Annotated in this window: 58 protein-coding genes, 2 tRNA genes and 1 riboswitch (1 of these 61 running past the window's edge); of the genes, 15 read left to right on the top strand and 45 right to left on the bottom strand. The window is 47.6% G+C overall.

Annotation, left to right across the window (positions count from 1 at the left end; translation table 11 throughout):
• Positions 1-174: 174 nt before the first annotated feature.
• From LCM20_RS16820 to LCM20_RS16835, 4 genes are all read right to left on the bottom strand, one after another.
• Positions 175-1,440, bottom strand: coding sequence for a M48 family metallopeptidase (locus LCM20_RS16820; protein WP_318247324.1), 1,266 nt, complete (start codon positions 1,438-1,440; stop codon positions 175-177).
• A gap of 84 nt (positions 1,441-1,524) precedes the next feature.
• Entirely contained in the window at positions 1,525-4,479 is a 2,955-nt protein-coding gene (locus tag LCM20_RS16825; protein WP_225196665.1) for a carbohydrate binding domain-containing protein, read from the bottom strand.
• Positions 4,480-4,677: 198 nt separating this feature from the next.
• Positions 4,678-5,199, bottom strand: coding sequence for a GNAT family N-acetyltransferase (locus LCM20_RS16830; protein ID WP_225196666.1), 522 nt, complete (start codon positions 5,197-5,199; stop codon positions 4,678-4,680).
• A gap of 1 nt (position 5,200) precedes the next feature.
• Positions 5,201-5,665 carry an NUDIX hydrolase gene (locus LCM20_RS16835; RefSeq protein WP_225196667.1) on the bottom strand — a complete coding sequence of 155 codons (465 nt, stop codon included), beginning with the start codon at positions 5,663-5,665 and terminating at the stop codon, positions 5,201-5,203.
• Positions 5,666-6,205: 540 nt separating this feature from the next.
• Here LCM20_RS16835 and LCM20_RS16840 point away from each other — a divergent pair.
• Entirely contained in the window at positions 6,206-7,537 is a 1,332-nt protein-coding gene (locus tag LCM20_RS16840; protein WP_225196668.1) for an FAD-dependent oxidoreductase, read from the top strand.
• Between the two features lie 55 nt (positions 7,538-7,592).
• Here the strand turns inward: LCM20_RS16840 and LCM20_RS16845 are convergent, their stop codons facing one another.
• Both LCM20_RS16845 and ltaE read right to left on the bottom strand, forming a co-directional pair.
• Complete coding sequence (locus tag LCM20_RS16845) at positions 7,593-7,763, bottom strand: hypothetical protein (protein ID WP_225196669.1); 171 nt, start codon at positions 7,761-7,763, stop codon at positions 7,593-7,595.
• A gap of 110 nt (positions 7,764-7,873) precedes the next feature.
• Complete coding sequence (ltaE, locus tag LCM20_RS16850; protein WP_225196670.1) at positions 7,874-8,896, bottom strand: low-specificity L-threonine aldolase; 1,023 nt, start codon at positions 8,894-8,896, stop codon at positions 7,874-7,876.
• A gap of 244 nt (positions 8,897-9,140) precedes the next feature.
• Here ltaE and LCM20_RS16855 point away from each other — a divergent pair, with 244 nt between their 5' ends.
• The 3 genes from LCM20_RS16855 to LCM20_RS16865 all read left to right on the top strand — a co-directional run bounded on the left by LCM20_RS16855 (position 9,141) and on the right by LCM20_RS16865 (position 10,936).
• Entirely contained in the window at positions 9,141-9,515 is a 375-nt protein-coding gene (locus tag LCM20_RS16855) for a response regulator transcription factor (protein ID WP_225196671.1), read from the top strand.
• A 3-nt stretch (positions 9,516-9,518) separates the two neighbouring features.
• A riboswitch (cyclic di-GMP riboswitch) is annotated at positions 9,519-9,603 on the top strand.
• A 73-nt stretch (positions 9,604-9,676) separates the two neighbouring features.
• Positions 9,677-10,384 (top strand): EAL domain-containing protein, encoded by a 708-nt coding sequence (locus tag LCM20_RS16860; RefSeq protein ID WP_225196672.1) that lies wholly within the window; start codon positions 9,677-9,679, stop codon positions 10,382-10,384.
• Positions 10,385-10,390: 6 nt separating this feature from the next.
• On the top strand, positions 10,391-10,936 hold the full coding sequence (locus LCM20_RS16865; RefSeq protein WP_225196673.1) for a PilZ domain-containing protein: 546 nt from the start codon (positions 10,391-10,393) through the stop codon (positions 10,934-10,936).
• A gap of 495 nt (positions 10,937-11,431) precedes the next feature.
• Here the strand turns inward: LCM20_RS16865 and LCM20_RS16870 are convergent, their stop codons facing one another.
• The 9 genes from LCM20_RS16870 to LCM20_RS16910 all read right to left on the bottom strand — a co-directional run bounded on the left by LCM20_RS16870 (position 11,432) and on the right by LCM20_RS16910 (position 20,248).
• Positions 11,432-12,661: a S1C family serine protease gene (locus tag LCM20_RS16870; RefSeq protein WP_318247329.1), complete on the bottom strand. Its 1,230-nt coding sequence runs from the start codon at positions 12,659-12,661 to the stop codon at positions 11,432-11,434.
• A gap of 78 nt (positions 12,662-12,739) precedes the next feature.
• Positions 12,740-13,534, bottom strand: a complete 795-nt coding sequence (locus tag LCM20_RS16875) for an MBL fold metallo-hydrolase (RefSeq protein WP_225196674.1) — start codon at positions 13,532-13,534, stop codon at positions 12,740-12,742.
• Positions 13,535-13,558: 24 nt separating this feature from the next.
• Positions 13,559-14,449: a two-component system regulatory protein YycI gene (locus LCM20_RS16880; RefSeq protein WP_225196675.1), complete on the bottom strand. Its 891-nt coding sequence runs from the start codon at positions 14,447-14,449 to the stop codon at positions 13,559-13,561.
• Positions 14,450-14,467: 18 nt separating this feature from the next.
• Positions 14,468-15,805 (bottom strand): YycH family regulatory protein, encoded by a 1,338-nt coding sequence (locus LCM20_RS16885; RefSeq protein ID WP_225196676.1) that lies wholly within the window; start codon positions 15,803-15,805, stop codon positions 14,468-14,470.
• Positions 15,802-17,622 (bottom strand): cell wall metabolism sensor histidine kinase WalK, encoded by a 1,821-nt coding sequence (gene walK / locus LCM20_RS16890; protein ID WP_225196677.1) that lies wholly within the window; start codon positions 17,620-17,622, stop codon positions 15,802-15,804. The genes LCM20_RS16885 and walK overlap by 4 nt, the downstream gene beginning before the upstream one ends.
• A gap of 7 nt (positions 17,623-17,629) precedes the next feature.
• The gene (gene yycF / locus LCM20_RS16895; RefSeq protein ID WP_225196678.1) at positions 17,630-18,334 is read right to left on the bottom strand and encodes a response regulator YycF; all 705 of its coding nucleotides are present in this window, start codon (positions 18,332-18,334) and stop codon (positions 17,630-17,632) included.
• 130 nt (positions 18,335-18,464) lie between these two features.
• Entirely contained in the window at positions 18,465-19,793 is a 1,329-nt protein-coding gene (locus LCM20_RS16900) for a peptidoglycan DD-metalloendopeptidase family protein (RefSeq protein WP_225196679.1), read from the bottom strand.
• A 285-nt stretch (positions 19,794-20,078) separates the two neighbouring features.
• Positions 20,079-20,151: transfer RNA gene (locus tag LCM20_RS16905), tRNA-Phe, on the bottom strand.
• A 20-nt stretch (positions 20,152-20,171) separates the two neighbouring features.
• A tRNA-Asp gene (locus LCM20_RS16910) sits at positions 20,172-20,248 on the bottom strand.
• A 157-nt stretch (positions 20,249-20,405) separates the two neighbouring features.
• Here LCM20_RS16910 and LCM20_RS16915 point away from each other — a divergent pair.
• Positions 20,406-20,879 carry a hypothetical protein gene (locus tag LCM20_RS16915; protein ID WP_225196680.1) on the top strand — a complete coding sequence of 158 codons (474 nt, stop codon included), beginning with the start codon at positions 20,406-20,408 and terminating at the stop codon, positions 20,877-20,879.
• On the opposite strand, the gene LCM20_RS16920 is transcribed toward LCM20_RS16915, so the two are convergent.
• The gene (locus LCM20_RS16920; RefSeq protein ID WP_225196681.1) at positions 20,880-21,428 is read right to left on the bottom strand and encodes a TIGR00730 family Rossman fold protein; all 549 of its coding nucleotides are present in this window, start codon (positions 21,426-21,428) and stop codon (positions 20,880-20,882) included.
• 68 nt (positions 21,429-21,496) lie between these two features.
• Entirely contained in the window at positions 21,497-22,786 is a 1,290-nt protein-coding gene (locus LCM20_RS16925) for an adenylosuccinate synthase (protein ID WP_225196682.1), read from the bottom strand.
• Positions 22,787-23,018: 232 nt separating this feature from the next.
• On the opposite strand from LCM20_RS16925, the gene LCM20_RS16930 reads away from it, so the two are divergent.
• The 3 genes from LCM20_RS16930 (at position 23,019) to LCM20_RS16940 (ending at position 25,016) form a co-directional block, all read left to right on the top strand.
• Positions 23,019-23,774 carry a DeoR/GlpR family DNA-binding transcription regulator gene (locus LCM20_RS16930; RefSeq protein ID WP_225196683.1) on the top strand — a complete coding sequence of 252 codons (756 nt, stop codon included), beginning with the start codon at positions 23,019-23,021 and terminating at the stop codon, positions 23,772-23,774.
• A 193-nt stretch (positions 23,775-23,967) separates the two neighbouring features.
• The gene (locus LCM20_RS16935; protein WP_225196684.1) at positions 23,968-24,864 is read left to right on the top strand and encodes a DUF4097 family beta strand repeat-containing protein; all 897 of its coding nucleotides are present in this window, start codon (positions 23,968-23,970) and stop codon (positions 24,862-24,864) included.
• Between the two features lie 5 nt (positions 24,865-24,869).
• A complete protein-coding gene (locus tag LCM20_RS16940) occupies positions 24,870-25,016 on the top strand; it encodes a hypothetical protein (protein WP_225196685.1) in 147 nt (48 codons plus the stop codon).
• A gap of 100 nt (positions 25,017-25,116) precedes the next feature.
• Here the strand turns inward: LCM20_RS16940 and dnaB are convergent, their stop codons facing one another.
• From dnaB to LCM20_RS16960, 4 genes are all read right to left on the bottom strand, one after another.
• Positions 25,117-26,478: a replicative DNA helicase gene (gene dnaB, locus LCM20_RS16945; RefSeq protein ID WP_225196686.1), complete on the bottom strand. Its 1,362-nt coding sequence runs from the start codon at positions 26,476-26,478 to the stop codon at positions 25,117-25,119.
• Positions 26,479-26,616: 138 nt separating this feature from the next.
• Positions 26,617-27,063, bottom strand: coding sequence for a 50S ribosomal protein L9 (gene rplI / locus LCM20_RS16950; RefSeq protein ID WP_225196687.1), 447 nt, complete (start codon positions 27,061-27,063; stop codon positions 26,617-26,619).
• A complete protein-coding gene (locus tag LCM20_RS16955; RefSeq protein ID WP_225196688.1) occupies positions 27,060-29,033 on the bottom strand; it encodes a DHH family phosphoesterase in 1,974 nt (657 codons plus the stop codon). Before LCM20_RS16955 ends, rplI begins: the two co-directional genes overlap by 4 nt.
• Positions 29,034-29,066: 33 nt before the next feature.
• Positions 29,067-30,011 carry a YybS family protein gene (locus LCM20_RS16960; protein ID WP_225196689.1) on the bottom strand — a complete coding sequence of 315 codons (945 nt, stop codon included), beginning with the start codon at positions 30,009-30,011 and terminating at the stop codon, positions 29,067-29,069.
• 155 nt (positions 30,012-30,166) lie between these two features.
• On the opposite strand from LCM20_RS16960, the gene LCM20_RS16965 reads away from it, so the two are divergent.
• Positions 30,167-30,982 (top strand): histidinol-phosphatase HisJ family protein, encoded by an 816-nt coding sequence (locus tag LCM20_RS16965; protein ID WP_225196690.1) that lies wholly within the window; start codon positions 30,167-30,169, stop codon positions 30,980-30,982.
• Positions 30,983-31,218: 236 nt separating this feature from the next.
• Here the strand turns inward: LCM20_RS16965 and LCM20_RS16970 are convergent, their stop codons facing one another.
• From LCM20_RS16970 to LCM20_RS16995, 6 genes are all read right to left on the bottom strand, one after another.
• Positions 31,219-31,449: a hypothetical protein gene (locus tag LCM20_RS16970; RefSeq protein WP_225196691.1), complete on the bottom strand. Its 231-nt coding sequence runs from the start codon at positions 31,447-31,449 to the stop codon at positions 31,219-31,221.
• Positions 31,446-32,060 (bottom strand): histidine phosphatase family protein, encoded by a 615-nt coding sequence (locus LCM20_RS16975; RefSeq protein ID WP_225196692.1) that lies wholly within the window; start codon positions 32,058-32,060, stop codon positions 31,446-31,448. The genes LCM20_RS16970 and LCM20_RS16975 overlap by 4 nt, the downstream gene beginning before the upstream one ends.
• Positions 32,061-32,155: 95 nt before the next feature.
• Entirely contained in the window at positions 32,156-33,676 is a 1,521-nt protein-coding gene (locus LCM20_RS16980) for an AbgT family transporter (RefSeq protein ID WP_225196693.1), read from the bottom strand.
• 142 nt (positions 33,677-33,818) lie between these two features.
• Positions 33,819-34,307 carry a hypothetical protein gene (locus LCM20_RS16985; RefSeq protein ID WP_225196694.1) on the bottom strand — a complete coding sequence of 163 codons (489 nt, stop codon included), beginning with the start codon at positions 34,305-34,307 and terminating at the stop codon, positions 33,819-33,821.
• 3 nt (positions 34,308-34,310) lie between these two features.
• Complete coding sequence (gene serA / locus LCM20_RS16990; protein ID WP_225196695.1) at positions 34,311-35,894, bottom strand: phosphoglycerate dehydrogenase; 1,584 nt, start codon at positions 35,892-35,894, stop codon at positions 34,311-34,313.
• Entirely contained in the window at positions 35,891-37,060 is a 1,170-nt protein-coding gene (locus tag LCM20_RS16995; RefSeq protein WP_225196696.1) for a pyridoxal-phosphate-dependent aminotransferase family protein, read from the bottom strand. The genes serA and LCM20_RS16995 overlap by 4 nt, the downstream gene beginning before the upstream one ends.
• Before the next feature lie 231 nt (positions 37,061-37,291).
• Between LCM20_RS16995 and LCM20_RS17000 the strand changes: the two genes are divergently transcribed.
• Entirely contained in the window at positions 37,292-38,992 is a 1,701-nt protein-coding gene (locus tag LCM20_RS17000) for a peptide ABC transporter substrate-binding protein (RefSeq protein ID WP_225196697.1), read from the top strand.
• A 119-nt stretch (positions 38,993-39,111) separates the two neighbouring features.
• Positions 39,112-39,747, top strand: coding sequence for a YczE/YyaS/YitT family protein (locus LCM20_RS17005; protein WP_225196698.1), 636 nt, complete (start codon positions 39,112-39,114; stop codon positions 39,745-39,747).
• 44 nt (positions 39,748-39,791) lie between these two features.
• Here LCM20_RS17005 and hmpA read toward each other — a convergent pair whose 3' ends face one another.
• On the bottom strand, positions 39,792-40,967 hold the full coding sequence (gene hmpA / locus LCM20_RS17010; RefSeq protein ID WP_412098009.1) for an NO-inducible flavohemoprotein: 1,176 nt from the start codon (positions 40,965-40,967) through the stop codon (positions 39,792-39,794).
• A 170-nt stretch (positions 40,968-41,137) separates the two neighbouring features.
• Here hmpA and LCM20_RS17015 point away from each other — a divergent pair, with 170 nt between their 5' ends.
• Positions 41,138-41,581 carry an Rrf2 family transcriptional regulator gene (locus LCM20_RS17015; RefSeq protein WP_225196700.1) on the top strand — a complete coding sequence of 148 codons (444 nt, stop codon included), beginning with the start codon at positions 41,138-41,140 and terminating at the stop codon, positions 41,579-41,581.
• A 257-nt stretch (positions 41,582-41,838) separates the two neighbouring features.
• Here the strand turns inward: LCM20_RS17015 and rpsR are convergent, their stop codons facing one another.
• The 4 genes from rpsR to ychF form a co-directional block, all read right to left on the bottom strand.
• A complete protein-coding gene (gene rpsR, locus LCM20_RS17020; RefSeq protein ID WP_079477514.1) occupies positions 41,839-42,066 on the bottom strand; it encodes a 30S ribosomal protein S18 in 228 nt (75 codons plus the stop codon).
• A 21-nt stretch (positions 42,067-42,087) separates the two neighbouring features.
• Complete coding sequence (gene ssb, locus LCM20_RS17025; RefSeq protein WP_225196701.1) at positions 42,088-42,579, bottom strand: single-stranded DNA-binding protein; 492 nt, start codon at positions 42,577-42,579, stop codon at positions 42,088-42,090.
• Between the two features lie 12 nt (positions 42,580-42,591).
• Positions 42,592-42,885: a 30S ribosomal protein S6 gene (gene rpsF, locus LCM20_RS17030; RefSeq protein WP_225196702.1), complete on the bottom strand. Its 294-nt coding sequence runs from the start codon at positions 42,883-42,885 to the stop codon at positions 42,592-42,594.
• 145 nt (positions 42,886-43,030) lie between these two features.
• Positions 43,031-44,128: a redox-regulated ATPase YchF gene (gene ychF / locus LCM20_RS17035; protein WP_225196703.1), complete on the bottom strand. Its 1,098-nt coding sequence runs from the start codon at positions 44,126-44,128 to the stop codon at positions 43,031-43,033.
• Positions 44,129-44,366: 238 nt separating this feature from the next.
• On the opposite strand from ychF, the gene LCM20_RS17040 reads away from it, so the two are divergent.
• Positions 44,367-44,969, top strand: coding sequence for a hypothetical protein (locus tag LCM20_RS17040; RefSeq protein WP_225196704.1), 603 nt, complete (start codon positions 44,367-44,369; stop codon positions 44,967-44,969).
• Positions 44,970-45,092: 123 nt separating this feature from the next.
• Here the strand turns inward: LCM20_RS17040 and LCM20_RS17045 are convergent, their stop codons facing one another.
• From LCM20_RS17045 to LCM20_RS17055, 3 genes are all read right to left on the bottom strand, one after another.
• Positions 45,093-45,284 carry a DUF951 domain-containing protein gene (locus tag LCM20_RS17045; RefSeq protein WP_225196705.1) on the bottom strand — a complete coding sequence of 64 codons (192 nt, stop codon included), beginning with the start codon at positions 45,282-45,284 and terminating at the stop codon, positions 45,093-45,095.
• Positions 45,285-45,297: 13 nt separating this feature from the next.
• Complete coding sequence (locus tag LCM20_RS17050) at positions 45,298-46,149, bottom strand: mechanosensitive ion channel family protein (protein ID WP_225196779.1); 852 nt, start codon at positions 46,147-46,149, stop codon at positions 45,298-45,300.
• Positions 46,150-46,216: 67 nt separating this feature from the next.
• Positions 46,217-47,236, bottom strand: coding sequence for a hypothetical protein (locus tag LCM20_RS17055; RefSeq protein WP_225196706.1), 1,020 nt, complete (start codon positions 47,234-47,236; stop codon positions 46,217-46,219).
• A gap of 94 nt (positions 47,237-47,330) precedes the next feature.
• Between LCM20_RS17055 and yyaC the strand changes: the two genes are divergently transcribed.
• On the top strand, positions 47,331-47,984 hold the full coding sequence (gene yyaC / locus LCM20_RS17060) for a spore protease YyaC (RefSeq protein ID WP_225196707.1): 654 nt from the start codon (positions 47,331-47,333) through the stop codon (positions 47,982-47,984).
• A gap of 392 nt (positions 47,985-48,376) precedes the next feature.
• Here the strand turns inward: yyaC and LCM20_RS17065 are convergent, their stop codons facing one another.
• The 4 genes from LCM20_RS17065 to noc all read right to left on the bottom strand — a co-directional run bounded on the left by LCM20_RS17065 (position 48,377) and on the right by noc (position 51,689).
• Positions 48,377-49,084, bottom strand: a complete 708-nt coding sequence (locus LCM20_RS17065; RefSeq protein WP_225196708.1) for a DUF554 domain-containing protein — start codon at positions 49,082-49,084, stop codon at positions 48,377-48,379.
• 60 nt (positions 49,085-49,144) lie between these two features.
• Complete coding sequence (locus LCM20_RS17070) at positions 49,145-49,978, bottom strand: ParB/RepB/Spo0J family partition protein (protein ID WP_225196709.1); 834 nt, start codon at positions 49,976-49,978, stop codon at positions 49,145-49,147.
• Positions 49,959-50,732 (bottom strand): ParA family protein, encoded by a 774-nt coding sequence (locus LCM20_RS17075; protein WP_225196710.1) that lies wholly within the window; start codon positions 50,730-50,732, stop codon positions 49,959-49,961. Before LCM20_RS17075 ends, LCM20_RS17070 begins: the two co-directional genes overlap by 20 nt.
• Before the next feature lie 96 nt (positions 50,733-50,828).
• Positions 50,829-51,689: a nucleoid occlusion protein gene (gene noc / locus LCM20_RS17080; RefSeq protein WP_225196711.1), complete on the bottom strand. Its 861-nt coding sequence runs from the start codon at positions 51,687-51,689 to the stop codon at positions 50,829-50,831.
• A 439-nt stretch (positions 51,690-52,128) separates the two neighbouring features.
• On the opposite strand from noc, the gene LCM20_RS17085 reads away from it, so the two are divergent.
• Positions 52,129-53,319 carry an MFS transporter gene (locus LCM20_RS17085; protein ID WP_225196712.1) on the top strand — a complete coding sequence of 397 codons (1,191 nt, stop codon included), beginning with the start codon at positions 52,129-52,131 and terminating at the stop codon, positions 53,317-53,319.
• Positions 53,320-53,427: 108 nt separating this feature from the next.
• On the opposite strand, the gene LCM20_RS17090 is transcribed toward LCM20_RS17085, so the two are convergent.
• From LCM20_RS17090 to LCM20_RS17115, 6 genes are all read right to left on the bottom strand, one after another.
• On the bottom strand, positions 53,428-53,799 hold the full coding sequence (locus tag LCM20_RS17090; RefSeq protein ID WP_225196713.1) for a hypothetical protein: 372 nt from the start codon (positions 53,797-53,799) through the stop codon (positions 53,428-53,430).
• A 139-nt stretch (positions 53,800-53,938) separates the two neighbouring features.
• Positions 53,939-54,316, bottom strand: coding sequence for a glyoxalase superfamily protein (locus LCM20_RS17095; RefSeq protein WP_225196714.1), 378 nt, complete (start codon positions 54,314-54,316; stop codon positions 53,939-53,941).
• Between the two features lie 203 nt (positions 54,317-54,519).
• Positions 54,520-55,128 carry a response regulator transcription factor gene (locus LCM20_RS17100; RefSeq protein WP_225196715.1) on the bottom strand — a complete coding sequence of 203 codons (609 nt, stop codon included), beginning with the start codon at positions 55,126-55,128 and terminating at the stop codon, positions 54,520-54,522.
• Positions 55,125-56,258: a sensor histidine kinase gene (locus LCM20_RS17105; protein ID WP_225196716.1), complete on the bottom strand. Its 1,134-nt coding sequence runs from the start codon at positions 56,256-56,258 to the stop codon at positions 55,125-55,127. The genes LCM20_RS17100 and LCM20_RS17105 overlap by 4 nt, the downstream gene beginning before the upstream one ends.
• A gap of 1 nt (position 56,259) precedes the next feature.
• Positions 56,260-56,994, bottom strand: coding sequence for an ABC transporter permease (locus tag LCM20_RS17110; protein ID WP_225196717.1), 735 nt, complete (start codon positions 56,992-56,994; stop codon positions 56,260-56,262).
• Between the two features lie 27 nt (positions 56,995-57,021).
• On the bottom strand, positions 57,022-57,671 hold the 3' portion of the coding sequence (locus LCM20_RS17115) for an ABC transporter ATP-binding protein (protein ID WP_225196718.1). 205 nt of this gene lie beyond the right edge of the window; the window shows 650 of its 855 coding nt (coding positions 206-855); its start codon lies beyond the right edge, outside the window; its stop codon occupies positions 57,022-57,024.

Consider the following 57,671-nt stretch of genomic DNA (forward strand, 5'->3'; position numbering starts at 1 on the left):
TCTACTTCCGGGCGCGACTTTCTACTTCCGGGCGCGACTTTCTACTTCCGGGCGCGACTTTCTACTTCCGGGCGCGACTTTCTACTTCCGGGCGCGACTTTCTACTTCCGGGCGCGACTTTCTACTTCCGGGCGCGACTCAACGAGAAAAGCTCGCTCAGGAGGCGAGCTTTTTTCATTCTTGATAGTTTTCAAGCATATGAATCCGCTCCATCATCGTCGGGTGACCGTAGTACAGGTACTTGATGACGGCAGGTGGATTGACGTCGCTCAGGCCGTTTACGGTCAGCTCTTGGAAGGAGCCGATGGCGGCATCGACGTCTCCGGTCATTTCAATGGCATATCGGTCTGCGTCCGTTTCGGCTCCCCTTGAGACCGCCATTTCGACGGGCTGGGCGATGAAGGTGAGCATCGAGAGAACGAGGTATAGGATCGGCAGTCCGGCGATGTCGGACATGCCTTTCACGTTCAGTCTGTCCCCCCACTTGGCGAAGATCCACTTCAGGAGTCGGTAGCCGATATACAGGCCAACGAAGCTTCCAACTAGGACGCCGATTAAGTTCCATAGTAGGTGGTCCATGACGAAGTGGCCGATCTCATGAGCCATGATGAACAGGACTTCGTCGTCCTCGAGTTTGTTCAGGGTCGTGTCCCACAGCACGATACGCAAGGTCGAGCCGATGCCGTTCACGTAGGCGTTCATGCTGTTCGTCTCTTCGGACATGTTCACTTCATAAACGCGCTCCGCGGGCACTTCCGCTTCATCGGCGAGCGCAAGAATTTTTTCCTCCAGCTGTTTATCCTTGAGCTCGGTGAAGTCATTGTAGAGCGGATCGATGACGACGGGCTGGATGAACATCATCAGGGCGATGAATGGGACGAGTCCGACCCAGGCATACAGCCACCAGCGTTTTTCGAATCGCTGGATGAGCAGGTAGAGGACGGTGATCATCAGGGCCATCGTGATGTAACCGATCCAGAAGCCGATCATCTCATCGCGCATCCAGCCGGAGAAGGTGTCCGTCGAGATGCCGTATCGGACGGACAGATAGCGATACGCATAGTCGATCGGGAACGTGAGAAACCATGTGAAAGCCGACAGCATCAGGACGTAGACGGGAATCGAGACGATACGGAAACGGGAGAGTCGTTCTCCGAATCGCTTGAACAAGTGAGACAAACCGAAGGCGAATACGCCGATATAAATGATCCACTCGACCGGAATGGTGGCAAGTGAAAGGAAGTGACGATACCTGGAGTACTCCTGGCTCAGTTCGAGTTCCCGACCTGTCATGAACGTGGCGGGATCAGCGGCCGTCCCTTGGTAGGCGGCAGGCACTCCGAAGTCGGACCACTGGAAAAGATACAGCCACACAAGCACAAGGTAGATCGGATATGTAATCAACGTCCACTTTACGATTCTTTTTTTCAAGCTTCTCACCTCCACGGGTTTCCTTCTATTGTACAAGTCTTCTTCTGAAAATAGAACGAAAAAGAGGCCGCCCATTTGGACAGCCTCGATTCTTTAGTCTTGTTGCACTTCAATCTGGACGTTATCAAGCTGAATGGTGTGCGCTTCCGCAAATTGCCCCATCAAATATTTCAGTGAAACGGTCTCTGTCTGTGGCATCGTGAACGTGTAGGTGAACGTCTCGAATGCCCCTGTCAGAGAAACCATTTCCCCTAAGAAGCGTTGGTAGCTGGCGTTCTCCAACGTCACTTCAACGTCACGCGGTACAGAGGACTTGGCATCGAATGAAAGCTCGTACGTGACGCCTTCATACAGCTCCAGACCCGGATATTCCGGCAATACGCTCCACAGCTCCTGCCCCGCTTCTACGATGTCGATGTTCAGCGCTTCATCCTTCACATCAACCGTGGCGTTGGCATCGAAGTGAATGTACGGCGCCCAACCTGCCATCCCGTCTGAGAAGTCTTCTGACAACGGCAACAGATCGATGTTGTCGTAGTCGACGTAGGTAGACGTCTGAATCAACTCCACATCATCAAGGTAAATATCCGCTTCCGCCTCTCCCATGTAAAAGATCAGTTGACTCTCGAGGTCGGATGCTTCTGTCGTCATTTCGAACGGCACCGTGTACGTGCTCCACTCCTCGCTCAAAGAAACCGGTTTCGCTTCTGCGTAACGATCACCGTCCTGACTCACGAATCCGACTGCGATCTCATCCGCCTCATCAGCACGGGCTGAGAACGTCAGCTCATACGTATTTCCTTTCAACAATTGGATGCCGGTCTGCTTGAATTGGATATCTTCAAGCGATGCGCCCGGCTTCTCAATATCCATCTGCATCACCCGGTCCGCCGCCGTCACGACCGCATCCGCTTCAGCCCCGTTCTGAGCAATCGTTTCCCAGTACACGAGTCTTGAAAAGTCACCTTGGTCAAACGTACCGTTATACACATGATTCCCGTCAGGAAGAGGTTCCTTCTGGGTCGACTCCTGCTGTTCACCCGTCACATCCTCGACACGCACATTGCCGATCCAGACAGGGGCTGTAGACGTTCCCATGTTGAACTCCAAACGGGCAGCAAGATCCGTTTCCTGATTGTGTGTGAACGTGTAGGAATGAGACTCGACATTGCTTGTCAGATCGAACGTCTGCTCACCAGAGTAGTTAGCGTATCCTCTTTCCGCCCCGCCGGACACCTTCGTCATCACCGAGCGGTTCGTATTCGATTTCGCATCAAACGTAACCTCATACGTATGCCCTTCCACAATCGCGAGCTTCTGGATCAACTGCAGCGACCATAACGCGTTTCCAGGGTTCGTAATATCGACCTTGGCAAAATTCGTCCCATCAACGGTGTCCGTGGAAATGCTTCCTTCCCCGGCGAAGTCAGGCAAGGTGAAGAAGTTCCAGTACGTCTCGTCCACCACGTCTTCATTTTCATCAATCACCGTAAATCCTTGTTCATAGTCTTGATCGTAAATCAGATTGCCGTCCTCTAACGGCTGCTTCGCCTCCTCAGGCAGCTCCTCAAGCTCCTTAGTCGGCTCCACCGGCTCCTGATAGTCACGCCCTGTCAGCTCATAGACACGGACGTAATCGACTTCCATCTTGCCAGGGAATTCGGTCGTTTCATCCGCGTCCCCGCCGTACCAGCCACCGACAGCCAGATTCAGAATCAGATAGAATTCCTGATCGAACGGCGCCGGGAACGTATAGTTGGCCGCCTCATCCGGACCTTGGCTGAACCAGTTGTTCAGCGTCTGATAAAGCTCACCATCCACATACCACCGAATCTCACCCGGCTCCCACTCGATCGAATACGTATGGAATCCCGTGTAATCACTGCCCTCAGGGAAATGATACTCTTTTCCACGATACGTATTGTTCGGATACTCCTCACCATAATGAATCGTACCGCCGATCGTGCTCGTATCCTTACCCGCCGCTTCCATGATGTCGATTTCACCAGAAGCCGGCCAGTCGCCATACACACTATCCTCCGGCATCATCCAGAACGCAGGCCAGTACCCCTGACCCTCAGGAAGCTTCATCCGCGCCTCGAACTTCCCGTACTTCTTACTGAACAGATCCTCCGTCTTCAGTTTCGCAGACGTGTACTCATACGTCCCGAAGTCATCCGACTTCTGCTCCTCCTTCGCCTCAATCACTAACTTCCCGTCCTCGATATACGAGTTCTCAGGGGAATCCGTATAATACTGCTGCTCATTGTTCCCCCATCCAGGAGAAACCCCTTCCCCGTTCTCATCGACAATCCAGTTCCCCGTATCATAACGCCATTTGCTGGAATCGATTTGTTCGGTTAAAAATTCATCTCCCCAAACGAGTGACCAGTCCGACGCCTGCTGGCCGACTTTGTAGATTTCGGTCTGCCCGATTTCAGATTGTATGAGCTTCACGCTATTCTGTGCGGGCTCCTCGATATACAGCGTGCCTTCGACGGTCACCGAATCAAGCAGCGTCTCTCCGGATGCTGCTCCACGCGTAATGTACAGATTCCCTTCAATCGTGACGTTTTTCAGCGTAACGCCCGGCTGATTGATCCACGCATTGCCTTCCACCGTCTCATCCTGATGCTCACCTTCCGTGTACACGACCTTCGCGACAGACTCCGCATACTGCATCGCATCACCAAGCTTCACAGGTTTACGATCGTTCTCGGGCTCTGCCCAGTCCACCACTGGATACAGCGTCGAGAGTGCTTCGAACGCCTCTCCCTGCTTGATAACAGACTTTTCACTGCCCTTGAATTCCGGCAGGTAGCCGATGGATTCCGCCGTTTCCAACGGATTCTCCCCGTTCACTCCTACCCATTGATTTAAGAAATCGATAAAAGCCACCTTCGACATCGCCGCATTGGCATGAGGGGGATAGAACGATTTCTCATCCAGCCAATCCGGCCCTTCGGTTGTTTTCTTCTCCGCAAACACTTGAGCTGCTCCCGCAAATGAGAGCATAAACATCAAACAAATCAGCAACACTTTTCGCATGCTAGAGGTCCTCCTAGAGATAGAATAAATGTAAGGAAACCGGTTTCGTTATGTGGCAAAAAAATAAACCGCCTCTAGATGTCTGATTCATTAGAAAGCGCTTTCCTTGTGATTGTCATTTATCATACCACACTTCAAACCGTGTTCAAGCATAAAAAAATTCGTGCCCTCATTCCCCTCGAGAGCACGAAAACCTTGCTATAAAAGCTTTTCCATTCGAATATCCGCCCACTTCTTCCCATCCCAGTACGTAAATTCCTGAATACGTCCTATTTCTTTATACCCGAGCCGTTCATACAGACGGTGAGCCCGCTCATTGTACTCAAACACACCGAGCTCGATCCGACTCAGTCCGTGATTTTGGATTTCTTTTTCAAGAAATGCAATCGCCTTCGCCCCGACTCCCTGGCCGCGCCCCGTCTTCTCACCAATCGTAATTCCGATCCATGCCGTCCCTTCCTGATGACGATAAAGATGAGGTGGATCGATCATGTAATTCATCTCTCCGACCAGCTTCCCATCCACCATAATCAAGTAATACTGATGGTTCTCCAGCCTTTTTTTCAAATCATCCACCGTCACCGTATGACGGCGCTCAAGATCTTCCTTCGTATGGTGTGGCCGGGTCAGCGGCGTAATCTCCGCATCATTCTCCCAGCGCTGAAACGCCTCCGCATGCTCCGCTTCAGCTTCGTTCATCGGTATGAATTCGACACTCATGTTACTCTCTCCTATCTATAAGATGTACGGGTTTTTCCGGAATCGCTTGAAGACGTTCCTTCAGAAAATCCGGTCTGATATCGTAACGATGAAGCTCATCGACCGGCAGCCATTGGTAGACCAAGTGGTCCCCCTCGAGCCCATGAAACGGCTCCTTGGTGAACCGACCATCTTCCCGCCTGACCGAATAGTAAAAGGCCAGTTCATGCATCAACCTGCTTTGATATGTAAAGAAACTCTCCGCGATCCAAAGCGTCGAATCGATATCTATTGCTTCCCCGAGCTCTTCCTGCCATTCACGGACAATACTCTCCTCCGTCGACTCGCCCATCTCGACCCCGCCACCAGGCAGAGCCCAATACGCATCATCCTTCTGCCTGTGAAACAGCACGTGCCCCTCTTCCACCATGACCCCCGCTGCGCGGTAATTAAAGCGGATCTCATTTTTCTCAAACCGAACATCCATCGCCCCGACCTCCTTTCTTTTATTATATAGAAAAGAAGCGAATCATGTGATGCGTCAAGTATTGGGACAGGGAACCTATGAATCTGGACCACGCTGTCCCGATTATCTGGTATTCGGACAGAAGGGACTGCTATTCATAGATTCTGTGTCCCAATAAAGCGTTATTCGGACAGGGAAATCTGCCATTCCCGCGCTGCGTGTCCCAATAAAGGATAATTGGGACTGAGAAAATACCTGCCTTCTAAGCGCTAGTCCCAATACACCTGAATCGGGACTGGGCGCACCCGAAATATCCTTCCCTCTGTCCCAATAGTCACCGTCAAAAATAGTTTGTGAAAAATTGAGCAAAAGGGGTTGCCAAATGAATTCCATGGCGATATACTAAGATTACAGTTTGATTGTGAATCATTTCACAACAACCAACTGCATCATGTGAATGATTGAGCAAACTAGTTGTTCTTTGTTTATAAAGCCTTTAAACTATATGTATAAGCTGATATGTGAAATACTTCACATACACATTCTAAGGAGGAACCATCCATGAAAATTGCTGTTATTGGAAGTACGCACGCAGGTACGGCTGCGGTGAAGAATATGGCGGAATTGTACCCGGAAGCTGAGATTACGGTTTATGAGCGAAACGATAACGTGTCCTTTTTGTCCTGCGGTCTGGCGCTGTATGTTGGTGGCGTGGTGAACGATCCACAAGGGTTGTTCTACTCTTCCCCGGAAGCGCTGCAGGAACTTGGCGTGACGATGAAGATGCAGCATGATGTGGAGAATATCGATACAGAAGAGCAGACGATTGAAGCGACGAACTTGGTAACAGGTGAAAAAGTCTATGACGCTTATGATAAATTGGTGATGACCACAGGCTCTTGGCCCGTCACCCCTCCTATAGAAGGAATCGACCTTGAGAACGTGCTGCTTGCGAAAAACTACAACCAGGCGAATACGATCATCGAACGGGCGAAGCATGCTGAGAAGGTGACGGTTGTAGGCGGCGGATATATCGGAGTGGAGCTTGTCGAAGCCTTTGAAAAAGCAGGCAAAGAGGTGACGCTCATTGACGGGGCGGACCGGATTTTGAACAAATATCTGGATCCTGAATTTACCGATATGGTCGAAGAGGACTTCCGAAACAGAGGCATTACGCTGGCGCTGAACGAGACGGTGAAGCGCTTCGAAGGAATCGACGGCCAGGTGAAGCGTGTCTTGACTAATGAAGGAACGCATGACGCCGATCTTGTCATCATGTGTGTCGGCTTCCGTCCGAATACGGATCTGCTGAAAGGGAAAGTAGACATGTTGGAGAACGGGGCGATCAAAGTCGATGCGTATATGAAGACGAGTGATGAAAACATTTATGCAGCAGGGGACTGCTGTGCCGTGAAATACAACCCGACAGGTGGTCACGCGTACATTCCACTTGCGACAAACGCCGTGCGAATGGGTACACTGGTCGCGAGAAACATCGTCCGACCGACGATCCAATACGTGGGGACACAAGGCACGTCCGGTCTTCACATCTACGACTTGAACATGGCGTCCACAGGATTGACCGAGACGTCCGCTTCCATGATGGACGTTCATGTGAAAAGTGTCACAATCGAAGACACGCACCGTCCCGCGTTCATGCCGACTGCGGAACAAGTCAAAATGAAAGTGTCCTATGATCCGGACAGCCGCAGAATTCTCGGGGCACAGGTCATTTCACAGGCGGACGTCACCCAATCCATCAATACCATGAGCGTCTGTATCCAGACGGGCATGACGATCGATGAACTCGGATTCGTCGATTTCTTCTTCCAGCCGCATTTCAACCAGCCTTGGAACTTCATCAACCAAGCCGGACTCTCAGCGGCTCAATAAAAATAGAGAAGCTGCCTGAAATTCAGGCAGCTTTTTTTATGGACTGAAAAATGGTTTACTTACGGCGCTTGAAGTACTCCTTCATCGTCTTCGTACGTCTCAGGTGTTTCTGTAGTTCATCCAAAGGTATTCCATCTACAAAGCGGTCTCTTCTAAACATTTCCTCGAAGGCACGATCCATCTCAAACGGCTGACTACTGCGCTCGCTCGTCTTGAGTTCCGTCATCGGAACTACACCTCCATTCCATGTGTTACGCTGTTTATACCTTAGAAACGACTCTCAGAAACATGGAAATATGCTTTGTTACACATTATGCACTTGTGCTATTTTTTATGTCAGCCAAAACGCTTTTGAATCCGTTCAACTGCGATATCGATCTCTTCACCAGACACATCGTAATGGGTGACAAAACGGACCGTGTAAGGCCCGTATTTCACGGCTTTGATGCCTTCTTCCTCAAGCTCCGTCAAAAACGAATCCGCGTCATGCCCCGCTTCTTTCACATTGATGAGCACCATATTCGTTTCGACTTTTTCCTCAAGGACCAGACCGTCAACAGCTTCTATGCCCGCAGCTAACCTATCGGCATGTTCATGGTCTTCCTTCAATCGATCGACCATTTCAGTCAGCGCCACAAGTCCGGGTGCTGCGACCATGCCCACTTGACGAAGACCGCCACCGAGGCGTTTCCTCCATTTTCTTGCCCGCTGGATGAAGGCAGTGGGTCCCGCAATGATCGATCCCATCGGCGCCCCGAGTCCTTTTGATAAACAGACCTGGACCGTATCCGTCTGGTCGGCGTACCGTTTCAGCGACACACCACTTGCGACAGAGGCATTGAATAACCGCGCTCCGTCCAAGTGGACAGGAACGCCATGCTCCCTTGCCACATCATAAATGTCCTGCATATTCCCGAGAGGCACAACGACTCCCCCCGCTTTGTTATGTGTATTTTCGAGGCAGATCAGACTCGTTTCCGGGAAATGGATATCCTCTGGTCGAATGGCTGCCCGCACGTCTTCTGGGTCCAGCGCCCCTCTTTTTGCTGGAAGGGTCCTCGACTGGATACCGGCAAAAGCAGACATTGCAGCACCTTCGTAGACAAATAGGTGAGCATTTTCTCCCATGATGACTTCGCTACCTGGAGTGCAGTGGGTCAAAATAGCTATCTGATTTCCCTGAGTACCACTTGTGACAAATAGTGCCGATTCTTTTCCCAGCATTTCAGCTGCTTTGTCTTCCAGTTCTTTAACGGACGGATCCTCTTCGTACACATCATCCCCAACCTGTGCATCAAAAGCGGCCTGACGCATGGCATGCGTGGGTTTTGTGACGGTATCACTTCTCAAATCAATCATTATGTAACGCCCCCTTTTTTTCCATTGTAAAACGATTCTCAGAAGAATCAAACATTCATAATAAAAGCAATCTTATTATCTTTTTTTCTCGCTTGATTATAAGAATTTATTTGTTAAAATGGCAAAAAATATCGTTTTTTGTCACCCTTTAGGGGGAATAAACAATACTATGGGACAATAGTAATTTGTGACTACAAGTAGTATTATTGTTCTAAATCCAATATTAGGATATAGGTGATAAGTAATGGATTTCGTACAGTCTTTTACATTCTCGGATGAAGAGCTGGAAGATATCATTTTCGCCATTGAAACGACACTATACGAGAGGAATTACGAATCATCCTCGGAACGATCGACAAGGTTGAACGAAACGTTACGCATGCTGAAGATTCATTCACCCAAGCACGATTTGGAAAAGACAAAGAAGAAGAAGCTCCTCTCACACAGAGAAGAAGAGATATTCGATCTTTTGATGCTGGGTAAATCAAATGAGGAGATGGCCAGGTTCTCACATATATCGGAACAAACCGTCAAATCCCATTTGAAGAACATATACAGCAAGCTGAACGTGAAGAACAAGGTAGAATTAATTCTTACTTATCACATCCCACAAATATGATCATACAGATACTGGCAAACCATTCGAAAGGGTGGGACGCAAAGCTACGGGTCTAAGGTGCTACCACTACGATCGCCGGGCTGCCTAAGAATGATGAGAATATAAGGATCTCATTATTATAATGAGGTCCTTTTTTGTGGCATAAGAAAGGTGGAAAAGAAATGATTATTCGTTCGTTGCTCGAAAAATGCAGCTTCTCTCACCACTTTCAGCCTATCTATCATTTAGCGAGTTGGTATCCTATCGGTTATGAAGCTTTGTTTCGATCTGAATTAACTGCCAATCCTGCTGAAACGTTTCAGATGGCACGTGAAGACGATCAGTTGTATGAATTGGACACGCTTTCGATTAAACAGGCCATCGCATGCTTTTATCAAGAGAACAGCCGCCACAACCACGACCTTCTTTTTGTAAATGTCTATCCTTCCACCATCGTTCATTCCGGATTTATAAATTTCATGCAGAGATATGTAAAACAAACGCATTCTATCGTTCTCGAACTGAATGAAGCAGAACCAATACTCGACTTAGAAGAACTATCCGCACGCATTGAAGAATTAAAGTTACTAGGAATTAAAGTAGCGATTGATGATGTCGGGAAAGGCGCTTCTCAGCTTCAGTCCATATTGAACCTTAAGCCGAACTTTATCAAATTGGACCGCTCGTTAACACAGGACCTTCACTTATCACGACAGAAGCAGACGTTTATCGAACTCGCAGCGATGTTCTGTCAGCAGTTTAATATGACGATGATTTTAGAAGGTGTCGAAACGGCAGAAGAGCTGGATATGGCTAAGTCGCTTCGTGTCCCTTTCGCTCAAGGTTTTGCTATCGGTTCCCCTAAGCCCCTATTATCTACAGCGAGGTGATCTAGAATGACCTATTTACTTGTTTACCAAATCGTCCTCAGCCTGGCTTTGCTAACGATTATTGTGCTGGATCAAAAAATGATCCGAACACAGAAAAAGAAGATTGTCACCCTGCAGGAAGAGAAGAACCGCATGTCCCTTAAATATCAAAAAGCATATGAGCATGATCAACGAAGTAACTTCCGTATCGATTTGAATGAGAAAGACTCGAAGCTCATCATCGAATCGATTGATGGTGACCTTGAACATAAATTAAAAGGGAAAGTCATCGGTGGTTATATCGACAACATCAGTGTATCAGGCATCAAGTTTGTCTGTCCCTATAACCTTCCCGTCTCCTCCAACATCAAAGTGAAGAGTGTGTTTACTTTAGGTACCGAATACTTTGAATTGGATGCCGTCATGGTACGAAAAGAAGAAAACGTCAAAAATAAACAGCGAGGCTACGGCATCAAGTTTGTCGATGTCCCACACCGGGATCAGGGCAGACTGAATATGGAGATTCGTCGAATCGATTCGGAACGCCGCCGTAAAATCACTAGAATTTCGTAATAAGAAGGACCACTACTGTGGCCTTCTTTTTTGTTCCCTAGAGTTTTCATGTTGAAACCTTCGGATGTCGTTACCAGCGCATTCACTCTTCGGAAGACATTTTCACTTCACGTTCCTAGTGTTTAACATCCACCCTACATTGGGAGGGTAAAATTATTCACATGTGGAAAAATAGAACTAACGATAATAGTTACCCACAATTATCCACAGATTTATTCACAACTATTGTTAATTTTCTAATATACACAGGTTTTCCCGTTCTATAAACAGGTTATGCACAGTTTTTATCCACATATACACAACCCTAGCATGTATATGGTAGTAGAATTGGTGTTCGCCACCAGATATAGCACTTATCCAGAATACTATTCACACCCTGTGGATAATGTAAGGTGTGTTCCCAACTCATTCATTCACGGATTTCATTCCTAAACAGCGAAAAAGAACTCAAGGCTCACATGCCTTGAGTTCTTTCTTTTCCTTAACAAATGGTTGTTATTCCTGTGTTCCTAACGTAATTGTGACGGTACTCTGCTCGCCATCACGGTAATACGTCACTTCCATCTCATCACCTGGACTCTTTTCTTCATACAAATACTTACGCAGGTCGATGATGTTGCTCACTTGCTGTCCATCTAATTGTGTAATGACATCCAGTGGTCTCAAACCGGCTTTGGCTGCTGGAGACATCTGGCTGATGCTTCGAATGTACAATCCGCCCTCGACATCTTCAGGCAGGCTTAATGTGTTGCGCCATTCTGAAGTTGGGACTTCGTTCAATCCATAGGCTTCGATTCCGATATACGGACGGCTGACTTGTCCTGTCGCTTCGAGCTCAGCAATGATCGGCTTCGCTGCATCGATTGGGATCGCGAATCCGATTCCTTCTACAGCTGAACGTGCAATCTTCATGGAGTTGATGCCGATCAACTGACCTTCGATGTTGATCAGGGCTCCTCCGCTGTTTCCAGGGTTGATGGCCGCATCGGTCTGAATGACTTCTGCCTGCCAGTCTTCCATACCGTCTCCGTTAAAGTCTTGAGGAATAGCTCGTTGTTTTCCACTGATAATTCCTTGTGTCACGGAACCTGAGAACCTCAGTCCGAGTGGGTTCCCGATCGCGATGGCTGGTTCTCCGACTTGAATGTTGTCCGAGTGCCCCAGTTCAATCGGATCTCCGACTTGATCGGCCGGCATTTTAAGTACAGCTAAATCGGTGAATAAGTCGCCACCGACAAGCTCTGCGGCTACTCTTGTTTCGTCTGAGAGGACCACTTCAATTTCGTTGGCTCCCTCGATGACGTGTTGATTCGTCACGACGTAGGCCATGTCATTCTCTTTTTTATAAATCACGCCTGAACCGACTCCTGCCTGTTGAGGGGAGGTGGATCCATTCTGATTCCAGAAGTCCCGCTGCGTCTGCAGGTTGACCACGCCGACGACAGATGGTGAGACTTCACTTACGATATCTGTGATTTGAGTTGTGACATCGACCTGGACGCTCTTGGTCGTTCCGCCGGTCAATTCCTGATCATCGTCGACGAGACCGCTCTCGTCTTCAGGAATCGTGATGTCATAGGGGAGTAATTCCGTTTGCACCAGGGCCGGCAGTGCTAATAAAATCAGAACCGCTCCGAGGATGACACCGACAATAGTAGGCATCGCCCAGCGGCGTTTCTGCTTATCGCGCTGCGTGGCTGGTGAATGGTCATCGTAGTACCCCACGCTTTTCACCTTACCTTTCTTCTAACCTCATGGAAGTATTTAATTAGTATTTCCTTTAAGTTAAGGAATTAAAACCTCTCATACTTCATAGATCGGTGTAGCTGAGGACGGGTCTGTATCATGAAGTTCGAGGCGTGAGCCGAGTTCAAATCCACGCTCCTTCAAGACATCTTGAACAGACATCCGGGCCAGGTCTTTCATATTGTTATCAAGGCTTAAGTGGGCTAAATAAATCCGCTTCGTCTGATCCGTGATGACATCCGTCAAAGCAAGTGCGCAGTCCTCGTTTGACACGTGTCCGGAATCGCCGAGGATACGGCGCTTCACGTTCCATGGATAGCGCCCCATTCTGAGCATACTGACGTCGTGATTGGATTCGAAGATATAAGCATCGGCCCCTTCGACCGTCTTTTTGATCCGCTCCGACACATAGCCTAAGTCCGTCACAAGTGCGACTTTTTTGCCGTCTTGATGGAAAGTGTAGAACATCGGATCCGCCGCATCGTGGGAGACGCCGAAGGATTCGACATCGAGTGACCCGAAGCTCTTCGTCTCTTCCATGTTGAAGAGGAACTTCTGATCGACTGATAACTTGCCGAGCTGTCCTTCCATCGCGGTCCACGTCTTCTCATTCGCATAGATCGGCAGGTTGTACCGGCGCGCCATGATGCCAAGCCCCTTGATGTGGTCACTGTGTTCATGGGTGACGAGAATGCGAGACAGTTCGTTTGGATCAAGCTGAACCTGGTCCATCAGCTGCTCGATTTTTTTCCCGCTCAAGCCCGCATCTACGAGGATTTTTTCTTCTCCCGACTCTATATAAAAAGCATTCCCCGTACTGCCAGAAGCTAGTACACTAAATCGTAAAGTCATTCTAAGACACTCCTGTTAGCAAGGTTATTCCTCATCATTGTTTTCCGTTTCAAGTTCCAAGTCCTGCGTGAAATCAAACGCCCGAATGGAATCCTGAATAAAATCTTCTTCTGAAATCTCGATGATTCTTCCTGATGTGGCAAAGGCAAAGAACGATTCGGTTCCATTTACGACGACCTTCCACGTCGGCTCAAACAGCTGTGGTCCGATGTTCTCTGTGGCAATCAGAGCATTGTAATACCCGACCTGCATCGATGTGACCTCATCCCCTGATTGGATATAGCCGTTTTCGAACAGCTGGTTCACGATCGTCACCTTTGAAATCAGTTGAATCGGTTCGTTGGTCGCCTCTTCTTCATTGGCGAAAGAAAGCAGCGTCGCAACGTATTCCGTGATCGCTCCGTCTTCCACTCTCACCATCAACATCCCGCCCTGGTTGAAATAGACGGTCCTGTCGCTCGCTTTTTGGAAAAAGAGGGCGATTCCTTCGTCTTGGTTGTACCCCCAATACGAATACTGATCCGAGAACGGGACAATCTGCCCGACCTCTTCGATCATCGTATCCTCCGTCACTTCGACCGGCTCCTCGAGCTCAGACTTCACGACCCCTTCATTTTGCAGCATCTGAATCTGTTGGGCTTCCCCTTCGTCCAGTGTCTCAATCTGGCCGAGGACACTATCGGAGAACTCCGCTCCCCTGGAAGACATGCGGGCGAGCGGCTGGGTTTCCTCATCAAGGATTCCTTCAGCAAAGGTCACCCCTCCCTCTTCCAGTTGATCAATCATCTCTTCGCTCTCAATCGTCAATTGATTGACCTGCGATTGATATTGCTTGTTCAGGAACTGGTTAAGCAGAAAGAGGTCCAGGATCAGAAAGCTGATAATAAACAACGTTTTAATTTGTCCCCATTGCATACTCTCTTCTCCCTCCTCTTACGATATCGGTTGGTTCTGATTGATTTCCGTCTGATAGAGCGGTTCCCAGATGCCATTTCGTTTCATAAACCACATCGGCTTCAAGTTGTAAACCAAGCTGCTGCTCTGTTCGTTCAAGGCATAGCCGACTTTGATGTCCTGCACTTGAGATAGACTGAAATTCTCCCGTGTGCCCAAATAGTTCAGTACTTCTTCCCCGGAAGGAAGTGTCGTATATGCTAATGGAGCATTGAACGGTTCAAATTTCACTAGAGGGCGGTTGTATTCCTGAATATCCCCTTGTTCATATTGTAAAAAGATCGTCGCAAGCTCGTGATCGACGACTTCGATTCCGTTGAAATACATGTTGTACTCCACCCGGTCGGTGTTTGTCGAGATGTAATTCAGCCGGAAGTCGTTCGTCCACCCGTTGTGCTGGTTAACGTTCTCCACACTTTGTCTGAGCACGTCATATGAGCTCATCCCGACAGGATTACTCGAATTCAAAATCGCGGACTGAAAGGTCATATATTCATCGTCACTGGACACTTTCAACACCCGCTGCACGTCTGAGATCCGTTGTCCTGATCGTCCATCATAACGCTTCACTTCCGCAGGGAACAAGTAATTTCTGAGTGGAAGAACATTTACGGACTGGGTCTGCAGCACTTCCTCCGGGTATTGGACTTGTTCTTTAGGGATGAAGATGTCGTCGTACGTCCGTTCATTCTCAAGCGGTGAGAAACGGAGCTGCTCGACAAACTGTTCCTTGTTGGCCAGCTCTTCGAACAATAGGTTCCCGGCACCTTGGTTGAGGGTTCCCTGCAACTTAGCCGGGTTCACCTCTACCTGACTGTCCACCGCCCAAATGTTATAGGCGTTTTCTTCTTCGTCATCATTCTCGCGCTCCACGATGAACAAACGGTCAAACGACTCGTTCGCCACGGGCTGGTTACCGCTGGAATAATTGAACATGAAAGACAGCGTTTGTAACGGGACAGGGGATGGGAGAAGAACCTCCACATAATTTCTCCCCTCCAAGTTCGGCAGGGAAGGATTCAGATTCGTAGCCGCTATGCGCCATTCCCGCATATCCTGGTACAGAACCGACTGCTCCCCTGGGTCACGGTAGGAATAGTGCGTATCTCCTTCATGAAAAACGACTTGTGAAGGCTGAATAAGTTCCCTTACACTCATTTCTTTTCCGTTCTCGAGTCTCGTTTCACCGACCGTTTCGCCGGTTTCATCCACTTCATTTTCATAATTCGGCTGATAGTTCCAGAGGGCAACCGATAACAATAGACTGAATGCAATCAATATCACCAAAATGACGGACTTCATAGTTTCTACTTTCACGACTGATCCCCCCGGTTCTGGTTCATAAGAGGAAGCGTGAAATGAACGGTCGTACCTTTACCCTCTTCACTCTCAGCCCATATTTTTCCGTGGTGGGCATCGATCATTTCCCGGGCAATGGCAAGGCCAAGTCCGGTTCCTCCCAACTCTCTCGTTCGTGATTTATCGACACGATAAAAGCGGTCGAAAATCTTATCGACTTGATCAGGTGGCATACCAAGTCCTTCATCGGCAATGCTGACTCGTAACTGCTTCTTCGTCGAGTGCGCCGAGAACCGGATCGTGCCTCCTTTAGGAGAGTATTTGATCGCATTTGAAATGACGTTATCGAGCACCTGCGTCAGCTTATCTTCATCCATCCATACATGAATGGGACGCTTCGGTACACTACGCTCGAATTGTATGTTCTCATCTTTGTTCATCTCAAATCGTTCGATGACACGGCTGAAGAAATCGGAGAAATTCACCCGCTTTTTCATCAGACTCGTCTCTTTCCGGTCCATTTTCGTCAGCTGCAACAGGTCATTGACGAGACGGATCATCCGGTCTGTTTCATTCTGTGTAACGTCGAGGAACCTCGGAGCGATGTCAGGGTCCTGCCACGCCCCGTCATTCAGCGCTTCGATGTAGCTGCGCATCGTGGTGAGCGGGGTTCTGAGCTCGTGCGAAACGTTCGATACGAATTCACGACGTTCCTGAGCTACGCGTTCCTGTTCGGTTACATCACTGATCACGGTTATGAACCCGTTCATTTCTTTATTTTCATCCTCTACGACAGAGAAGTTCGCTTTCAATAATAAATGCTTGTCTTCACTGCTCAAGTCGATGATCATCGACCCGGCTTCTTCTACTTCCTCAATCTCCTCGATCTGATCGTTCATATCCAGCACATCAAGCAGTGACTGCCCCTGTACCTGCTCGAACGTCTGCCCGATCAGCTTCGATGCAGGTGCGTTCATCAACGTGATGGCCCCGACACGGTCGGTCGCAATAACACCATCTGACATATTCGACAGAACCGAGCTGAGTTTCCTCCGCTCCCCTTCCGTCGTCGCCTGCGCAAGCTTCAGCTTGTCGTTCAAGTCATTGAACGTCACACCGAGCTGGCCGATCTCATCGTTTCCCTTCACATCCACCTTCTGCGAAAAGTCCCCTGTCGCCATGACCTGGGCCTGCTTTTTCATTTCTGTCAGAGGCTTCGTGATTGTGCGGGCAACCAAAATCCCGAGCAGCGCTGTGACGGTGATCGCAAGGAGGGTTCCTTTTGTAAAGATGCCGTTGATGTCCTGGATCTGCTCATACACGCCATCCATCTGTGCCGTGTAATACAACGCACCGACAATCTCTTCCCCGTCGTTTATGATCGCTTTCGTCCCTGATAACACTTGAGAGGACGTCGTCGGATCGGTACTTCCTAGGAAAAAGACCTTCGTAATCCTTGAATCGGATACAATCTCTCCTACCTGGGCATTCGTATCCCCGTAGGATGAAATGACCGTAGCGCTTTCGTTCATCACAAGAAGACTATTAATATCCTGACTCCGGCCATTGGCTTCGGTAAATTCATAGATTAACTGCTCAACCTCAGCCTGCAGAGAGAGATCCCCTTCTTCCCGTTCGGCCTCAAACGCATTTTGCAGGCTGAACGTCAGCGAGTTCAGCCTGTCATTAACGGAGCTTGTGAACTGCTCAGTGAGCTGTTCTTCAAGCTTATCTACGAAGTAGGCACCGATGACCTGGATACCTAACAGCAATAATAAAATGTACACGACAATCAATTTCAGCCGGACCGACTGAAAGAAGCCTACCTTCTTCATGCGGAGACTACTCCTGCTCTGGGTTTCTTAGGTAGTAGCCGACACCACGTCTTGTGACAATCCAAACCGGGGTGCTGGGATTCTCTTCAATTTTTTCACGAAGACGGCGAACAGTTACGTCTACCGTACGGACATCTCCGTAGTAATCATATCCCCAAACCGTCTCAAGCAAGTGTTCACGCGTCATGACTTGTCCGATGTGACGGGCTAAATAGTGAAGCAGCTCGAATTCACGGTGGGTCAATTCGATGTAAGCACCGTCACGTGTGACCGTATAAGCGTCTGGGTGGATGGCCAGGCGTCCGATGGAAATGTCACGCTGTGTATCGGATGAATCTTCAGGTTCCTGCTGCTGACGGCGCAGATTCGCTTTCACACGCGCAATCAGTTCTCGGTTGCTGAACGGCTTCGTCACATAATCGTCCGCTCCCATTTCAAGACCCAGCACTTTATCGATTTCAGCATCCTTCGCGGTCAGCATGATGATCGGCATATTATGCTTCTTACGGACTTCACGACATACTTCGTTTCCGTCTTTATGTGGAAGCATGATGTCTAACAAAATAAGGTCAGGCTGCTCTGCGTCTGCCTTGCTGATGGCTTCATCGCCATCATAAGCACAAACCACTTCGTACCCTTCTTTTTCTAAATTGAATTTCAATATATCTGCAATTGGTTTCTCATCGTCTACGACTAAGATTTTTTGTGCCATTCGAATGTCACATCCCTTTCGTCTGCTTCAATTCTTTCCCTCATTTTAACTCATTTTCAACCAAATGTCTTACTTCACTCGATAAGCTAGAAAAAAACCGCCATGATCTTCCATCACAGCGGCCTTGTTCTTACAAGTAGTCCATCGGGTTTTTGATGACACCGTTCTGGTGCACTTCAAAATGCAGGTGAACGCCTGTAGAATTTCCTGTCGTGCCCATAAGGCCGAGGGAGCTTCCTTTTTTCACCGATTGACCGACTTGTACATCTATAGATGATAAGTGGGCATACACCGTTCTGTAACCATTATTATGGTCAATTACGACTTTATTACCAAACCCACTTTGATATTCTGCTGTCACAACCGTGCCGTTATCGGCTGCACGGATGGTGCGGTTGCCTACTCCGGCGATATCTATCCCGTTGTGCTGACGCCCCCAGCGTGGTCCTTTGTGACTTGTAATCGAGCCACCATAGGCCGGCCAAAGGAACGTCCCTGTGCCGACGGAAGGGTCTTTCGTTCCTTCCAGCACCACTCGTTTCACAGGTTCTTTCTCCACCGTCTCTTTCACGATTTCCTCACTGATCTCTTTACCGTTCTCCATCGTCTTGACAAAATGAACGGTTTTCTTACCATCTGACCCTTTTTGCTTCACCTTCGTCTCGCCTTGGTAAAGCTTATCCGTCTTGACCGTCTCTGTCTCCGCATCGATTTCTTCCGTGCGGATGCCTTCTTCTTTAACGATGACGTCTGCGAGAGGGGATAACTTCACTTCTTTCTCCGTTTCACCCGTTGATTCAGAAGCTCTTGAACTCATCAACTGGTCTGATGAAAGGTGAATGACCTCTTTTCCAGTTTGGAACGTTTGGAACGCCTCATCGACCGTTGAGATCTTCTTCGGTTCCACTATCTTTGTTTCATGTGAAACATCCTCAGAAAGCTTTACGTCGACCACTAATGATTCGTCTACGCCAATTTCAGGCTCTTTCCCTTCAGCCTTTCGTTCCTCAACGGCTTCAAGCGTGGCCCGCTTCACAAACTGGGTCTTCCATTTCTCGATGACCTCATCGGCTTTGTCTTCAGTCGGAAGATAAGCGACCTCTTCACCCGATACCGTCAAAGCGACAGCCTCAACGTTCACCGTTAATTCGTCGTCTAAATAAGAAAGAACCTTCTCTTCTGTGAATTCAGGCGAGAAAGCCGTCTCTTCTTCAAATGAGACATCCTCTTCGATGTCGAACTGCCAGTTTCCGTACGTTTCTTCGGCCAGCTCGATCTCCTTTTCGATGTGGGATTGGACGATTTCTTTGTCTTCTACCGTTCCCACACGTTTATCATCGACATACACGTGGTATGTATTCTCTATATTACTTTCTGCATAAACTGTCCCTACACCAACCAACAAACCAAACAATGCAATGACCGAAGTCTTTTTACCGACTCCTTTTCTTTGTACCATTCCCTGCTCCTCCTGTGTTTGTTAACCGTCTCTTTTTTTTTTATCTCTCTTTATAGTAAAATTTATTGATTTTTACACTACTACAATTTATCATAGTTAAATTTCGCTTGAAATAGATTTTGATTAATGTAAAGAAGATATAATATTGCTTCCAATATATCGAAAAATACTATATTCACAGCTACATATTGTGTAAAATGTAACCCTTTTCTTTACAGTTTGATGACAAGACACCTGTAAAGACACAATAAAAAACGCCTACATTTCTGTAGACGTTGTAAGAAGTGGCTCGGGACGGAATCGAACCGCCGACACACGGATTTTCAGTCCGTTGCTCTACCGACTGAGCTACCGAGCCATTTACTATTGAAATTAAAGTGGCGGTCCGGACGGGACTCGAACCCGCGACCTCCTGCGTGACAGGCAGGCATTCTAACCAACTGAACTACCGGACCACATTGCTCTCTCTCAACCGCAACGATATTTATCTTACCACACACTCCAAGAAAGGCGCAATAGATTTTTTCATTTTGCCTCAAAAAAATCTATTGTTCTACCTCATAATCCTGCACCTACACTTCATATACTGGTTGTACAAGGAGGAAAAAGCCAATGGTCATCATCCTGCGAAAAGCCGCTGTTGCCGTCATCGTCGTACTGTTAGTGGTCGTTGCTTTTTTAAAAATGAATCCCCCTCTTGCACACGGTTCTGTCGGAACTACCAATAATAATCAGTACATTCTCTTATCTGTCGGGAATAAACATACGTGGGGCAGCATCCACATCAAAGAAGTCCGGATCAATGGGAAAAGCGAGCCTTCACGCTTCGAGGTACAAGTCAGTGATACGAACAAAGGACTTCTGATGGCGGATTTATCAGCCTCTTCAAAAGCCCAAATCCCTAGCGAAAGGGAGGCAGCCATCCGCCTCCTGCCGAACAGTTTTCCTAAGATGGACGAGACGGGGCCACAAGATACGGAACACACGATTTATGGCTTGAGTCTCTCAGAGGATACGCCCATCGAAAGAATTGAAGTTTCTTATACGTATCTAGGTCTGACCTTCGAAGAAACGATCCAGATCTAATTAACGTTTGAGGAAGTCATTCATCTGCTCTATCAGCTCTGCTGGCAGATTCGAATGGAGGATCATTCTCTCATTGTCTTCCGGCACAAATCCCGCTTCAATGGCATGATGGATCAGGCTCAGCAGCGGGGTGTAATACTGCTCAATATTGAATAGGGCAAGGGGCTTCTTATGAAGTCCAATCTGAGCCCAGCTGATTACTTCAAACAACTCTTCAAAGGTTCCGAATCCACCAGGAAGTGCAATATACCCATCCGCAAGCTCACTCATCTTCGCTTTCCGCTCATGCATCGTGGACACTTCGATCAAGTCAGTGAGTCCAGTGTGAGCGACTTCTTTATTCAATAGATGAGTCGGAATGACGCCTGTCACTTCGCCTCCACCCTTCAGGATTTCATCAGCCAGCGCCCCCATCAAGCCGCTCTCAGCTCCTCCATACACCAATGACAGGTCATGCTCCAGAAACACCTTTCCCAGTGCTTCTGTCTGCTTTACAAACTCCTCGTTGTTTCCTTTACTCGAACCAGCAAACACACAAATCCGCTTCACTCGAATCACTCCTTTTCCCTTATCATAAACAAAACACGCCTAACTTCAAAAGTTAGACGTGCTTCGATTTATTCACTATAAACACTGCGCACAACATTCGTCTGGTTACGATCCGGTCCTACGGAGAAAACAGACAACGGAATGCCAGTCAGCTGTGATACACGCTCAATGTAATGGCGGGCATTGGCAGGAAGCTCATCAAGTGATTTCACACCTGTGATATCTTCCGTCCACCCCGGCATTTCTTCATAGACCGGTTCACACTCAGCGAGAACTTTCAAGCTGGCAGGGAATTCATCGATGATTTCCCCCTTGTAACGATAAGACGTACAAATTTTCAACGTCTCAATGCCTGTCAGGACATCGATCGAGTTCAAGGAAAGGTCGGTAATTCCGCTGACACGACGAGCGTGACGGACTACGACGCTGTCGAACCAGCCGACACGGCGTGGACGACCCGTTGTCGTACCATACTCGCGGCCGACTTCGCGGATCTGATCACCGATCTCGTTATCAAGCTCTGTCGGGAAAGGACCGTCTCCGACACGTGTTGTGTAAGCTTTCGATACGCCGACAACGTGCTTGATCTTGGATGGACCCACACCAGAGCCGATGGTTACGCCACCCGCAATCGGGTTTGATGAGGTAACGAACGGATACGTCCCCTGGTCGATATCGAGCATAACCCCTTGCGCGCCTTCGAACAGCACACGACGGCCTTCATCAAGGTTATCGTTCAATACCTTCGACGTGTCACAGACGTATTTTGCAATCTGCTGACCGTACTCGTAGTATTCTTCAAGGATTTCCTCTACCGTGAACGGCTCAGTTTCATAGACTTTTTCAAACAGACGATTCTTCTCGGCAAGGTTCTGCTCAAGCTTTTCTTTAAAGCTCTCTTTGTCCATAAGATCGGCGATTCGAATCCCTGTACGAGCGGCTTTGTCCATATAAGCAGGACCAATCCCCTTCTTCGTCGTTCCGATTTTATTCGCTCCCTTTTCATCCTCTTGAAGCTGGTCGAGCTTCAAGTGGTAAGGAAGAATGATATGAGCACGGTTACTAATACGCAGGTTGTCCGTAGACACCCCTTTATCGTGTAAGTATGCTAATTCATCAAGCAAGGCTTTCGGATCAATCACCATGCCATTGCCTAAGACACAAATTTTTTCATCAAAAAAGATCCCTGATGGAATCAAGTGAAGTTTATACGTTATGTTATCAAATTTAATCGTATGGCCTGCATTGTTTCCGCCCTGATAACGAGCGACAACTTCTGCATTCTGGGATAGAAAATCGGTAATCTTGCCTTTTCCTTCGTCACCCCACTGGGTTCCGACAACTACTACTGAAGACATAAGGCACCTCCGCCAAATTTATTATTTCAAGTACATACACCGTCAGTTTATCAATGTAAACGGACAAAGTCAACGTGAAATACGAACATTATAAATTAAATTATAACGAATGTTCGATAATGATTGTTCGCTCCACGAAATACTATAACTTATAAAAACTTATAAAAATTGATTTTTACTTACATTTGACTTATAATGACGTAACAAGGATATTAATGGAAGGGTGCGGGCGATGTATCAAGAAGAACGGCTGATTCTCATTATGAATGATTTAGAAAAGAACCGACGAATCTCAATCGAGCAGATCTGCGACCAGTTCGATGTGTCCCGGGATACGGCGAGACGGGACCTCGTGAAATTGGAAGAAAGAAATGCCATTGTGCGAACAAGGGGTGGCGCTATCCTTCCCACGAAGCATCAGGAGGTTCTCGACTACACCCACCGTCTGGAGACCGTTTCAGATGAAAAGAAAAAAATCGGAGAACGGGCCGCATCTTTGGTTCGAGGAGGAGACACCCTGATTCTTGATGCCTCAACCACCGTCCAGGCCTGCGCCAGCGCACTGACACCTGCTCCCCTTCATATCATGACCAATTCGATTCATCAGGCTGAAATTTTATCAACGAAGCCTGATATAGACATTCAATTGCTCGGCGGTCTATTACAGAAGGAGCACGGCTTCCTTTATGGAACGTCCGTGATTGAACGATTGAGGAAGTTCCACGTGAAAAAAGCGTTTATCGGCGTGGTCGGGTTGTCGGAACACGGATTAACAATCGCGCACGAAGAAGACGGCATGGTGAAACGTACGATGATGGAACAGGCTGAACAGGTCATCGTCCTCGCCGATCATACGAAATTCGGCGTAACCGAGCTCTTTCAATTCGCAGGGCTTAAGGACGTCGACTTGATCATTACCGACGAGACCCCGTCTAAGCACATGCAGAAAGTATTACAAGACCACCAGGTTGAACTATTGGTGACATAAACAGGTTCATCCCCTCTGTCCCGCGTGACTTTCAGTAGGCGTAACGGACAGGGATGAAGATAAATGAAGGAGCCCTCAAGCAGGGCTCCTTTTCTATTGCAATATCCAGATTCTAGTGGTAGGTTGGATGTATATTTTGGAAAATTTTGATCATTACATATTGGAAGTAAGGTTTCTACATTGGAGGGGAAGTATGAAAATGCTCAGTACAATCGCCTTGTCACTCATCACTCTTGGAGTCATCGTTTTTTTCACCGTATCACCGAGAAACGTATTTTCGTTCGACACGAAGCCGATTCACCTCAAAGAAAAAGTCGGCAGCCAGAACATTGAAGAAGTGACGATTTCAAGCTCGTTTGCTGATATAGAGGTTCTGCCAAGTGAAAAAGAAGAAATTGAAATCGAGGTAAAGGGAGAAGTGAATCCGAAGAACGATCAGCTCAACGTCGATGTAAAAGGAAAAGAACTGCGCGTCCAATTCCCTGTGAACCAACAGGTCTTTACCTTTTCACTCGGAGGGAGCAACCAGGCTACGTTGACTGTATCGTTACCTCGGAAGCAATACGAACAAGTTGACGTCGATTCCTCATCTGGCAGGATCGACATCAAAGACCTTTCAGCTGTCCATTTGAGGGCAGAGTCGAGCTCTGGAGACCAAACCATCACTGACAGCGACATCAAGAAAAGGGTTGAACTCGGCTCCTCCAGCGGAAGAATCTACACTGAGAACATCACGACAAGAGAAATCAGCTTGGAAGCGAGCAGCGGGGAGATAGAGAACAGAAGCTTACGTGCCGAATCAAGCGAAGCCCACACCTCATCAGGAAACGTAGCTTTTTTCAATCATAAAGCAGATACCGACCTCTACGTCCATACATCCAGTGGGGATACAACGATTGAATTCGACGGCAAACCGACATCCACCCGTATTCTGTACAGCTCCAGTTCAGGAGAGGCGAGCCTGCAATATGAAGGCTTCCGCTTCAACAAGATCTCTGACAGCAACCTAGACGGTCAAATCGGCGATGGCGACGCCCTGATCGAAGTCGAATCGAGTTCCGGAGATTTACATGTAAGAAAGGGGGAATAGAAGGTTTGAAGGAAGAGTATCGGGGAGACCGAAAGCTTTCTAAAATCCATATGGCATCTGAAGGCTCTGCCGGTTGTGCCGGTTGCGGCCTCGGCTGTTTGAGTGTTTTTCTATTTATCGTATCGATTCCCAGCGCCATATGGGTCTTATGAGAAAGGGCTGACCATACAGCCCCCTGTTCCATCCACGAAAAAAGTCCGGCCGTCGCATTCAAGAAGAATGCGACGGCCGGACTTTTATGATTACGATGCGCTAGGCGGGTGGAACATCGGCATCACTATACCGGTGATCCAAGTCCACGAATTTGTTATATTCCTTCACGAAAGCGAGCGAGACCGTCCCGACTGGACCGTTACGCTGCTTGGCGAGAATGATTTCAATGATGTTCTGAGCTTCGGATTCCTGGTCGTAGTAATCATCACGATAAAGGAATCCGACGATATCCGCATCCTGCTCGATTGATCCGGATTCACGAAGGTCGGACATCATCGGACGCTTGTCCTGACGAGACTCTACCCCACGTGACAGCTGGGACAGTGCAATCAGCGGAACGTTCAGCTCACGAGCCAGTCCTTTTAGGGAACGGGAGATTTCAGAAACTTCCTGCTGACGGTTCTCTTTCGAGTTCGCACTCCCTTGGATCAGCTGCAGGTAGTCGATCAGGATCATACCAAGACCGTGTTCCTGCTTTAAACGGCGGCATTTGGAACGGATTTCACTGACCCGTACACCCGGCGTGTCATCAATGAAAATACCGGCGTTCGATAAACTACCCATCGCCATCGTCAGCTTGTTCCAGTCATCGGACTCCATGCTCCCTGTACGAAGACGCTGGGCATCGATGTTCCCTTCCGCACACAGCATACGGGAGACCAGTTGGTCGGCTCCCATCTCGAGGCTGAAGATCGCGACGTTCTCATCCGAGTGGACGGCGACGTTCTGTGCGATGTTCAAGGCGAACGCGGTCTTACCCATGGATGGACGGGCGGCGATGATGATCAGATCGTTTCGCTGGAATCCGGACGTAATCTGGTCCAAGTCGCGATAACCAGTCGAGATGCCGGTTACACCACTGGCGTTATTGTGCAGTTCTTCAATATTGTCATAGACGTCGATCAAGACGTCTTTAATGTTTTTAAAGGCTCCTGAACTCTTTCTCTGAGAAACCTCGAGAATATCCTTCTCGGCAGAGTTCAATACGTCCTCGACATTCTCTTCCTCTTCGTAGCCGGACGTGACGATGTTCGTCGCTGTGCGGATCAGGCTTCGAAGCGTCGATTTTTCGCTGACGATCTTCGTGTAATAACTGATGTTGGCGGCGGTCGGTACCGAGTTCGCAATATCGCTCAAATACGATACGCCTCCGATTTCCTCCAACACTTTGTTGTTTGCGAGTGCCGTCGTGACGGTCACGAGATCAATCGGCTCACCACGATCGGCAAGCGAGAGCATCACTTCGAAAATCCGCTGGTGGCTGGCACGGTAAAAATCTTCCGGGAGTAGAAACTCCGCTGCTGTCGACATTGCTTCAGGTTCTAAGAAAACCGCCCCCAGCACGGCTTGTTCCGCTTCAATATTATGAGGCGGGGTGCGGTCATTCCAAAATTCACTCACTTGCTGTTTCCTCCTCTAAGGCGATCTGTGGTGAGGGCTTGAACGTGAGAGTCAGCCCTTCCATCAAAGCAAAAAGCACATGAATCGCTCTCGGCATGCGAGAGATAAACAAGTGCTTTCGCTTCAAAACAAAACGGTCTATTTTTCTTCAATGTGAACGCGGATCGTACCTGTCACTTCGTTGTGAAGCTTCACAGGGACGTTCGAGTAACCCAGTGTACGAATCGGCTCGTCCAATTCGATTTTACGTTTATCGATCTTGATATTGTGGGTCTTCTTCAACTCTTCTGCGATCTGTTTGCTTGTGATGGAGCCGAAGAGACGGCCGCTGTCGCCGGATTTCGCTGTCAGCTTCACTTCAAGGTTGGAAAGCGTTTCTTTTAGTTTCTCTGCTTCCTGAACCTCTTCCTGAGCCAGCTGTTCCTGCTTTTGATCTTTTGCTTCCTGGGCTTTCATGTTCCCTTTCGTCGCTTCTACTGCTAAGTTATGCTTCAGCAGGTAGTTACGGGCGTACCCATCATTTACGTTCTTAACTTCCCCTTTTTTACCTTTACCTTTTACATCCGAAGTGAAAATCACTTTCATTCTGTGTCTCCCCCTTCAAAATATTCGTCTATTATATCTTGCAATAATGCTTTCGCATCTTCAATCGTTGTGTCTTCGAGCTGGGTGGCGGCATTGGTCAAGTGGCCTCCACCATTCATGCGCTCCATGATGACTTGGACGTTGATATCCCCAAGTGACCTGGAGCTGATCCCGATCCGGCCGTCACTGCGTTCTGAGATGACGAACGAAGCGATGACGCCGCTCATCGTGAGCAGGGTATCCGCTGCTTGAGCAATGATGACTGGACCATATGACTCCCCTTCATCCCCGGTCGAAATCGCAATTCCTTCACGGTAGATCTCCGCCCGTTGAATCAAGTAACTGCGGCGGATGTAGACGTCCAGATCTTCCTTCATGAACTTCTGGACCTGAACGGTGTCAGCCCCTTTCGAACGAAGGTAGGAAGCCGCATCAAAGGTACGGGACCCCGTGCGCAGCGTAAAGCTCTTCGTGTCGACAATGATCCCAGCAAGCAGGGCTGTCGATTCGAGCATCGACAACTTCAGCTTCTTCGGCTGGTATTCAAGCAGTTCGGTCACGAGCTCGGCTGTCGATGAAGCGTAAGGCTCCATATAGACGAGCGTCGGGTCTGCGATGAACTCTTCCGCTCTTCTGTGGTGGTCGATGACGACGACATGCTCGGTCTTAGAGAGAAGCTTCTCTTCCATCACGAGCTTCGGCTTGTGCGTATCGACGACGACGAGCAGTGTTTCGTTCGTCACCATCTCAAGCGCATCCTCTGGTGTGATGAAATAGCGCCACAGGTCTTCATCTTTCTGAATCTCTTCGATCATCCGCTGCACACCGGTATCGATATCATCAGGATCGATCACGATCGCCGCTTTCTTATCATTGGCCTGGGCAATTTTCAGAATCCCGATCGAAGCCCCGATCGAATCCATGTCCGGAGATTTGTGCCCCATGATGAGCACCTTTTCACTCTCCTGAACGAGCTCCTTCATCGCATGGGAGATGACGCGAGCGCGGACACGGGTTCGTTTTTCCATTGGGTTGGTCTTACCGCCGTAGAAACGGACTTTCCCGGAATCATCCTTGATTGCGACCTGGTCTCCACCACGGCCGAGGGCAAGGTCGAGACTGGACTGAGCCAGTTCCCCTAATTCCGGGAGACTGACAGGTCCGACCCCGACGCCGAAGCTTAGCGTAAGTGGTACGTTTTGATCGGTGATCAGTTCACGGACATCATCGAGAATTTCGAACTTCGCTTTCTCGAGCGACTTCAAGATCTCCTGGTTCATCACAGCCAGGAAGCGTTCCTGTGACGTACGCTTCAAATAAATGCCGAAGTCGCCGGCCCATTTGTTCAAGATCGATGTCACCTGCGAGTTGATGTGACTCTTGGCCGTATCATCCATCCCTTGGGTGATTTCTTCATAGTTATCTAAGAAAATGATCGATAAGACCGTTTGTTCATTTTCATAAAGGTTATGAATTTCATTCTGTTTCGTTCGGTCGAACATATACAAGAGACGCTCGTCCCGCTTGATGATCGTCTGAAGCTGGTACCCATCAATGGTGACCCAGCACTCCGATTCATCCTCTTTGATTTTTGGAATCAGTTTGTCAGAAAGCTCCTTGAGCGATTTCCCAACGATGGAGTCCTCATCAGTAAAGCGGTTCATATACGGGTTGGCCCATTCGACACTATAATCTTCGCTGTAGAGGACAATTCCGATTGGCATCTCTAACAGCGCTTCTTCTCCAACTTTTTTCACACGATAGGAGAGGGTCGATATATATTCTTCTGTCTCATTGATCATGTGCTGCTCAGTACGGACGCTGTAAAAAATCGAAGCCGCTAAGAAAAGCGTCATCATCAATCCAAGCATCCACTGGTAATACCAAATGAATCCAAGCAGGACTAATGAGATCAGATAAATGACCCATAAGTGTCCGCTCATCGTTGGTTTTTTAAAAAAATTCGGCATTTCTCATTCAGCTCCTACTATTCTATACGAGCTTTATTTCTTCCTCTCGATTCGTTCTCTCAAAGAGAATCCTAAGTCAATTATACCTAAGATTCGGACCAGGTACAGCAAGAGTTGTGGAAGAAGAAGGGAAACGACAACGATAACCGCTGGAATCGCTTTGGACCACTTCTTTTGTTCCGCATAGTAAAAGATAAACGAAAACCCTTGAAGTACAAGGAGAAAACCAGTCAATACAAAGATGTTGACGACGGCTAAGTATAAGACGCCATTCTCATCTGTCACCACATAGCTTAGAATTAAAGCGATAAAGTAATACCACAAAATGGATGTCGGCCATTTCAATTCACGAAATGGCGGAAAACGGAGTCCGTTCCGCTCTATGCGGTTGATCACTTTATACGAAAGCCATTGGGCGACGAACGCTGTCATGATCCCGACAAGCACGAGCGCACTCGGAATCAAATCAGGAAGCATGCTAAGCGATTCGCGGAATGCATCGAGCTGTTCTTGGTTTTCACTCGTCAGCAGACCGCCAAACATACTTTCTGTAACATTAAGTGCAGAATTTAAGCTGTTGCGGATCTCGTCACTCCAATTGATTCCGAAGAATAACTGAGTAGACAGGTAGATACTTAAGAACCCGATACTGAAACCGACGGTACCAACCGCCCACGTCTCATAGGCTGTGCGCTTCTGATACAAGGCTCCACCTAAGAAGATTCCGCCGAGCCCGGCGAATAATGTAGCCGGCAGCGAGAAGACCGTCGCGAAGATCAGCGTGAAGATCAAGGCAGCGACGAGCATTAGCGCTCCGGATTTCCAACTGTAACGATAACTGTAAAAAATAAAAGGAACAGGTAAGGCAAGGATTAAGATACTGCCAATGATACTCGGTGTGAAAATAATTACCAATAACAATAGCAGATATACCCCTGTCATTAAAGCCCCTTCTGTAATTCTTTTCGTGTCATTCATTCCCAACAAGCACCTCTATTTCTTTCGGTGTGTACTAACTTGTCTATTTTAACATATTCGACCTTTCCGATTCTTCTCCTATCTTTCTTTCGTAGAAAAGAGAACTTTTTGATAAAATAGACTAAACTTTCTGTAAACGAAGGGATGCTGATGAAATGCTGACAGATTACCACGTACACATGGCAGAGACGGGAAACCTGGATGTCGATTATTTGAAGACGTACATACAAAAGGCGAAGGAGGAGGGAATCGAAGAGCTTGGAATTTCCGAGCACGCATACTTTTTTGAAGAGACGAGACCGATTCTTTCAAATCCTTGGGTAGAGAATAGACGTACCCTTCAATTCGAAACGTATCAACGTCTGTTCGATGCCGCCAAAGAAGAAAACCTTCCGGTGAAGATGGGCATCGAAATGGATTATATGCCGGGAAAAGAAGAGGAGATGAAGCAATTCATCGAGGCGCACCCATTCGATTACGTCATCGGATCCGTCCACTGGATCGACGACTGGGGAATCGACCTGGCGATTTACCGCGATGAATATGAAAAACGCGACCTTCACGAAGTGTACAGACAATATTTCGACCGCGTCGTCACACTCGCTCAGTCCGGCCTTTTTGATTTCGTCGGTCACATCGATGTCATCAAAGTCTTCGGCTACGAACCCGAAGACCGCGATTTTCTTCGTGAACAATACGAGCGGGCCGCAAAAGCATTGGCTGAAACCGATACGTGTATCGAAATCAGCACAGCTGGATTGCGCAAACCGGTCGGAAAACTGTATCCTGATCCAGAGCTCCTGAAGACGTGCAAAGCCCACGGTGTAGGCATTGTCATCTGTTCAGACGCCCACAAACCGGGCCATATCGGGTACCGATACAACGAAGCCATCGAACTCGCCAAATCCGTCGGATACGAAGAGCTCCACACCTTCAAAAACCGCCAAGCTACAAAACACCCGATTGGGTAAGGTAGCAGTCAGAACGGGGGTTTTTTAAAGCTGAGCAAATCCCTCTCTACTCATAATCATCGGGTATTGTAGGGTGAGATCCACACCAGAACATTGCGCAGTGGGGTGTAAAACGATGAGACTCCGATGGGAAGTACGAGATAGGGGAGATCCCGCAGTGAGCAGAGCGAACGAGGAAGCTCGCCCATGGAAAGCGAGTTGTTTTACACCCCACTGCCCACTACCTGAATCAGGTGTTAACCGACTAGTAACGATACACCCCAAAACACCGCTACAAAAAACGTCACCACATTCAAATACCCGACAAAACTTTTCTTCGATTGCTTAAGCGCCCGGATCGCTGACAGTAAGGCAACGATTCCAAGACCAATCAAAATGTATGGAAGAAGCTGAACCGAACTTGTAAAAAACGCAAAAGTCGTCAGCATCAGCAACGCAATCGCAAAAAGAGCTTCGAACTTATTCACGCCTCCACCTCCTTATGATGGGAACAATCCGCCTCCATCACGACTTGCCACGTTCCCTCTTTCTTCTCAATGACAGTCAAAGCTGTCTGGTGCATGAACTTCCCGGTCCAAAAATCTTCCGGTTGTTTCTGCAGCACATAGGAGAGCAGGGCCTTTAATGCCAGAGCATGCGTCACGACTAAGACCGGCTTTTTGCTTTCAGCAAGCTTCTCTATTTCCGCTCCGACCCGATGGATAACGGCTTGAAAGCTTTCGCCTTGAACAGGCTGATATGTATGCGGCTGTTCCCAAAAACGGCGGAATTCCTCCCCATGGGCATCTTCCAGCTCTTCTTTCAATTTTCCTTCCCATGGCCCTAAATCAATTTCCTGCCATTCTTCACGATCCAGCATCTCGATGTCACGGTCACCGATTATCAATTGTGCGGTCTGCTTCGCCCTTCCACTCGAACTGGAAATGACTTTTTCGAACGGAACGTCCGCTAAGCGTTCTCCCAGTCTGACCGCCTGCTCTTCTCCGAGCGCTGTCAGGGACGAATTCTTCCTTCCCTGCATGCGCCCTTCTAAATTCCACTCTGTTTCTCCATGTCTTGTCACATAAATCGTTGTCATCGCTTTCACCTCTTGTATCTATCTTACGTTTTTTACTAGAAAGAAAAAAGGTAAAAATAATAGCCACGGGAGATCGACTCCCATGGCTTGCATCATTAAGGATATGAAATAGGCGCACCAGGACCTACTGGAATTCCGAGTAGTACCCAAACGGCTAGGAGGACGAGCCAGCCTAGTAGAAACGCTACGGCATATGGAATCATCATGGCAATCAACGTACCAATTCCAACTTTCTTATCATAGCGCTGTGCAAATGCGATAATGACTGGGAAGTACAGCAGCAATGGTGTGACCATATTGGTTACCGAGTCTGAAATCCTATACAGAAGCGTCGTAAACTCAGGTGAGTAATTAAGATTCATCATGATCGGAACAAATACAGGTGCCAGAATTGTCCATTTCGCTGAGGAACTCCCGATAAAGAAGTTGACGAGCATCGTAATCCCCATGAAGCTCAGAATCAATCCGATTCCCGTAAAGCCGGTATTACTTAGAAAGTCCGCTCCGTTAAAGGCGATCACGGTGCCGAGGTTCGTTTCACGGAAGTAAGCGATGAACTGTCCGGCTGTGAAGGCCAGGGCGATGTAACCGCTCATGCTGGCCATCGTTTTCCCGAGCAGCTTCGTCAAGTCTTTATCATTCTTGATTTCTTTCACTACAATTCCGTAAATAAGACCAGGAACGAGGAAGAGTACAAAAATAACGAAGACTAGCGCATTGAAGAATGGCGAGTCGATGTAAGCACCGTCTCCACGCAGTGGTCCGAATGAAAGGTAGGCCATGAAGGCGAACGTTACGAGAAAGCCGATTCCAGCAAGGCGCATGCCTCGTTTCTCGAGACCCGTCAACTCTTCCAAATCTCCACGTTCTTCTCCTTTATATTTTCCAAGACGAGGTTCCACAATTTTATCTGTTACAACCGTACCAATGAAGGTGATCAATAACACGGATGCTGCAGCAAAGAAGTAGTTCATCGTTACCGTGATCGTATCGGCATAAGCAGGATCAATGGTACGTGCTGCTTCCGCTGTCAGCTCCTGAAGAATAGCGTCTGTAGACGTAAGCGCCAGGTTCGCACCGAATCCACCGGAGACCCCGGCAAACGCTGCGGCAAGACCGGCAAGCGGGTGACGGCCGAGTCCTAAAAACAACACGGCTCCAAGTGGAGGCAGGACGACATATCCAGCGTTAACCGCAAGACTGGACATAACACCGGCAAACACAAGGGCAGCTGTCAGCAGGCGTTTAGGAAAGCTGAAGACGATTCCCTTCAAGGAAGAGTGGATCAGACCTGTCTGTTCAGCAAGTCCGATACCGAGCATCGTCACAAGTACAGCTCCAAGGGGCGGGAATCCGATGAAGTTCTCCACCGCACTGTTGAAGATGTATTCGAGTCCGCTGATACTGAAGAGGTTCTTAACTTCGACAACGTCTCCCGTCGTAGGGTTCGTAACCGAAACCCCTGAGAAAATTCCTGAAATAATGACAACAATGAAAGCTAAAATAGCAAATAGTAACAGAGGGGACGGTAGCTTGTTTCCGAGCCACTCAATTCCATCTAGCACACGAAACAACAATTTTCGCGGAGAAGAAACCTTCTCCCTGTTCTCTGACATCGATAGACCTCCCTTTTAATCTTGATCTTTTTGGTCGGCATTTAATTTAACAGCCTCTACAAAAAAAGTCAAAACATTATACTTATGACGAGAACCTTCCATTATGTATGCGCTTACGACATTTATGTAAGCGTCCCTTTCTCTACATCAAATACTTCTTGTATTTATAATTCTTGAGTATCTTCCTCAGTTCAGGAGTTTCTGCGATTTTAAAAAGAGAGACCGTTAGATTCTCTATGTCCGGATCCTCTGTCCTCACTTCCAACGTACCTTTGAGGATTTTGATTTCTTTGATCTGCTCTTTAGCGATGGTACGTCGTATGCCTTTCCCTTTATACGAGATGCTATCGAAAGTAATCGTCAAAACCTGTCGAAAGATCAAAACTTTCAATAAGCAAAAAACAGCATAAATAAAAGAAGCAACCGCTAGGATTTCAAAGATCACCGAATCTACGAATAAAAAGCAAAACGGCCCGAGAAACAAAAGAAGCTCACCATTGATATTATATTTTAACACCACTTTATCCTTCATCCATTCACTCCCCCCTTCTTTCTCTATCCTATCACTTGGAATATTTTTGGACATCAATGAACGCTTCGCATAAAAAAAGAGCGGCATTTCGCCGCTCACACTTTATAAATTCAAACACTTCACTTTTCTGATATCCGCGATGGCGGACAGTTCTTCTCGGCAGTCGCCTTCTACTTCACGGTCAACGGACAACACCATCACCGCATCTCCACCGAGATTCGTACGCCCTACCTGCATGGTCGCAATGTTCATATCATGCTTGGCAAGCAGGCTTCCGACACGTCCAATCGCACCCGGTTGGTCGGTGTGCTGGATGACGATCAGGTGACCGTCCGGTACAACGTCGATCGAATAATGGTCGAGCTGGACAATCCGGGCTCCGAGACCATTCAATAAGGTTCCGGCGATGCTCCGTTTTTCTTGATCCGTTTCGATTTCGACCGTCACAAGGTTCGTAAATCCTTTGGTCGATGTCGATTTCTGTTCATTGATTTCGATGCCTTTATCAGAGGCCGTCTTGAACGCATTGACATCGTTCACACGTTCCCCGATATGGCGCTTCAAGATCCCTTTGACCGCGATTCTCGTAAGCGGCATCGTATCGACATCAAGAAGTTCACCAGAGTAGTAGACATGAATACGCTCAAGCGTTCCTTCTACCACCTTAGATAAGAAGGCACCCAGCTGTTCGGACAGCTTGAAGTACGGTGACAGCTTCTCCATCATCTCGGAGGAAACGGATGGGAGGTTGACCGGGTTCTTCACCGTTCCGCCTCTTAATAGTTCGAGAATGTCATAGCTGACGTCTGTTGCGACATTTTCCTGTGCTTCGATGGTGCTTGCGCCTAAGTGAGGCGTTGCAATGACTTCCGGCAGGTCGAGAAGGGGATGTTCCGTCGCTGGCTCTTCTTCGAATACGTCCAGAGCGGCTCCTGCAATCTTCCCTTCCTGTATCGCTTCAAAGAGCGCATCCTCTTCAACGATCCCTCCGCGCGCACAGTTCAAGATCCGAGCGCCTGGTTTCATTAATTCGATGGCTTCTTTATTGATCAGGTGCTTCGTTTTCTCGATAAGAGGAGTATGGACGGTTAAGAAGTCCGCTGCTTTCAGGACGTCTTCAAGCGATCCGTGCTTCACGCCTGCTTTTTTCGCTTTTTCTTCATTTAGAAAAGGATCGAAAGCGATGACGTCCATGCGGTGCCCCTTGGCACGCTGGGCGACTTCAAGCCCGATTCGTCCGAAACCGACAATCCCGATGGTCTTGCCTTTCAATTCGACACCGACGAACTTCTTGCGCTCCCAACGCTTCTGCTTCAGCTCATGATAGGCTTGGGGAATGTTTCGTGCGAGTGACATCAGCATGGCCATCGTATGCTCGGCTGTTGAGATTGTATTCCCGTCAGGAGCATTGACGACGATGACGCCGCTCTCTGTCGCTGCATCGAGATCGATGTTATCGACCCCGACACCGGCACGACCGATGACCTTAAGGTTTGAAGCGTGCTCAATCACCTCTCGTGTCAGTTGCGTTTGACTGCGTACAATGATGGCTTCGACTTCTTGAACGGCTTCGAGTAACTGATCACGGTCCATTGAGGTCTGGACGATTGTTTCCACATCTTCTGCGTCAAGTAATGGACGGATGCCATCTTCACTTAACGGATCACAAATGAGTACACGTTTCATGCTTGATCCTCCCTTGTTCCTTCTAAGTATGCTTCCTGAGCTGCCGCGCTTCCGGCACCGGGTTCGAAGTCATGGCCCAATCGCTTGAGCAGGATTTCAAGGATACTGATGTATTGCAGCACATTGGCCGGGCGGCTGTAACCCATATGACCGATCCGGAAGATTTCACCTTTCATATGGTTCTGGCCTCCCGCCAGGACTAGACCGAACTCTTCTCTCGCCAGTTTTCTCAACTGCTCGGCTTCAAAGGTTTCCGGTCGGATCGAGGTCACGGTCGTGGACGCATCTTCATCAGAGACGAGCAACGGCAGCTGCAACGCGCGGCAGGCTTTTCTCGTCATCTGCTGCATCAATTGATGGCGTTCAGCGACACGATCGATTCCGCCTTCTTCTTCTATTAAATTCAACACTTCATCTAAACCGAATAAAAGGGATAAAGCTGGCGTGAACGGTGTCTGGCCATCGCCGACACGTTTCTGGTAGGCACGGAGATCCAAATAGAATCGTGGACGTGACGTTTCCTGAATTCGTTCCCAAGCCCGTTCACTCATCGCGACAAATGCAAGACCAGGTGGGAGCATCATCGCTTTTTGAGATCCTGTTACCAAGAGATCGATTCCAAAACGATCCATATCCAGCACAGCGCCACCAACCGACGAGACTCCATCGACAAGCACGAGGGCGTCACTCACTTGGTTCACACGCTCGGCAATTTTCTCAATCGGATGCATGACGCCCGTTGACGTTTCGGAGTGGGTGAGGAATACAGCCTTCGTTTGGGGTTGTTCACGCAGCACTTGTTCCACTTGATCTACCGCAACCGCTTTTCCCCATTCTATATCGATACGGTGGACGTTCAGTTCATATGTCTCACAAATCTTAGCAAAACGATCCCCAAACGAACCGGCGACAACGACAATGACGTCATCGCCAGGGTTGGTCGTATTCACGACGGCCGACTCAAGCGCAGATGTTCCGCTCCCGGTTAAAATCAACACGTCTCCTTCTGTCTTAAAAACCGGCTTCAAGCGTGGCGTGACCGATTGGATCAAATCTTTACATTTCTGTCCTCTGTGACCGATCATCGGCTGGTTCATCGCCCGCTCTACACTTGGTGGAATTGGTGTAGGTCCCGGCGTATGCAACAAATCCCATTCAGGCTTCACTTCAAAACACCCTCCTCATAAGTTCTTTCTATTTTAATGAAAGCAATAGAAATGATATTCCTTTATCCTATCAGAAGAACGAATGATGTCAATCTTATTCGAATTTTCAGTTAAAGGACTTTTTTTCTTTTTTTTCTCTAAAGATTAGGCTGAAAAAATATGCATTCATATGTATAATTCGAAAAGTAACTATTTTTAGAAAATTTTAAAATATTCTTAGGGGGAATCACATTGAGAAAACACCAAAGCCTTTGGCTCATGTTCGCTCTATTAGCTGTCGTAGTACTAGCGGCTTGTAGTGGCGGTTCATCTGAGACAAGTTCAGAAACAGGTGAAGAAACGAACAACGAAGAAAACACAGAGACAACAAATGATTCAGAAGGGTCAAGTGTTGCACAAGAAATTACCGTAACAGCAAAAAGTGAAATTCCTAGCATGGACCCATCACTGATTACCGATTCCGTTGGTTTCCAATGGGCAGGGGAAACTGTCGAAGGTCTTTATCGTTTAGATGAGAACAGTCAGCTGACAGAAGGTATGGCTGTCGACTCCTCTCTAAGTGAAGACGAGCTTACTTGGACATTCAACCTACGCGAAGACGCTGTATGGTCAAACGGTGACCCGGTTACAGCGAACGATTTCGTTTACTCTTGGAGAAGAGCTGTTGATCCTGAAACGGGATCTGAGTACGGCCCTTACTTCCTTGGCGGCGTTGTTAAAAATGCTTCTGCAGTAAGTAACGGAGAAGCAGCAGTAGAAGATCTTGGCGTAACCGCTGTAGATGATAAGACACTTCAAGTTGAACTTGAAAAGCCAATTCCATACTTCAAATCCATGACGGTATTCGTTACATTCATGCCGATCAACCAGGCATTCGTTGAAGAACACGGCGAGCAATTCGCTACAGAAGCTGAATACACACTTTCTAACGGACCATTCAAAATGACAGAGTGGAACCACGGTGAAGGATGGACAGTAGAGAAGAACGAAGACTACTGGGATGCTGATGCTGTACAGTTAGAAAAAATCAACGCAAAAGTAATCAAAGAAGTAGCAACAGGCGTAAACTTGTATGAATCCGATCAAATCGACCAAACAGAATTGAACGCAGAATTCGTTGACCAATATCGTTCAAGCGATGCGTTCGACATTGCTGAGAAACCATACTTATACTTCCTGAAGTTCAACCAGGAAACAAACGAAGCTCTTGCTAATGTAGATGTTCGTAAGGCGATTTCTTACGCGATCGACCGTCAATCCCTTACAGACGTGATCCTGAACGACGGTTCTGTACCGGCAGAAGGTTACGTGCCATCGAACTTCGTATCCATGCCTGAAAGCGGAGAAGACTTCCGTGAAGCGCAAGGACCACTTGTTGAGTCCAACGAAGAAAAAGCTAAAGAGCACTGGGCAACTGCGAAAGAAGCACTTGGTCAGGAAGAGATCACAATCGAACTTATGGGTGACGACACAGGTACATCCTCAAACGTTATGGCTTACTACAAAGGCCAGCTGGAAGAAAAACTTGAAGGTCTTACAATCGAAATTGTAGAAGTACCATTCAAAGAACGTGTACGTCGTGACAGTGCTGGAGAATTCCAAATCGAAGCAGCGACGTGGGGACCTGACTACGTAGACCCGAACACATACTTGAACATGTATCTGACAGGCGGACAGAACAACAACATGAGCTACTCCAACCCTGAATACGATGCATTGATCGAAAAAGCAAACGGAGAGTTCGCGACTCAACCAGAAAAACGCTTTGAAACATTCCTTGAAGCAGAGCAAATGCTTCTTACAGAAGACGCAGCCGTTGCACCAATCTATCAAGATGCGAAAGCACAGCTGTTCCGTCCTTCTATCAAGGGAGTATTCACAACAGCAACTGGTCCAGAGTTCGAATTCAAGTGGGCGTATGTAGAAGAATAAAAATGCATAAGAACAGCCGCGACAGTGATGTTGCGGCTGTTTTTTTATGGTTGAAAGGAGGAAAGAGAAGGCGTATAGTCCATAACAGAGCCTTAGAATCGAGAGGAAGGGGGAGGAGAATGAAACGTTCCTACCAGCGCTTTTTCTATTACGTTAAGGGCATCACGGTACTCGCACTCGGCATTGCCTTGACCATTCAATCCCGCCTCGGCACGTCACCGTTCGATGCTCTGTTAGTGGGCCTTTACCGCACGTTCGGCCTTACAATCGGAAGCTGGGAGATTGCAGTCGGGTTTACGATGATTGTATTCAATTCGGTTGTCAGTAAAAAACGTCCGGAGTTATTCGCGATTGCGACTTCCCTGTTAACGGGGGCAGGAATCGACTTCTGGATGTTCGTCATCGAAGACACCATCGTTCCGCAAACGATTGCCACACAGTGGATCTGCCTGCTGCTCGGGATCATCATTTCCGCTTTAGGCATCGCAACCAACCTGCAGGCTGACTTCGCACCGAATCCGTTCGACCGGATGATGTTGGTCATCAATCAGCTGACAGGGTGGTCGATCTCCTTTTCCAGAATCGTGATCAGCATTGTCCTCGTCATCCTCGCCGCCCTGTTCGGCGGAGCAATCGGCATCGGAACCGTCCTGATCACATTGTTCAGCGGAGCGATCATCCACCTGTTCATGACGTATCTCGACCGGTTCGACCAGCGCTTTTTCCTTCGTCAGTCGGCCGTATGTCACGAATAATTGTAATGGAGCATGGAGAGGCCCTTAGGGGGGCCTCTCTTTTTTTATAATTGTCCCTGTGTACCGAAGAATTCATAATGGATCCGTTCTTCTGGAATCTGCCATTCTCTTAAGGCGAGTACGACCGCTCTCATAAATCCTTCCGGCCCGCAGAAGTAGAAATCAGCTTTTTTCGGGACTTGATGCTTCAACCACTCAAGATCCACGAACCCCGCTTTATCATAGTGATGAGAAGCCTGGTCCGTCTCTGTCGGTTTTTCATAGATATAGTGGGTCTTCAACCCTTCGATATCTGCATTCATTTCATCGCGTAACGCATGCACGTCTCCGTTTCTTGCTGCATGAATGAAATGCGCGTTTCGATTGCGCTGTTTCTTTAACGTGTTCCACATGCTGAGCAGCGGCGTGAGACCGACGCCTCCACTTAGGAAGACAACGGGACGTTCCACGTTTTCTTCCAAATAGAAATCTCCTGCTGGTGCACTGATCGGAAGTACATCCCCGCTTTCTACCGATTGGTGAAGCCATGAAGAGACGATGCCATCGCGCTTCACGCTGATACGGAAGTGGCTCTCTCCCGGTGCACAGGATAGACTGTACTGACGCAAGTGATCGTGTGGCTCTCCTTCGATTTGTGCTTTCACTGTCACGTATTGACCAGGCTTGAAGTGAGGGATTTCTCCTCCGTCGACAGGCTGAAGGTAGAAAGAAATGATCTCCGTGCTTTCTTCTTCTTTTCTCACAACCTTGAACTCCCGATATCCAGTCCAGCCCCCTCGCTGATTCGAAACTTCCTCGTACATGCTCTTCTCGACGCTTATAAACACGTCTGCAATCACACCATAGGCTTTGCCCCATGCATCTACTATATCGTCTGTTGCGGCCTCTCCGAGCACCTCACGGATGGCATTCAATAAGTACTCGCCGACAACCGGATAATGTTCCGGCAGAACGTTCAAGCTTCTATGTTTCTCAGCGATCTGTTTCACTTTAGGCAGAATCGCTTCCAGCTGGTCAATATGGAGCGCAGCGGCATAGACGGTGTTCGCCAACGCCCTTGGCTGCTCTCCTGCCTTCTGGTGGGTTTGGTTAAAGATGTTTTTCAGTTCAGGATGGTCTTCAAATAGACGTTTGTAAAAATGGCTCGTAATCGCCTCTCCATGCTCTTTCAGAACAGGGACGGTCGATTGGATGGTTTCAATGGTCTTCTGATCTAACATAGTAGACATTTTCAGAACCCCTTTAACATGTATTTAATATACATCTTTATTATACAAGTTAAACCTATATTTTATATACATATTTTATGTCCATTTTGTAAACAATGGGAAAGAAATCATGTAGAGGGTATGATAAAATGAGTGAAAACCAATAAACGAGGATAATGATTATGCGCTTAAAAAAATATACCGACTATGCTCTACGCGTTCTCCTCTATACGGCGTCTAAACCGGCAGGAGAGCTTTCGAATAAGAAAGAGATTTCCGCAGTGTTCCACATTTCAGAGAACCACTTAGGGAAGATCATTCACGAGTTGAACAAGCTTCAGTTGATTGAAACGATTCGCGGACGATCGGGAGGCATCAAACTGGCTAAGCCTCCAGCGGACATCAATATCGGGTATGTGGTGCGTGCAATGGAGGATGATTTTCACCTTCTGGAGTGCTTCAACTGCAGCACGAACTACTGCGTCATCACTCCAGCCTGTAAGCTGAAGAATGTACTTCATGAGGCGCTGCAGGCGTTCTTAAAGGTAGTGGACGCTTATACGCTTGAGGATTTATTGACCAATCAAGATGAATTGAAGGTTCTGATGGGCATTTCATCAGATTAGCGCGGCCTTTTGTGGCTGCGCTTTTTTTGTTGGGGGAAAAATAGACAAGAGGATGACTTTCAAGACGTTTTCGCACGTCCTCAGTCTTCAAAGCTGCATCGAGAAGGAGCATCTCAACCGCTTTGACAAAATAAAGAGACCGGAATGGTCGTGAGGAGGATTCTCTGAGCGGTTTCTACGGCCGTCATCGGGATTCAGAGCATAAAAAAAACGGTGAAGTCTGAGTTAGACTTCACCGTTTTTCATCTGCGCTACCCTTATTCAGTAGAGTAAGGAAGTAGAGCCATTTGACGAGAGCGCTTGATCGCTTTCGTCAATTTACGCTGATACTTAGCAGACGTTCCTGTTACTCGGCGAGGAAGAATCTTCCCACGGTCAGAAACGAAACGTTTTAGCAAATCAGTATCTTTGAAATCGATGTGTGTGATTCCGTTAGCTGTGAAGAAACACACCTTTTTACGTTTTCCGCGTCCACGACGTGCCATGTAGCGTCACTCCTTTCTGTTTTAGAATGGTAGATCGTCATCTGATATATCGATGGGTTCCCCTTGGTCAGCAAAGGGATCATCGTTGCGTTGTTGGTTGTTATTATTAGAACCGAAGTTATTTCCTGATGGTTGTTGATTCTGATTCGGTTGGTATCCTGAACCTCCACGGTTTCCTCCACCTTGTGAAGAACCTTTGGATTCTAAGAATTGAACGCTGTCTGCAACAACTTCTGTTACAAACACACGCTTGCCTTCCTGGTTATCGAAGCTTCTTGTCTGCAAGCGACCATCCACTCCAACTTGGCTTCCTTTACTCATAAAGTTGGCTAAGTTCTCAGCTGCTCGTCTCCATACGACACAGTTGATAAAGTCCGCATCCTGCTCGCCCTGTTTGTTTGAGAAAGGACGGTTTACCGCAATTGTGAAGTTGGCGACAGCTACTCCATTTGGCGTATAGCGTAAATCAGGATCCTTCGTCAATCTGCCGACTAATACGACACGATTTAACATCAGAATCACTCCTTATTTGTCATCTTCGCGTACAGCGATGTGGCGGATAATATCATCCGTGAACTTCGCTTGACGGTCGAATTCGTTGATCGCTTCACGTGTACCTGTGAAGTCGATGGTTACGTAGATACCATCACGGTAGTCGTTAATTTCGTAAGCAAGACGACGCTTACCTACTTCTTTAACTTCTTGAATCTCCGCACCGTTATCAGTTAGGATTTTGCTGAAACGATCTTTGACAGATGTCTTAGCTTCTTCCTCGATGTCTGGGCGGATGATATACATGATTTCGTATTTTCTACTCATCCGTTTTCACCTCCTTATGGACTTAACGGCTCCTTCTAGAAAAGGAGCAAGGAGTAATTACATCTTTAATTACTCACAATGAAGTATTATAACAAAGTTGTCCAAGATTTACAATACCAAAACGGAAGAACCCTGATTTATGCTTTTATACGTTGAAACGGAAATGGATGACATCGCCATCTTTTACGAGATACTCTTTACCTTCCAGACGAACGCGGCCACGGTCACGTGCGACACCCATCGTTCCTGCATCGACAAGATCTCCATAAGATACCGTCTCTGCACGGATGAAGCCTCGCTCGAAGTCCGTGTGAATGATGCCGGCACATTGTGGAGCCGTCATGCCTTCTTTGAATGTCCAGGCGCGGACTTCCTGCTCACCTGCCGTGAAGTACGTCGCAAGACCAAGAAGGTTGTACGTCGCCTTGATCAATTGATCGAGACCGGATTCTGCAATACCCAAGTCTTCAAGGAACTCTTCTTTTTCTTCGCCATCAAGCTCAGCGATTTCAGACTCGATTTTGGCACAAACGACGATCACTTCTGCACCTTCATTAGATGCGAAATCACGGATCGCTTTTACCTTGTCGTTGTCTCCTTCGCCGATTTCATCTTCGCTGACGTTGGCAACATAGAGGATGGGCTTAGAAGTGAGTAGATGAAGGCCTTTGACCACTTTCTGCTCATCGCTGCTGAAATCAACAGCGCGGGCAGGCTGCTCCGCTTCCAGTGCTTCTTTAATTTTTTCAAGGACGTTGTACTCTGCAACCGCGTCTTTATCTTTCTGACGGGCAAGCTTCGCTACGCGCTCAAGACGCTTCGTCACCGTTTCAAGATCGGCCAGAATAAGCTCAAGGTTGATCGTCTCGATATCAGAGATTGGATCGACCTGACCCGATACGTGTGTAATGTTCTCGTCTTCGAAAGCACGTACAACGTGACAGATCGCATCGACCTGACGGATGTGGGATAGGAATTTGTTTCCTAGTCCTTCCCCTTTACTCGCACCTTCTACGATTCCTGCGATATCAGTGAATTCAAAAGCTGTAGGGACGGTTTTCTTCGGATTGACAAGCTCGGTCAGCTTCTCCAGGCGGCTATCCGGTACTTCCACGATTCCTACGTTCGGATCGATCGTGGCGAATGGATAGTTCGCTGATAGAGCGCCGGCTTGTGTGATTGCGTTAAATAGCGTAGATTTCCCTACGTTCGGCAAACCTACGATTCCTGCTGTTAGTGCCATATAAGACTTTCACTCCTTAAGGATTTACATACATGCATGTTAGTCTCTTCAATTATAGATACTGTACTAGAAAATAACAACCAATCAAAAATGAAAAACTGGACCTTTCTACTAGCGGATTCTTCCTGTTTCTCCAGGCAAAAAGAACGGAATTACCGCTCTCCTTCATTCAATTATGCCAAATTGAAACATTCATAGACAATATGTCGTCTAATGATGAAGATAGGAGGAAATGAATGTGAAGAAACTATGGGTGGTCTGCTTTAGCGGAGCCATCATCCTCAGTGGATGCACATCCCAATCGGAAGCGAAACCACTGAAGAATGAACAGATCACTCAATTAGAGAAGCAGCGGGAACAAATGAGAGAAACCCTGCGACAGCAGAAACTCGAAATCGAACAATTGGAAGAACAGGTCCAAGCTTATGAAAAGCTGACCTCTGATGCACTGAATTTCTTAGAAACAGATGAAGCAGTATCGCTATTAAAACAACAGTTCACATATACGATCACCGTAAACGGCGAATCGATTCCGCCGAATGGAGAGATGAATATTGAAAGCGGGGACGTCGAAATCGTCCTCTCAAGCAGACAGCCCTCCTTTTCAATTCCTGATAAGTGGAGGGAGAAGGTCGAGCTGAAAGGCGGATTGTTCGATCATATCAGCAATCTGAAACCTTCAGCCGACAGCCGCTCCGGAAAAGACGGAACACTCAACGTCGACCGTTCTCTCGTATTCTCAGATATGAGCCCGGGTACAACAATAGAATTTGATATTACGAATGAATTGAAGGAAAGGTTAAAAGTCAGCACGAATTCGATTCGTTTAACCATTCAATAAAGAAAGGTTCCAACCATCAAGTCATGGTTGGAACCTTTTGTCTATAGAAAAACGTGAGTTCATTCATTGAACACCCCGCGGTGCACTCCATTTCATTCAGAACCTTTTCGTTAGCTCTGCTGCTTATTCCTGCTCCGCTGTTTCCAGCACTTTTTTCATCTTCGTTTCGAACTTGCGTCTCGGAATGAGTACACTGTGGCCGCAGCCCTCACACTTCACCCGGATATCTGCGCCCATTCGGATGATTTTCCAGCGGTTTTCCCCGCAAGGGTGCGGCTTCTTCATCTGCACAACGTCATTCAATTGATAAGACATACGTCATACCTCCTTAGGCTTCTTGTTCCTCTCGGGAATACATCACCATACGTGGGAATGGGATTTCGATTCCTTCTGCATCTAAACGGGTTTTCACTTCTTTACGCATGGCACGGGCGATGGCCCAGTGCTCCATGGGTGTCACTTCTGCGATGATCCGCATGACGACGTCTGAGGCTCCCAGGCTCTGAACACCTAAAAGCTTCGGCTCATCCAGCATGTCCGGATAACGTTCCGGTAATTCTTTTAACAAATCGTCAAGGGCCTGTTCTGCCCGTGCGATATCTTCTTCATAGGCGACGCTCACATCGACAACGGCGATGCTGTTATGGATCGAGTAGTTGGTCACTTGGGTCACGTTTCCGTTTGGCAGGATGTGTACTTCGCCTGTCCATGCTTTCACTTTACACGTTCTGAGTCCGACTTCCTCTACGAATCCTTCCACACCTGATGTACGAATGTAATCTCCTACAGAAAATTGATCTTCAAAGATGATGAAGAAACCGGAGATGATATCACGGACAAGGTTCTGAGCACCAAAACCGATGGCGAGACCCGCTACACCTGCACCGGCTAATAAGGCGCCGATTTCGAGAGTGAAGGTTTCCAAAATCATGATAAAAGCAACAAAATACACGACATAAGACAAGGCGTTTGCTACCAGTTTACTTAGTGTAGACTCCCGGCGCTGCGAAATTTTGAACGGTCCCTTTGTTCGGTTGGCAAAGAATTTCGTAATCAACCTTCGACCAATTTTAATCACTAAGAATGAGATGATGAGAATTAAAACAATCTGCATGGCCCCAAGACCAATGGCTGTCCATAATTGAGGTCCAAATACATAGTCGATTGTTTCATTCCACATGGTTTCTAAATCTCCCACCCATTTCCCTCCTGTACGACTTCAATATGAAATCTATTTTAACAGGTTTCTATCGAGATTTGTATCGGGAAATAGCCGGATGAATCAGTAGGGCGGCAAGCACATACAAATTCAAAAAACCATACAAAGGATACAAGTATTGAATGAGCGTCGAAAAGCCGAATGAAGTGAGCGGAAGCATGACGGCAATCAGGCCTAAAGCCAGAATCCAGAGGGGTTGTCTCACGTATTCTCGGAATCTGGTGACGAGTCCGAGCGTTCCGGAAGCAGCCGTTGTGAAGATGGCAATCCACAGCATAGCCGACATAAAGAGCATCATTTCATACGGATAGTGTTTTAAAATCGCAAATAAGGGGATTTCATATAATATGATATCTTCTGAAATTTGGATTAAGCTGTTGTTGTATAAATAGGAAATCGTTCCGATCAGGACACCGCTTCCCACACTGGCTATCCATACCTCGCCTTTATGCTTCATCTGATTCCCAATCGCCCCTAAGACCGCGATTAATGGAAGAATATTAAGTGCTGTAAACGGGAAGGCCGACATCCAGTTGTCCATCTCGCTTACGTATCCGAACAGGGAAAGCTGTTGATCGGAGATGAACAAGATCAGAACAAATAGAAGGCCCGCAATCAGAAGAGGCAGTACGAAACTGTTTACGATTACGATCCCTTTTACATCCCAGACGAACAAAAGAACAAGCGGAATGACGATGGCCAGTACACCGAACCGATAGGAGAAATGAAACGCCTGCCACGTTGCCCCGCTCCCAGCAAGCATCACGACGGTCGTCGTAAACAAATAAATGATGATCATCCAGTCATAAATACCGGTCAAATGCTTTCCTACGATGGCACGGAGAACAGGTAAATAATGCCCCGTTTGTTTTTGATAACTGATGGACATAATGGTGTAACAACACGAGGTGAACATAAGGGTGAACAAGAGTATCGCCAGGCTGGACCCATGTCCAAAGAACTGCCACAACTCACGACCCGATGCATACCCGGCACCAATAATCGTTCCAATGATCAGAAACATCCATTTCAAACCTGATTTAATCATATCCTTCCTCCACCTCTATGTATTTGCCGCGTACACGTATAGAATGACGGACATCCTTATATACTGTTACTACTATGAATTTGGAGGAGAAGCTATGAATCTTAAGGACAAGTTTTCCAACGAAGAACGAAGGGTCCACATTGACGAAGAATTGATGAGTGACCTCTTAAGCTCCCATTTAAATGATTGGCTTCCTCCGTCTAAAGAGATCGTCATCGCTTGTATCGGCACAGACCGCTCCACAGGTGATTCGTTCGGTCCTCTGGTCGGATCGATGCTGAAGGATCAGAACCTGGGGACCTTCCATGTCTATGGCACACTGGAAGATCCGCTGCACGCTTTGAACCTGAAAGAACGAGTCGAAACGATGAACAAAGAACATCCCAATCCCTACATTCTCGCTGTAGACGCCTGTCTTGGAAAAGCGACGTCCGTCGGCTCTGTCGTCCTTGGAAAAGGACCTTTGTCACCGGGTTCCGCATTGAAGAAGGATCTGCCTGCCATCGGAGACCTTCACATCAGCGGTATGGTCAATGTCAGTGGATTCATGGAACACGTCGTCCTTCAGAACACGCGCCTTCACGTCGTCATGCAGATGGCCGCCAAGGTGGCCGCAGCCATTCAGATGACCGACACGAAACGCCGCCGCGCCCGCTTAGAGACGTCTCCCACACAAGCCTTCACGGCAGCGACAAAGAGAAGAGACGCTCTGTACAGCAGGAAATCACGCTTGGATGGATTTATGTAGATAAGAGGCTGGGAAAAAAGTGTTCCCATCTACAAAAACCCCTGAGGTTGCATTTAACCAATGCAACCTCAGGGGTTTTGTTCGGTGAACGATTCTGTTTTCCAAAGAATATTCAGCAGGCGGGAGAAGGGAGGGCAGAACCTCTATGCTTGCATCGTCCTTAACTTTTCTGCCAGCCACAATAGCTGATGTAAGCACACGAGGTTCCGCCTCTTTTAGATAGAGGTGTTGGAGAAAGGGGGAGACTCCTGCCGGAATGGAGGGCAGCGTGAGATCCCGCAGGGAGCGAAGCGAGCGAGGAAGCTCACCGACCGCCGGTGGAAAGCGAGTCGTTTCGCAGGCACCGTTCCTCTCTTACTCAGCGAACCGATAAGTCTCAACCACTTTTTCTGTTATGAAAATTGTTGAACGATTGCAAGCACGACTCCGACCATCACTAACGCAGGAAGCAAGTTCGCCACCCTGATCTTCGTCAACTTCAACATATTCAGCCCGATCGCCACAATCATCAATCCACCCGCCGCCGTCATCTCGACAATGAACATATCCAGCATATCCTGCGGGATGAACCGGTTGATCTGTGTCGCAAACAAGGCGATCGACCCTTCATAGAGCACGACAGGAATAACGGAGAAGATGACTCCGATCCCCAGAGTGGACGTCAAGACAAGCGAGACAAACCCATCGATGATTGCCTTCGTAATCAGGATCTCATGGTCGTTACGAAGTCCGCTGTCGAGCGCTCCGATGACCGCGAGTGCGCCAATCACGAATATCAACGACGCGGTAATGAATCCTTGAGCGAGAGTTGAAGTGGAACCGGGCTTTGTGAATTTACGCTCCACCCAGCGTCCTATGTATTCGAGCCGCTCCTCAAGACGAAGCGCCTCTCCGATAATCGCTCCACTCAGAAGGCTGATCAATACAATGACGATGTTCTCCGTTTCAAAGGCCATTTGAAGCCCGATCAACGTAACCGCAAGCGCGACACCGCTCATGACCGTCTCCTTGAAGCGCTCCGGAATTTTTGTGAAAAACAATCCGAGCGCTGTTCCAATCACAATACATAACCCGTTTACTAACGTTCCAAGCAGTACCATACGATTTCTCTCCTATATGTATTGAAAAAAGAACCCGGGCTCAAGAAAGCGCCAGGTTCATCATTCCTTATCGAAGTAATGTAAAATGCGCTCCAAGTCCTCTTCGTTCATAAATTCAATCTCAATTTTGCCTTTACGTTTCCCTTTATGAATCTTCACGCCTGTGCCGAGCTGCTGCTTCAATGAATGCTCACGTTCTTGGATGAATACATCCTTGGCGGCAGGCTTCTTCTTCTTTTTCTTCTGCGTCATCTCCTGGATGAGACGCTCCACTTGTCTGACGCTCAGCTTCTCGTTTTCGATTCGTTCCGCCATTTTAAGGACGGCGTCTCTTTGTTTCAAACCGAGGAGTGCACGGCCGTGCCCCATCGACAATGTCCCGTCATTGATCTTCTGAATGACTTCGGACGGAAGGGACAGCAGGCGGATCAAGTTGGCGATATGAGACCGGCTTTTTCCGAGGCGTTCGGACAGCTCGTCCTGTGTGACACCGAGTTCTTTTTGAAGACTTTGATAGGCTTTCGCTTCTTCAACCGGGGTCAGATCCTCGCGCTGAAGGTTCTCAAGCAGAGCAAGTTCCATCATTTGTTCATCGGTCCAGTCACGGACTAATGCGGGAATCGTCTCAAGCCCGGCTTTTTTCGAAGCTCTGAAACGGCGCTCACCGACGACGATTTCATAGCCTTTGATGCTTTTTCTTACGATGATCGGCTGAAGGATGCCGTGTTCCTTGATCGACTGGCTCAATTCCTCAATGGCCTCGTCATCGAACGTGAGACGAGGTTGATAGGGGTTCGGGCGACATGACTGAACGGGGATGTCGTGAACCTGTTCCTCTTCTTTTGCTTCTTCAGGAAAATAAGCTTGGAATCCTTTACCTAACCCTTTCGCCATCCCTGATCACTTCCTTTGCTAGTTCTAAATAGACTTCTGCTCCTCTGGACTTGGCATCATACAAGATGACGGGCTTTCCATGGCTTGGTGCTTCACTTAAGCGGACGTTACGGGGGATAATCGATTGATAGACTTTATCTCGGAAATATTTCTTCACTTCATCGACCACTTGAATGCCGAGGTTCGTCCTCGCATCAAGCATCGTCAAGAGGACCCCTTCGATCATCAGCTGCTGGTTGAAGTGCTTCTGAACGAGGCGTACGGTATTCAATAACTGACTGAGTCCCTCTAAAGCATAATACTCACACTGCACAGGAATCAATACACTATCAGAGGCCGTCAGCGCATTCAACGTCAACAACCCAAGAGAAGGGGGGCAGTCGATGATAATGAAGTCATACTCAGACTTCAGTTGATCGATCGCCTGCTTCAGACGGACTTCCCTTGAAATCGTCGGGACGAGCTCGATTTCCGCTCCGGCGAGCTGAATGGTAGCCGGAATGGCATCGAGGTTCTCGACAAGCGTCTCAGTACAGACCTGCTTCGGTTCGACCCCTTCTACGAGAATGTCGTAAATACACAGGTCCATATCCGCCTTCTCCACGCCCAATCCACTTGTGGCATTCCCTTGAGGGTCGATATCCACGAGAAGGACTTTATGATTCAAATAAGCGAGACACGCACTTAGGTTAACAGCTGTCGTCGTTTTTCCGACGCCGCCTTTCTGGTTGGCGACCGAAATCACTTTCCCCATATGAACACCTGCCCTTATTTTTATAGTCGATCTAAAGGGAATTCCCTTTCTATTCAAGAAAAACCCATCTACATAACAAGATGGGTCTCCGGTTCGCTATTTCTTCTTCGGTATCTTTATCGTAATTTGATAATAATCATCGTGGTCCTCTTCATCTGTCTCCAGATCTGTCCCTGTATCACGGACCATGTCGAGTGATTGACGGATCGTATTCATCGCAATCCGCATATCCTTATTTACACCTTTTAATGTCGGTTTCTTTTTCTTCTTCTGTGGTTCATTGATTCTCGCAATTCGTTCTTCCGTCTGCTTCACGTTCCACTGCTTCTCTATAATCTCGCCGAGGATCTGCTCCTGCAACTGGGGATCCTTCACTGCGATGAGAGCTCTTGCGTGACGTTCTGTAATCTTCTTATCCATGACCGCTTCCTGAACAGACTCCGGAAGCTTCAATAAACGCAGTTTGTTGGCGATGGTGGACTGGCTTTTGCCGAGTCGCTGCGCAAGCGCCTCCTGCGTCAACTCATGTATTTGCAATAACTTCGCATAGGCGACGGCTTCTTCAATGACCGTCAGTTCTTCACGCTGCAGGTTCTCAATGAGAGCGACAGAGGCTGTTTGCGAATCGCTCATTTCACGAAGAATAGCCGGAACTGTCTCCCATCCAAGAGATTGGACAGCACGCCAGCGTCGTTCTCCGGCAATCAATTCATATTCAGAATCATTCAGTTTACGAAGAACGATCGGTTGAATCATCCCATGCGTATGGATCGTCTGGGCAAGTTCACTGATCTTCTCGTTGTTAAAAATCGCTCGCGGCTGATAACGGTTCGGTTGAATGAGATCGACAGGGATCTGCATGACCTCATCAGGATTGTAAGATTCCTCATTGCTGTTCTCTTCTTCTGATTCCGTCTTGTCCCCAAGCCCGAACAATCGACCAAAAGGATGTAACACGATCAGACACACCACCTTTATACGCTTCAAGCATACGCCATAGAAAAAAGCGCTGCAGGCTCTTTAGGCTGCTCGCGCATACGTATGCCTTTTTTACTCTAATCACATTTTATCATATTTCATAGATTAAAAGTATCTTGATACATGAAGAAAAAGAGACAAAAGCTGTCGAATGCCGTATAGCTGATTTCATTAAAATAGAGAATTCCTCGAATAAAGGGAGGAAAAATTTGTCGACATTTTCTTTTGAAAAGGGGAGGGAATCAGGGGATAAGCTCGAATAGAATTTAAGAGACTACTAGAACTGGAGGAATGGAACATGCAAAAAAGTATCATGATCTTCTCACAACCATCAGCAGGGGTGAACGCAGACTAAACCATGCTGACACTCCTGCTGAACCAGCTACCATGACCAAACACAAAGCAGGAGGACATGTCATTGAAAAAGAATACCATTGCTTCACACAATATTCGTTTATTATTTTGGGCGGAGATCTTCGGAAGTGTCCGCTTCTTACAGCCGGTGCTCACGTTGTTTTACTTTGCGAGAGGGCTTGATGAATCGCTCATTCTCGTTGTGCTCACCTGTTTCAGCGTCGGCGTGCTCGTAGGGGAAATCCCGACAGGCGTCGTCGCAGACCGCTTCGGTGCGAAGCGGGCCTTTTTGATCGGCTCGTTCACCGCGATCATCGCATACAGCCTGTTCTACGTCGCATTCGATCCGTGGGTTTTCTTTCTGAGCAGTTTTCTCACGGGATTCGCTGCGACCTTTTTCAGCGGAGCCGATGAAGCGTTGATTTACGAGTCGCTAAAACTTTCAGAGGAAGAACATTTGATGGACCGGGCGATGGGGCAGATCGGTTCTGCCACGTTCATCGTATCCATCATCGCCGTCCTGATCGGTGCCTTTATCGCACAGGACTTAACCGAACCTCAGTTCAGACTTTTGATTACACTGACACTGGTCTTCATGACCATTCAGTTCGTCCTACTATGGTTCATCAAAAATCCGTCGACTCAAGGCGGCTACACGAAGCCTGTCATTCAGCAGGTCACAGACGGAATCAAGGCGATCCGACGTACACCGCAGGTACTCTGGATGTTCATCAACATCACGCTCGTGTTCATCCCAGTCGGAGCGGTCTTCGCCCAGTTCGATCAGAAGCTGCTGGTTGATGCCGGACTGCCCGTATTTTGGATCGGGCTCGTCTATGCCATCGCTTCTATGATCGGCTTTGTCGCATCCCGTTCGATCGGATGGATGACTGCACGTTTCAACAGAGTCAGACTCCTGTTCTCTACAGGCATGATCGCGGTCATCGGATTGACCGCAACGGCGCTCTTCCACGCATCACTCTGGGTCATTCTCGGGGTGGTCTTGGTGCTGAAGCTCGTCACAGCGATCCGCTATCCCGTCTATTCGCAGCTGTCGAACGACATCATCCCGTCAGATGTACGGGCGACGACGATATCGCTGTTGTCGATCCTGGATTCGTGCTTCGACCTGCTCGTCTTCACGTCCATCGGTCTCGTTGCCGTCAACGGCTTCACCCCAATGTTCATCGGATGCGCCGTCATCGCACTAATCGGGGTACTGATTCCGATCCAAGCTAAACGGATGGAGGCTTAGCCACCTTTATAAAAATGGCTGCTATAGTAACAGAAAAGAGCAACTTCCATTTTGAATGGAGGTTGCTCTTTTTTATATGGGGCTTATGTAACTAATGCAATCAATACCTTAAAAGTAAAATATGCGTCCATTAATTTCACTCATATTTTTGTAAAAATCGGTCAGGATAGGATGAATATCTGGTTCTGTGTAGTAGTAGTTTTCATTTACTTGAGTCGGTCCAAATTGAAAGGTCTCTTCGTTCCCATCAAAAAAACTGATTGAGTAATTAAAACCAGTTCTAGCCTCTTGGTTTTCTTCTGGGAGGAATTTTATATCTTTTATTTCATCTATAAACGTATTTACCGCCTCCTTATCAGTAACTGTTTCTTTGTAGCCTGTATTACCATCAGTCATTACTATTTTAGAAACATCTTTTAAGTCTTCCTCATAAAATTCAGCAAGTGTCTTTTCTTCTAAGCCACAGCCAGTTAAAAGCATTACAACTATTAAACTGAACGTGATAAAGTGTAATTTTTTGATATAATCACTTCCCCTGGTTTATAAGACGAAGTAACACTACAGGAAGTTACACCATTCCTCCTGCCAAACAAATAGGGTGGAAAACGTATATAAATGATTAAACGTACTCAAAAAACACAATTCTATTTGCAAATGGGTCTTTAACGGTAACCTCCAGAGTATTCCATGGCGTTGTTTCAATCCTGGGGTGGGAATTTTTATATTTTTTTGAAATGAGATTTGAATGAATTAACTTTACGTTTTCTACTTCTATTCTGATCGCAGACCCAGGACAACAGTCTCCGTGATGCTCTGAAAGATGAATGATACAACCTCCATGAGATATTTGCATGTACAGAGGCATATCATCAGCAAACTGATGCTCCCAATCTAACTCGAACTCTAAAAATGACATATAAAATTCTTTGGCTTTTTCCTCATCAAAAATACGCAAGATGGGAGTAGGGGTTTTCATTATAATTTTAGATGTACTCATCATCTCATCCTTTCTTATGGAATCTTTTAATTTAATTCATGTATCAAACTTAATTATAAGAACCAGCTGCACTTAAACCTAAGCTTTATCTTCTTGATAACCTCACCTCAAGATAAGAGTTTTATCATAAATGGTGGTGAGATTCGCACCACCCTTCTCACATACAAGAACGGATGAAGAATCAGTTTCAAAAATCTTTTCCGTCAGTCCAACCAGCCATTCTGCCTCGCAATAAAAGCCGCTTCCGTCCGATTCTGCGCATCCAGCTTACTCATGATTTCCGACATATAGTTCCGGATCGTGCCATTCGACAAATGCAGCGCTTCACTCATCTGACTCGTGCTGTATCCTTTTTCAACGAGCTTCAGTACGTCTTCCTCTCGAGGGGTCAACACCCGCTTCGTTCTTGCAGCCAGTTGAGGAATGAGCTGTGGGCTGATCACCTGCCTGCCTTCTTTGACCTGGCGTATGTAAGAAGCGAGCTCCTCACTCGGCGTATCCTTCAGCAGGTAGCCATCTACTTCGTATCCCCACGCATCCTGTAAGTATCCTTGTTTCGAGAATGTTGTGAGGATGAGAATTTTCGTTTTGGTCGCTGTTTTTTGTAAGGCTTCGACGACATCGAGTCCTGTCATCAAGGGCATTTCGATATCGAGCAGCGCCATATCGGGCGCGTGCTGTTGGATAAACTGCAAGGCTTCCTCACCGTTTCCTACGTCGCCGACGACTTCGAAATCTTCTTCCATATTCAACAGCGTCCGTAACGCTCCTCTCAGCATTTGCTGGTCTTCTGCTATCAATATTGAAATCAACCTGTTTCCTCCTCATCCCATGCATCCTTTTCCTTACTGCGCTGCACTTTCGGTACAAAAACATGGACAGACCCGCCTTGGTTGGCAGCATTTTCGATCGACACACGTCCGCTGATCATCCGCAGACGTTCCTCCATGCCGAACAAGCCATTGCCTTTTGGTTTTTGAATCCCGATGCCGTTGTCCTGCACCTTGAGACGAATCTCCTTCTTATGATCCTCAATGGTGATGTGGCAGCGGGTCGCCTGACTGTGCCGAATCACATTCGTTACACATTCACGTAAACTGAAGGCGAGAATATTTTCATAGAGTGGATTCAACCCTTCAACAGACCCGCTCCTTTCAACAACCGGCGTGATGGATGCCTCGCGAAGCAGCTTCTCAGACAAGACGATTTCTTCTTCCATCGACAACTGCTTCAGATCGGTCACGATTTCACGGATTTGATTCAACACCGTCCGTGAAATTTGATGAATATCTTTGATTTCGCTCTCCGATTGAGCCGGGTTCGTAGACAGCATACGGAGGGCGATATCGCTTTTGAGCGTAATCATCGACAGCGTCTGGCCGACCGTGTCATGCAGGTCACGTCCGATTCGTTCTCGCTCCTGCTGCTTCACCAGCTCTTCAATCCTCTCATTCGCCTGGTCGAGCTTTTCTTTCGTCTGGCTCCACTTGATTTCATATTGCATAATAAGCGGGATCACGACGATCATAATACACGCGGCCGATATCGGAGCGATTTCGACCACCATATGACCGGACTGATGAATCCAGTACAGTTCGACAAACAGCATGATCGACAAGACATAATAAACGAAAAACGATCGCCGTTTTTGAATGAAGGGTGTCGCATAAGCGGTATAGATCGCTAAGTATAAGAACGATTCATGATAGAAATATAGAAAAATACCGACGATGATCGTCATGAAGATTCCATTCATAAACGCCCTGGAAGGCGCCCAATAAATATCACGGAAAAAGAAATAAAAAAGAACAAGCAAAGCGATTCCCGCTACACCTTCCCACCCTCCCCATGTGAGCAGATTGTAGAGCGGGAATAAAAAGTAAAGCGACCAGAACAGAGGCAGATGACCATATTTCTCGGGAAATAGCCGAACTTTTTTCACATTAGATCCTCCTTGCGTGTGTGTAGAGAGCACCTCCCGCAAATATGACCAGATAGGCGAGTAAGACCACGATGGTCACAAGCGGAACGGCTTCTCCAGCGAGCAGCGACCATGCGCCGTTGGCATAGAGGTAACCCGGCGTCCAAGTGCCGAACGATTGGACGAATGCAGGCATGTTGTCCATCGGTGTCCACAGCCCGCCGAGCAGCGCCATTCCGAGCGTGAGAAGATTCGCTACGCCTGTTGCTGTATCAGGTGTTTTGAAAACTGAGATCCATAAGCCGAGGGCAAGAAAAGGGAGGATGCCGAGCCAAATCCAACCGCCCACTTGAACCCATTTCATCAACGGAAGCTCAATGCCCTTCCAAACCGATGCCGCCGTAAACAGAGCGATGATGATCATCCCGTTCAGCACCATAAGTGAGACGAGGCGGGCTGTGAAGTATTGCATCCTTTTCATCGGTAACGACTGGACCCACTTCATCCATGGCTGACGTCGATCATACAACAGCTGAATCCCCATCGTTGTCACCGATGATCCCATCAAGCTGAAGCACGTCATCGATATAAGAAAATAAGCCTTCCATTCTGTACCTGCAATCTCCATCGTTCCACTGACCGTCGTCGTATAGATCGCATAGAAGATAAACGGCATCAGGAGAGAGAACACAACAAAGTATTGATTTCGAAATAGTCTAAACATTTCCATTTTACTTGTATTGTAAATGATTTTCATTGAAAAATCCTCCTCTTTTTTTCATTCTCATCCCATCGCCTCTTCAGAGGTCCACTCCTCATAGAAGTTTTCCATCGACTTCTTCTCCGTAGACAAATCTTGAAAAGGAACGTTGTTTTCTACGAGCCAGCGAATCCACTCATCAGAGGATCTCGTTTCTTTTTCCCAAAGTTTCACGTCACTGTTCCACGTGAATCCTTGTTGTTGTAGAAACGAAGCGGCGTTTTCGTTCTCCAGACGGAACCGGATCCAGGTCGTCGTACTCTCAAGCCCTGAGACTGTTTCGTCCGTTTTGATCACGCCGTTCTCGAGGAACAGAACTCTGTCTCCGATCAGAGAGGCTTCTTGAAGGACATGGGTCGTCATCAAGATCGTCATACCAGCTTTTTTCAACTTCTCGATTTGACGGTAGACGTTTTTGCGGGCGTGAACATCCATGCCTGCCGTCGGTTCATCCATTATCAAAAGGTCGGGCTGACCGACGAGGGCCAGGGAGAAATGAAGCTTCCGCTTTTGACCGATGCTCAAATTATCGGTCTTCGTTTTCTCCATCTCCACAAGTCCGGCGTTTTGAATCACTTCTTGATAAGACAACGGAGAAGTGTACAGCGACCTCGTCCATTGAATCAGCTCTTTGACCGTCACCCGATCGATGACAGAGGCATCCTGAAGGACGA

The organism is Halobacillus litoralis (genome assembly GCF_020171725.1).
GTDB lineage: Bacteria > Bacillota > Bacilli > Bacillales > Halobacillaceae > Halobacillus > Halobacillus litoralis_F.

Bases quoted from the DNA above. Each gene is read 5' to 3' on its own strand.
- LCM20_RS16825 (WP_225196665.1), bottom strand. From the start codon at position 4,479: ATGCGAAAAGTGTTGCTGATTTGTTTGATGTTTATGCTCTCATTTGCG.
- LCM20_RS16830 (WP_225196666.1), bottom strand. From the start codon at position 5,199: ATGAGTGTCGAATTCATACCGATGAACGAAGCTGAAGCGGAGCATGCG.
- LCM20_RS16835 (WP_225196667.1), bottom strand. From the start codon at position 5,665: ATGGATGTTCGGTTTGAGAAAAATGAGATCCGCTTTAATTACCGCGCA.
- LCM20_RS16840 (WP_225196668.1), top strand. From the start codon at position 6,206: ATGAAAATTGCTGTTATTGGAAGTACGCACGCAGGTACGGCTGCGGTG.
- LCM20_RS16845 (WP_225196669.1), bottom strand. From the start codon at position 7,763: ATGACGGAACTCAAGACGAGCGAGCGCAGTAGTCAGCCGTTTGAGATG.
- ltaE (WP_225196670.1), bottom strand. From the start codon at position 8,896: ATGATTGATTTGAGAAGTGATACCGTCACAAAACCCACGCATGCCATG.
- LCM20_RS16855 (WP_225196671.1), top strand. From the start codon at position 9,141: ATGGATTTCGTACAGTCTTTTACATTCTCGGATGAAGAGCTGGAAGAT.
- LCM20_RS16860 (WP_225196672.1), top strand. From the start codon at position 9,677: ATGATTATTCGTTCGTTGCTCGAAAAATGCAGCTTCTCTCACCACTTT.
- LCM20_RS16865 (WP_225196673.1), top strand. From the start codon at position 10,391: ATGACCTATTTACTTGTTTACCAAATCGTCCTCAGCCTGGCTTTGCTA.
- LCM20_RS16875 (WP_225196674.1), bottom strand. From the start codon at position 13,534: ATGACTTTACGATTTAGTGTACTAGCTTCTGGCAGTACGGGGAATGCT.
- LCM20_RS16880 (WP_225196675.1), bottom strand. From the start codon at position 14,449: ATGCAATGGGGACAAATTAAAACGTTGTTTATTATCAGCTTTCTGATC.
- walK (WP_225196677.1), bottom strand. From the start codon at position 17,622: ATGAAGAAGGTAGGCTTCTTTCAGTCGGTCCGGCTGAAATTGATTGTC.
- yycF (WP_225196678.1), bottom strand. From the start codon at position 18,334: ATGGCACAAAAAATCTTAGTCGTAGACGATGAGAAACCAATTGCAGAT.
- LCM20_RS16900 (WP_225196679.1), bottom strand. From the start codon at position 19,793: ATGGTACAAAGAAAAGGAGTCGGTAAAAAGACTTCGGTCATTGCATTG.
- LCM20_RS16915 (WP_225196680.1), top strand. From the start codon at position 20,406: ATGGTCATCATCCTGCGAAAAGCCGCTGTTGCCGTCATCGTCGTACTG.
- LCM20_RS16925 (WP_225196682.1), bottom strand. From the start codon at position 22,786: ATGTCTTCAGTAGTAGTTGTCGGAACCCAGTGGGGTGACGAAGGAAAA.
- LCM20_RS16930 (WP_225196683.1), top strand. From the start codon at position 23,019: ATGTATCAAGAAGAACGGCTGATTCTCATTATGAATGATTTAGAAAAG.
- LCM20_RS16935 (WP_225196684.1), top strand. From the start codon at position 23,968: ATGAAAATGCTCAGTACAATCGCCTTGTCACTCATCACTCTTGGAGTC.
- rplI (WP_225196687.1), bottom strand. From the start codon at position 27,063: ATGAAAGTGATTTTCACTTCGGATGTAAAAGGTAAAGGTAAAAAAGGG.
- LCM20_RS16955 (WP_225196688.1), bottom strand. From the start codon at position 29,033: ATGCCGAATTTTTTTAAAAAACCAACGATGAGCGGACACTTATGGGTC.
- LCM20_RS16960 (WP_225196689.1), bottom strand. From the start codon at position 30,011: ATGAATGACACGAAAAGAATTACAGAAGGGGCTTTAATGACAGGGGTA.
- LCM20_RS16965 (WP_225196690.1), top strand. From the start codon at position 30,167: ATGCTGACAGATTACCACGTACACATGGCAGAGACGGGAAACCTGGAT.
- LCM20_RS16975 (WP_225196692.1), bottom strand. From the start codon at position 32,060: ATGACAACGATTTATGTGACAAGACATGGAGAAACAGAGTGGAATTTA.
- LCM20_RS16980 (WP_225196693.1), bottom strand. From the start codon at position 33,676: ATGTCAGAGAACAGGGAGAAGGTTTCTTCTCCGCGAAAATTGTTGTTT.
- serA (WP_225196695.1), bottom strand. From the start codon at position 35,894: ATGAAACGTGTACTCATTTGTGATCCGTTAAGTGAAGATGGCATCCGT.
- LCM20_RS17005 (WP_225196698.1), top strand. From the start codon at position 39,112: ATGAAACGTTCCTACCAGCGCTTTTTCTATTACGTTAAGGGCATCACG.
- hmpA (WP_412098009.1), bottom strand. From the start codon at position 40,967: ATGTTAGATCAGAAGACCATTGAAACCATCCAATCGACCGTCCCTGTT.
- LCM20_RS17015 (WP_225196700.1), top strand. From the start codon at position 41,138: ATGCGCTTAAAAAAATATACCGACTATGCTCTACGCGTTCTCCTCTAT.
- rpsR (WP_079477514.1), bottom strand. From the start codon at position 42,066: ATGGCACGTCGTGGACGCGGAAAACGTAAAAAGGTGTGTTTCTTCACA.
- ssb (WP_225196701.1), bottom strand. From the start codon at position 42,579: ATGTTAAATCGTGTCGTATTAGTCGGCAGATTGACGAAGGATCCTGAT.
- rpsF (WP_225196702.1), bottom strand. From the start codon at position 42,885: ATGAGTAGAAAATACGAAATCATGTATATCATCCGCCCAGACATCGAG.
- ychF (WP_225196703.1), bottom strand. From the start codon at position 44,128: ATGGCACTAACAGCAGGAATCGTAGGTTTGCCGAACGTAGGGAAATCT.
- LCM20_RS17045 (WP_225196705.1), bottom strand. From the start codon at position 45,284: ATGTCTTATCAATTGAATGACGTTGTGCAGATGAAGAAGCCGCACCCT.
- LCM20_RS17050 (WP_225196779.1), bottom strand. From the start codon at position 46,149: ATGTGGAATGAAACAATCGACTATGTATTTGGACCTCAATTATGGACA.
- LCM20_RS17055 (WP_225196706.1), bottom strand. From the start codon at position 47,236: ATGATTAAATCAGGTTTGAAATGGATGTTTCTGATCATTGGAACGATT.
- yyaC (WP_225196707.1), top strand. From the start codon at position 47,331: ATGAATCTTAAGGACAAGTTTTCCAACGAAGAACGAAGGGTCCACATT.
- LCM20_RS17065 (WP_225196708.1), bottom strand. From the start codon at position 49,084: ATGGTACTGCTTGGAACGTTAGTAAACGGGTTATGTATTGTGATTGGA.
- LCM20_RS17070 (WP_225196709.1), bottom strand. From the start codon at position 49,978: ATGGCGAAAGGGTTAGGTAAAGGATTCCAAGCTTATTTTCCTGAAGAA.
- LCM20_RS17075 (WP_225196710.1), bottom strand. From the start codon at position 50,732: ATGGGGAAAGTGATTTCGGTCGCCAACCAGAAAGGCGGCGTCGGAAAA.
- LCM20_RS17090 (WP_225196713.1), bottom strand. From the start codon at position 53,799: ATGCTTTTAACTGGCTGTGGCTTAGAAGAAAAGACACTTGCTGAATTT.
- LCM20_RS17095 (WP_225196714.1), bottom strand. From the start codon at position 54,316: ATGAGTACATCTAAAATTATAATGAAAACCCCTACTCCCATCTTGCGT.
- LCM20_RS17110 (WP_225196717.1), bottom strand. From the start codon at position 56,994: ATGAAAATCATTTACAATACAAGTAAAATGGAAATGTTTAGACTATTT.